Annotated in this window: 45 protein-coding genes, 1 tRNA gene, 2 rRNA genes and 2 riboswitches (1 of these 50 running past the window's edge); of the genes, 16 read left to right on the forward strand and 32 right to left on the reverse strand. The window is 54.2% G+C overall.

What is annotated here, in order from left to right; all coding sequences use genetic code 11:
• Window positions 1-369: the 3' portion of a LysE family translocator gene (locus L4D19_RS24625; RefSeq protein ID WP_428454645.1), read on the forward strand. The gene continues 288 nt to the left of window position 1, outside the view; 369 of the gene's 657 nt are visible here — the last part of the coding sequence; its start codon lies off the left edge, out of view; its stop codon occupies window positions 367-369.
• Window positions 370-485: 116 nt separating this feature from the next.
• The gene (gene ggt / locus L4D19_RS24630; RefSeq protein ID WP_428454646.1) at window positions 486-2,252 is read left to right on the forward strand and encodes a gamma-glutamyltransferase; all 1,767 of its coding nucleotides are present in this window, start codon (window positions 486-488) and stop codon (window positions 2,250-2,252) included.
• A gap of 80 nt (window positions 2,253-2,332) precedes the next feature.
• Here the strand turns inward: ggt and uvrD are convergent, their stop codons facing one another.
• On the reverse strand, window positions 2,333-4,504 hold the full coding sequence (gene uvrD, locus L4D19_RS24635; protein WP_428454647.1) for a DNA helicase II: 2,172 nt from the start codon (window positions 4,502-4,504) through the stop codon (window positions 2,333-2,335).
• A 337-nt stretch (window positions 4,505-4,841) separates the two neighbouring features.
• Between uvrD and L4D19_RS24640 the strand changes: the two genes are divergently transcribed.
• From L4D19_RS24640 to L4D19_RS24660, 5 genes are read left to right on the forward strand one after another with little or no spacing between them, the layout of a single operon-like run.
• Entirely contained in the window at window positions 4,842-5,108 is a 267-nt protein-coding gene (locus L4D19_RS24640) for a BufA1 family periplasmic bufferin-type metallophore (RefSeq protein WP_075762156.1), read from the forward strand.
• Window positions 5,109-5,152: 44 nt separating this feature from the next.
• The gene (locus tag L4D19_RS24645) at window positions 5,153-5,416 is read left to right on the forward strand and encodes a BufA1 family periplasmic bufferin-type metallophore (RefSeq protein ID WP_428454648.1); all 264 of its coding nucleotides are present in this window, start codon (window positions 5,153-5,155) and stop codon (window positions 5,414-5,416) included.
• Between the two features lie 9 nt (window positions 5,417-5,425).
• Window positions 5,426-6,277, forward strand: coding sequence for an MNIO family bufferin maturase (bufB, locus tag L4D19_RS24650; RefSeq protein ID WP_428454676.1), 852 nt, complete (start codon window positions 5,426-5,428; stop codon window positions 6,275-6,277).
• On the forward strand, window positions 6,255-7,040 hold the full coding sequence (locus L4D19_RS24655) for an HvfC/BufC family peptide modification chaperone (protein ID WP_428454649.1): 786 nt from the start codon (window positions 6,255-6,257) through the stop codon (window positions 7,038-7,040). Before bufB ends, L4D19_RS24655 begins: the two co-directional genes overlap by 23 nt.
• 2 nt (window positions 7,041-7,042) lie before the next feature.
• Window positions 7,043-7,498 carry a DoxX family protein gene (locus L4D19_RS24660; protein WP_160655716.1) on the forward strand — a complete coding sequence of 152 codons (456 nt, stop codon included), beginning with the start codon at window positions 7,043-7,045 and terminating at the stop codon, window positions 7,496-7,498.
• Window positions 7,499-7,587: 89 nt separating this feature from the next.
• On the opposite strand, the gene yigB is transcribed toward L4D19_RS24660, so the two are convergent.
• The 6 genes from yigB to lptM are packed head-to-tail and all read right to left on the reverse strand — an operon-like array spanning window position 7,588 to window position 12,201.
• A complete protein-coding gene (gene yigB / locus L4D19_RS24665) occupies window positions 7,588-8,304 on the reverse strand; it encodes a 5-amino-6-(5-phospho-D-ribitylamino)uracil phosphatase YigB (RefSeq protein WP_428454650.1) in 717 nt (238 codons plus the stop codon).
• Between the two features lie 42 nt (window positions 8,305-8,346).
• Window positions 8,347-9,261, reverse strand: coding sequence for a tyrosine recombinase XerC (gene xerC, locus L4D19_RS24670; protein ID WP_428454651.1), 915 nt, complete (start codon window positions 9,259-9,261; stop codon window positions 8,347-8,349).
• Window positions 9,258-9,959 (reverse strand): DUF484 family protein, encoded by a 702-nt coding sequence (locus L4D19_RS24675; protein ID WP_160655711.1) that lies wholly within the window; start codon window positions 9,957-9,959, stop codon window positions 9,258-9,260. Before L4D19_RS24675 ends, xerC begins: the two co-directional genes overlap by 4 nt.
• Complete coding sequence (gene dapF, locus L4D19_RS24680) at window positions 9,956-10,786, reverse strand: diaminopimelate epimerase (RefSeq protein WP_075762149.1); 831 nt, start codon at window positions 10,784-10,786, stop codon at window positions 9,956-9,958. The genes L4D19_RS24675 and dapF overlap by 4 nt, the downstream gene beginning before the upstream one ends.
• A 14-nt stretch (window positions 10,787-10,800) precedes the next feature.
• Window positions 10,801-12,054 carry a diaminopimelate decarboxylase gene (gene lysA, locus L4D19_RS24685; RefSeq protein ID WP_428454652.1) on the reverse strand — a complete coding sequence of 418 codons (1,254 nt, stop codon included), beginning with the start codon at window positions 12,052-12,054 and terminating at the stop codon, window positions 10,801-10,803.
• A 30-nt stretch (window positions 12,055-12,084) separates the two neighbouring features.
• Complete coding sequence (gene lptM / locus L4D19_RS24690; protein WP_075762147.1) at window positions 12,085-12,201, reverse strand: LPS translocon maturation chaperone LptM; 117 nt, start codon at window positions 12,199-12,201, stop codon at window positions 12,085-12,087.
• Window positions 12,202-12,279: 78 nt separating this feature from the next.
• Here lptM and cyaY point away from each other — a divergent pair, with 78 nt between their 5' ends.
• Window positions 12,280-12,594 carry an iron donor protein CyaY gene (gene cyaY, locus L4D19_RS24695; RefSeq protein ID WP_075762146.1) on the forward strand — a complete coding sequence of 105 codons (315 nt, stop codon included), beginning with the start codon at window positions 12,280-12,282 and terminating at the stop codon, window positions 12,592-12,594.
• Between the two features lie 88 nt (window positions 12,595-12,682).
• Here the strand turns inward: cyaY and L4D19_RS24700 are convergent, their stop codons facing one another.
• Entirely contained in the window at window positions 12,683-15,247 is a 2,565-nt protein-coding gene (locus L4D19_RS24700; RefSeq protein ID WP_428454653.1) for a class I adenylate cyclase, read from the reverse strand.
• 412 nt (window positions 15,248-15,659) lie between these two features.
• Here L4D19_RS24700 and hemC point away from each other — a divergent pair, with 412 nt between their 5' ends.
• The 4 genes from hemC to L4D19_RS24720 are packed head-to-tail and all read left to right on the forward strand — an operon-like array spanning window position 15,660 to window position 19,756.
• Complete coding sequence (gene hemC, locus L4D19_RS24705; RefSeq protein ID WP_428454654.1) at window positions 15,660-16,592, forward strand: hydroxymethylbilane synthase; 933 nt, start codon at window positions 15,660-15,662, stop codon at window positions 16,590-16,592.
• Entirely contained in the window at window positions 16,592-17,353 is a 762-nt protein-coding gene (locus L4D19_RS24710; RefSeq protein ID WP_428454655.1) for a uroporphyrinogen-III synthase, read from the forward strand. Before hemC ends, L4D19_RS24710 begins: the two co-directional genes overlap by 1 nt.
• A 4-nt stretch (window positions 17,354-17,357) precedes the next feature.
• Window positions 17,358-18,572 carry a uroporphyrinogen-III C-methyltransferase gene (locus L4D19_RS24715; protein WP_428454656.1) on the forward strand — a complete coding sequence of 405 codons (1,215 nt, stop codon included), beginning with the start codon at window positions 17,358-17,360 and terminating at the stop codon, window positions 18,570-18,572.
• Window positions 18,569-19,756, forward strand: coding sequence for a heme biosynthesis protein HemY (locus L4D19_RS24720; protein WP_428454657.1), 1,188 nt, complete (start codon window positions 18,569-18,571; stop codon window positions 19,754-19,756). Before L4D19_RS24715 ends, L4D19_RS24720 begins: the two co-directional genes overlap by 4 nt.
• A gap of 369 nt (window positions 19,757-20,125) precedes the next feature.
• On the opposite strand, the gene L4D19_RS24725 is transcribed toward L4D19_RS24720, so the two are convergent.
• From L4D19_RS24725 to L4D19_RS24735, 3 genes are all read right to left on the reverse strand, one after another.
• Complete coding sequence (locus L4D19_RS24725) at window positions 20,126-20,584, reverse strand: hypothetical protein (RefSeq protein WP_428454658.1); 459 nt, start codon at window positions 20,582-20,584, stop codon at window positions 20,126-20,128.
• Between the two features lie 90 nt (window positions 20,585-20,674).
• Entirely contained in the window at window positions 20,675-21,445 is a 771-nt protein-coding gene (locus L4D19_RS24730; protein ID WP_160655682.1) for a class I SAM-dependent methyltransferase, read from the reverse strand.
• A 77-nt stretch (window positions 21,446-21,522) separates the two neighbouring features.
• Window positions 21,523-24,660 carry an EAL domain-containing protein gene (locus L4D19_RS24735; protein ID WP_428454659.1) on the reverse strand — a complete coding sequence of 1,046 codons (3,138 nt, stop codon included), beginning with the start codon at window positions 24,658-24,660 and terminating at the stop codon, window positions 21,523-21,525.
• Between the two features lie 163 nt (window positions 24,661-24,823).
• Here L4D19_RS24735 and asnC point away from each other — a divergent pair, with 163 nt between their 5' ends.
• Window positions 24,824-25,285 (forward strand): transcriptional regulator AsnC, encoded by a 462-nt coding sequence (asnC, locus tag L4D19_RS24740; protein WP_075762137.1) that lies wholly within the window; start codon window positions 24,824-24,826, stop codon window positions 25,283-25,285.
• 58 nt (window positions 25,286-25,343) lie between these two features.
• On the opposite strand, the gene hemB is transcribed toward asnC, so the two are convergent.
• From hemB to rmuC, 9 genes are all read right to left on the reverse strand, one after another.
• Complete coding sequence (hemB, locus tag L4D19_RS24745; RefSeq protein ID WP_428454660.1) at window positions 25,344-26,390, reverse strand: porphobilinogen synthase; 1,047 nt, start codon at window positions 26,388-26,390, stop codon at window positions 25,344-25,346.
• A gap of 51 nt (window positions 26,391-26,441) precedes the next feature.
• The gene (tatD, locus tag L4D19_RS24750; RefSeq protein WP_428454661.1) at window positions 26,442-27,236 is read right to left on the reverse strand and encodes a 3'-5' ssDNA/RNA exonuclease TatD; all 795 of its coding nucleotides are present in this window, start codon (window positions 27,234-27,236) and stop codon (window positions 26,442-26,444) included.
• Between the two features lie 70 nt (window positions 27,237-27,306).
• Complete coding sequence (tatC, locus tag L4D19_RS24755) at window positions 27,307-28,062, reverse strand: Sec-independent protein translocase subunit TatC (RefSeq protein WP_160655670.1); 756 nt, start codon at window positions 28,060-28,062, stop codon at window positions 27,307-27,309.
• An 11-nt stretch (window positions 28,063-28,073) separates the two neighbouring features.
• The gene (gene tatB / locus L4D19_RS24760; RefSeq protein WP_075762133.1) at window positions 28,074-28,412 is read right to left on the reverse strand and encodes a Sec-independent protein translocase protein TatB; all 339 of its coding nucleotides are present in this window, start codon (window positions 28,410-28,412) and stop codon (window positions 28,074-28,076) included.
• Between the two features lie 3 nt (window positions 28,413-28,415).
• Entirely contained in the window at window positions 28,416-28,664 is a 249-nt protein-coding gene (gene tatA / locus L4D19_RS24765; protein WP_428454662.1) for a Sec-independent protein translocase subunit TatA, read from the reverse strand.
• A 68-nt stretch (window positions 28,665-28,732) separates the two neighbouring features.
• Window positions 28,733-30,367: a ubiquinone biosynthesis regulatory protein kinase UbiB gene (gene ubiB, locus L4D19_RS24770; protein WP_428454677.1), complete on the reverse strand. Its 1,635-nt coding sequence runs from the start codon at window positions 30,365-30,367 to the stop codon at window positions 28,733-28,735.
• A gap of 6 nt (window positions 30,368-30,373) precedes the next feature.
• On the reverse strand, window positions 30,374-30,979 hold the full coding sequence (locus L4D19_RS24775) for a ubiquinone biosynthesis accessory factor UbiJ (RefSeq protein ID WP_428454663.1): 606 nt from the start codon (window positions 30,977-30,979) through the stop codon (window positions 30,374-30,376).
• 7 nt (window positions 30,980-30,986) lie between these two features.
• The gene (gene ubiE / locus L4D19_RS24780; protein ID WP_075762130.1) at window positions 30,987-31,742 is read right to left on the reverse strand and encodes a bifunctional demethylmenaquinone methyltransferase/2-methoxy-6-polyprenyl-1,4-benzoquinol methylase UbiE; all 756 of its coding nucleotides are present in this window, start codon (window positions 31,740-31,742) and stop codon (window positions 30,987-30,989) included.
• A 73-nt stretch (window positions 31,743-31,815) separates the two neighbouring features.
• Window positions 31,816-33,366 (reverse strand): DNA recombination protein RmuC, encoded by a 1,551-nt coding sequence (rmuC, locus tag L4D19_RS24785; protein WP_428454664.1) that lies wholly within the window; start codon window positions 33,364-33,366, stop codon window positions 31,816-31,818.
• Between the two features lie 299 nt (window positions 33,367-33,665).
• On the opposite strand from rmuC, the gene L4D19_RS24790 reads away from it, so the two are divergent.
• Window positions 33,666-34,559 (forward strand): DMT family transporter, encoded by an 894-nt coding sequence (locus L4D19_RS24790; RefSeq protein WP_428454665.1) that lies wholly within the window; start codon window positions 33,666-33,668, stop codon window positions 34,557-34,559.
• A 75-nt stretch (window positions 34,560-34,634) separates the two neighbouring features.
• Here the strand turns inward: L4D19_RS24790 and L4D19_RS24795 are convergent, their stop codons facing one another.
• Entirely contained in the window at window positions 34,635-35,837 is a 1,203-nt protein-coding gene (locus L4D19_RS24795) for a multidrug effflux MFS transporter (protein ID WP_428454666.1), read from the reverse strand.
• A 116-nt stretch (window positions 35,838-35,953) separates the two neighbouring features.
• On the opposite strand from L4D19_RS24795, the gene L4D19_RS24800 reads away from it, so the two are divergent.
• Together L4D19_RS24800 and L4D19_RS24805 are read left to right on the forward strand one after the other, a co-directional pair.
• Window positions 35,954-36,910 carry a LysR substrate-binding domain-containing protein gene (locus L4D19_RS24800; RefSeq protein ID WP_160655658.1) on the forward strand — a complete coding sequence of 319 codons (957 nt, stop codon included), beginning with the start codon at window positions 35,954-35,956 and terminating at the stop codon, window positions 36,908-36,910.
• Window positions 36,911-37,066: 156 nt separating this feature from the next.
• Window positions 37,067-38,854, forward strand: coding sequence for an aminopeptidase P family protein (locus L4D19_RS24805; RefSeq protein ID WP_428454667.1), 1,788 nt, complete (start codon window positions 37,067-37,069; stop codon window positions 38,852-38,854).
• 160 nt (window positions 38,855-39,014) lie between these two features.
• Here the strand turns inward: L4D19_RS24805 and thiH are convergent, their stop codons facing one another.
• From thiH to L4D19_RS24860, 11 genes are all read right to left on the reverse strand, one after another.
• Entirely contained in the window at window positions 39,015-40,127 is a 1,113-nt protein-coding gene (gene thiH / locus L4D19_RS24810; RefSeq protein ID WP_239409545.1) for a 2-iminoacetate synthase ThiH, read from the reverse strand.
• 9 nt (window positions 40,128-40,136) lie between these two features.
• Window positions 40,137-40,907: a thiazole synthase gene (locus tag L4D19_RS24815; protein ID WP_428454668.1), complete on the reverse strand. Its 771-nt coding sequence runs from the start codon at window positions 40,905-40,907 to the stop codon at window positions 40,137-40,139.
• The gene (gene thiS, locus L4D19_RS24820; protein WP_428454669.1) at window positions 40,908-41,129 is read right to left on the reverse strand and encodes a sulfur carrier protein ThiS; all 222 of its coding nucleotides are present in this window, start codon (window positions 41,127-41,129) and stop codon (window positions 40,908-40,910) included.
• 6 nt (window positions 41,130-41,135) lie between these two features.
• On the reverse strand, window positions 41,136-41,897 hold the full coding sequence (locus tag L4D19_RS24825; RefSeq protein ID WP_428454678.1) for a HesA/MoeB/ThiF family protein: 762 nt from the start codon (window positions 41,895-41,897) through the stop codon (window positions 41,136-41,138).
• A complete protein-coding gene (locus tag L4D19_RS24830) occupies window positions 41,887-43,137 on the reverse strand; it encodes a thiamine phosphate synthase (RefSeq protein WP_428454670.1) in 1,251 nt (416 codons plus the stop codon). Before L4D19_RS24830 ends, L4D19_RS24825 begins: the two co-directional genes overlap by 11 nt.
• On the reverse strand, window positions 43,137-45,059 hold the full coding sequence (gene thiC, locus L4D19_RS24835; protein ID WP_428454671.1) for a phosphomethylpyrimidine synthase ThiC: 1,923 nt from the start codon (window positions 45,057-45,059) through the stop codon (window positions 43,137-43,139). The genes L4D19_RS24830 and thiC overlap by 1 nt, the downstream gene beginning before the upstream one ends.
• Before the next feature lie 138 nt (window positions 45,060-45,197).
• A riboswitch (TPP riboswitch) is annotated at window positions 45,198-45,295 on the reverse strand.
• A 103-nt stretch (window positions 45,296-45,398) separates the two neighbouring features.
• Window positions 45,399-46,769, reverse strand: a complete 1,371-nt coding sequence (locus L4D19_RS24840) for a voltage-gated chloride channel family protein (RefSeq protein ID WP_428454672.1) — start codon at window positions 46,767-46,769, stop codon at window positions 45,399-45,401.
• Window positions 46,770-46,854: 85 nt separating this feature from the next.
• Window positions 46,855-46,918, reverse strand: a riboswitch (Fluoride riboswitch).
• A gap of 154 nt (window positions 46,919-47,072) precedes the next feature.
• Window positions 47,073-47,149 (reverse strand) — tRNA-Trp (locus L4D19_RS24845).
• Window positions 47,150-47,342: 193 nt separating this feature from the next.
• Window positions 47,343-47,468, reverse strand: coding sequence for a hypothetical protein (locus tag L4D19_RS24850; RefSeq protein ID WP_275690384.1), 126 nt, complete (start codon window positions 47,466-47,468; stop codon window positions 47,343-47,345).
• 281 nt (window positions 47,469-47,749) lie between these two features.
• Window positions 47,750-47,865, reverse strand: a 5S ribosomal RNA gene (gene rrf, locus L4D19_RS24855).
• A gap of 117 nt (window positions 47,866-47,982) precedes the next feature.
• A 23S ribosomal RNA gene (locus L4D19_RS24860) occupies window positions 47,983-48,130 on the reverse strand; the annotation flags it as partial.

The raw sequence follows: 48,130 nt of genomic DNA on the forward strand, positions 1-48,130 counted from the left end.
GAGTTACTTTGGCGCAAGAACGAATCTCATGCCTCTCCAAGCCCTGCCCAACAGTTGATAGGTAACCGCAAACAGGCGCTGGCCAAGGGGTTTACCACCAACATCCTCAATCCCAAGGCACTGGTGTTCTTCCTGAGCCTGCTATCGACCCTGGTGCCGGCAGATATGTCTGTGGCAGGAAAAGCCACGGCCATCAGCCTTTTGTGGCTAACCTCCTTCCTATGGTTTGCCACACTGGCTTGGCTGCTGACCGGACAGCGGCTGCAGCAGAAAATCCAACAGTGGACGCCGTTTATCGACGGGCTCTGCGGCCTGCTTTTTGTCAGTATCGGCAGTATGATCCTGCTGCGCCTGGTCCTGCCAACCTGATGGTAAGCCTGTAATAAATTGTTGATTACGAGCACAAAACCTGCTCAACAATTAGACAGCTACGGATTCTGCTCTTACGCTATCGAAGCACCCCGTATGCGAAAGAGGAATGAACCATGGAGTGGAATACGTCCCGCCTGGCTGTGGCACTGGCAGCCTGCTTGCTTACCCCTGCAGCCCTGAGTAAGGATACCAGCAAGCAAACGGCCGATCAGGTTGCCCCCGAGGCTGCTACCGGGATCAGCCAACAGCAGCAAGTAAGCGGCAAAGACTGGATGGTCGCCAGCGCCAACCCCTATGCCAGCGAAGCGGGCGCAGCAATGCTTCGCCAGGGAGGCAATGCGATTGATGCCATGGTGGCCACCCAGCTGGTTCTCGGGCTGACCGAGCCGCAGTCCTCCGGCATCGGCGGCGGAGCATTCATGGTGTTCTGGGATGCAGAAAAAGAAGCCCTTACCACCTTCGACGGTCGTGAAACTGCCCCTTTTGCGGTGACGCCGCGCCTGTTTCAGGATCAAAACGGTAAGCCGCTGGCCTTCTACGATGCCGTGGTCGGCGGCCGCTCAGTCGGAACCCCGGGAACGGTCAAGCTGATGTGGTATACCCACCAGCGTCACGGCAAACTGCCCTGGAGCGATCTGTTTGCCCCGGCAATAAAACTCGCCACCGAAGGCTTTACGGTCAGCCCGCGCCTCGCGGCACTGGTCGCCAAAGATCAGAAAAATCTCCAGCGCTGGCAGGCCACCAAAGCCTATTTCTTCAATGACGACGAAAGCCCTATCCGGGCCGGACAGCGTCTGACCAACCCGGCCTATGCCGACACCCTCACGCAAATTGCCGAGCGTGGCGCCAGCGCGTTCTACCATGGCGACATTGCCAAGGACATTGTCAAAACCGTCCGCAATGCAGAGGGGAACCCCGGCGTACTCAGCGTGATGGATCTGGCCACCTATCAGGTCAAGGAACGAGAGCCGATCTGTGCACCGTACCGCCAGTTTGAGATTTGCGGCATGGGGCCACCAAGCTCCGGCGCCCTGACCCTCGGCCAGATCATGGGGATGCTGAACCAATACCCTATCGACAAAATGGGCCCGAATGACGTCAACAGCTGGCGCCTGCTGGGTGATGCCTCCCGCCTGGCCTTTGCCGATCGCGGCCGCTACATGGCCGACAGTGATTATGTCCCCATGCCAACCGATGGCCTGCTCGATCCCGGCTATCTCAAGCAACGTGCTGCGCTGCTAAAAGGCGACAAAGCCCTTGCCACAGCCGAACCGGGCCTGCCGGTCTGGTCCCATGCGATGCGCTACGCCATGGACGAGTCGCTGGAGTTGCCTTCCACCAGCCACTTTTCAATTGTCGACCGTGATCGCAATGTTGTTTCAATCACCACCACCATCGAAAATGGCTTCGGCTCGCGTTTGATGGTGCGTGGCTTTCTGCTCAACAACGAGCTGACCGACTTTTCCTTCCGCAGCCATATCGGCGGAAACCCGATTGCCAACCGGATTGAGCCGGGCAAACGCCCTCGCTCGTCAATGGCCCCAACCATCGTGATGAAGGACGAGCAGCCGTATCTGGCCGTCGGCTCGCCGGGCGGCAGCCAAATTATCGGCTATGTCGCCAAAACCCTTGTGGGCCATCTCGACTGGGGACTGGATCTACAACAGGCCATCAACCTGCCCAACATGAATAACCGCTTCGGTGTCTTCGAGCTGGAAAAAGGGACCACGGCAGAACAATGGGCCCCCAAGCTTGAGCAACTCGGGTTCGAGATAAAAATCAAAGATCTCAACTCGGGAGTCCAGGCGATCAAAATTGACGGCAAGCAGCTCTCCGGGGCTGCCGATCCACGCCGGGAAGGCAAGGTCATCGCCCAATAAAAACCATCCGACAAATAAAAAGCCCGCCAGTGCATCAGCATGGCGGGCTTTTTTCTGACGACATTGCAGCCATCAATCAATTACATCGGATCCAGCTTGGCGTACTGGGTTACCAGCCACTTGATCCCTTCGCCATTGAACGCGACCTGGACCCGGCTCTGGGCACCGCTGCCTTCAAAGTTGATAATCGTCCCTTCACCAAACTTAGGGTGCTGCACTCGCTGACCAAGGCTGAAGCCCGTCTGGTTGAAGTTATCGTTCACCTGGGTCTGGCTGAAGCGACCACTGCTCGCCGGACGCGAGACCTGCGCCTTCATCCGGACTTCCTCGACGTATTCAGCCGGGATCTCACGAATAAAGCGTGACGGTTTATGGAAATTGTCCTTGCCGTACAGGCGACGCATTTCCGCATAGGTGATATACAGCTTCTGCATCGCGCGGGTCATCCCCACGTAACACAGGCGACGCTCCTCCTCCAGGCGTCCAACCTCCTCGGTCGTGCGCGAGCTCGGGAACATCCCCTCCTCGACACCGACCATAAAGACGACAGGAAATTCCAGCCCCTTGGCGCTGTGCATCGTCATCAGCTGTACCGCATCCTCGAAATCATCGGCCTGCCCTTCACCGGCTTCCAGCGCAGCATGCGACAGGAAGGCTGCCAGCGGGGTCATCTCTTCCGCTTCTTCCGGCACCTCAAACTGACGGGTAGCAGTAACCAGCTCTTCGAGGTTTTCAATGCGCGCCTGCGCCTTCTCACCCTTTTCCTGCTCGTACATCGCCCGCAGTCCCGAGTTACGGATCACTTCGTCGGTTTGCTGGAACAGCGGCAGATCACGGGTATCATCCTCAAGGGCATTGATCAGCTCAATGAAACGGCGCAGCGAATTGGCCGCCCGGCCTGCCAGTACCTGCTCTTCCAGCAGGGCGACACTGGCCTGCCACATCGTCGCACCGCGATCGCGCGCCGCCATGCGAATGGTTTCCAACGTCCGGTCACCCAGGCCACGGGTCGGGGTATTGACCACCCGCTCGAAAGAGGCATCATCATTGCGGTTCGACATCAGGCGCAGATAAGCCAGCGAATCTTTGATTTCCTGACGCTCGAAGAAGCGCATTCCACCGTAGATGCGGTATGGCAGGCCAGCCTGAATAAGCGCCTCTTCCAGTACCCGCGACTGGGCATTACTACGATACAGGAAGGCGGTTTCGTTCAGGGTGCCGCCCTGATCACGCCATTCCTTGATCTTGCCGACCGCAAAACGCGCCTCGTCCAGCTCGTTAAAGGCTGAATACAGCGAGATCGGCTCGCCCTCGGCCCCTTCGGTCCACAGATTCTTGCCCATTCGCTCGTTGTTGTTGGCGATCAGTTCGTTGGCCGCATTCAGGATATTGCCAGTCGAGCGGTAGTTCTGCTCAAGGAAGATCGACGAGGCATTGGTGAAATCCCGCAGGAAACGCTGGATATTTTCAACCTGGGCACCACGCCAGCCGTAAATCGACTGGTCATCATCGCCGACAATCATCACGTTACAGTCAGGACCGGCCATCAGGCGCAGCCAGGCAAACTGGATGTTGTTGGTATCCTGGAACTCATCGACCAGAATATGTTTGAAGCGCGCCTGATAATGCTCGCGAATGTGCTTGTTGTCGCGGATCAGCTCGAAAGCCCGCAGCAACAGTTCGGCAAAATCAACCAGTCCGGCACGATCACAGGCTTCCTGGTAAGCGGTATATACCCGCAGCCAGGTTTGCTCGACGGGATCATTGAAGGTATCGATGTTGGCAGGTCGCAGCCCCTCATCCTTCTTGCCGTTGATATACCAGGCTGCCTGGCGCGCCGGCCAATGTTTCTCGTCCAGGTTCTGCGCCTTGATCAGGCGGCGAAGCAGACGCATCTGATCGTCGGAGTCCAGAATATTGAAGTCATCGGGCAGGCGGGCATCCAGATAGTGAGCACGCAGCATGCGGTGGCACAGGCCGTGGAAAGTGCCGTTCCACATACCGGCCGACGAGCCCTGCATCAGCTCGTTGATCCGGCCGCGCATCTCGGCCGCCGCCTTGTTGGTAAAGGTCACCGACATGATTGAATACGGCGAGGCCTGCTCAATCTGCATCAACCAGGCGATACGATGGACCAGTACGCGGGTCTTGCCGCTGCCCGCACCCGCCAGAACCAGGTGATTACCTAGCGGCGCAGCCACCGCCTCTCTTTGCTTGTCATTAAGGCCATCTAACAGGAGTGAAGCGTCCATCGTTACCTACTGGTTATTTATACAATGCTGGTGATTATACCAGCTCAATTCAAGAATGCCTCGATATCTTCACCCTCCCCGGAGATTCAGACAAACCGGCTTTCCAACTGCACAGCCGTTTGATAATTCACCAGTTTCAAACGCTTGCCTTTTAGTATTTGTTCTATGCTTGGAAATGGCAGGATGTTACGCACCAGAAAAAAAAGTTAAGAAAGAGTGAAATAAAAAACCTGCTCGCCCTTTCTTATGTTCCGAGAGCGCAGTAAGAAGCGCCAACAATAACAAAAGGAAACGTTGCTCCATGCAGCAACAGTCAGCAAATTAAAGAGGAATGATTATGAAAAAGACAACCAATATCGCTCTAGCATCAGCCGTTACTGGTCTTATTGCGCTTGCAGGTACCGCAATGACCACCTCAACCGCTGTGGCAGCCGAAGCCAAAGAGAAATGCTACGGCGTAGCCAAGGCCGGTAAAAACGACTGTGCAACCAAAACCAGCTCTTGTGCCGGTACGTCCAAAACGGACAACCAGAAAGATGCTTTCATCATGGTGCCAAAAGGCCTGTGTGACCGCCTGGCCGGTGGTTCTACTTCATCGTCTTAATGACCACGACATCTTGTACTGCTAGCTCAATCTAAGGAATGATTATGAAGAAAACCAACGTAGCCCTTGCCACTGCCGTTACCGGTTTGCTTGCCCTGGCCGGTACCGCGATGACTGCCTCGACCGCTGTAGCCGCCGAAGCCAAAGAAAAATGCTACGGCGTTGTCAAAGCCGGTAAAAACGACTGTGCGACCAAAACCAGTTCATGTGCCGGTACCTCCAAGGTCGACGGTCAGAAAGATGCCTTTATCATGGTGCCAAAAGGCCTGTGTGACCGCCTGGCCGGCAGCTCGCCAGAGGCAAAATAAGTGGGCGGCCTGACACAGCACCAAGTGGTTGGGGTGGGGCTACGCTCCCCCCACATCACCCAGGTTCTGGAGGAGAAACCGAATATCGGCTGGCTGGAGGTCCACAGTGAGAACTACTTCACCACAACCTCTACCGCCCGTCAGCAGCTACGGCAGATTGCCGAGCACTATCCGATTAGCTGCCACGGTATCGGCTTGTCCCTCGGTTCGGCCGATCCCCTGGATCGCCAGCACCTGAGCCAGCTCAAACAGCTGGTTGATGAAATCGACCCGATTGCCGTCTCGGATCACCTCAGCTGGAGCTCTGTCAACGGGCAGTTTTTTAATGATCTGCTGCCGTTGCCCTATACCGAGGAAGCGCTTGAGCACTTTTGTCAAAAGGTCGAACAGGTACAGGAGTATCTCGGTCGCCAGATGTTGATCGAGAACCCGTCCAGCTACCTGAGCTTTGCCAGCTCGGCAATTCCGGAATGGGAGTTTCTTCATCAGGTCCAGCAACGCACCGGCTGCGGCCTGCTGCTCGATCTGAACAATATTTATGTCAGTGCCTTCAACCATGGCTTTGACTGTGATCAGTACATTGCTGCACTAGATGCCTCGGCAGTGAAAGAAATCCATCTGGCCGGCTTTACCGTCAAGCAGTTTGAAGACGGCGAGATCTGGATTGATACCCATAGCAAACCCGTCAGCGAACCGGTATGGCAGCTTTATCGCCGCTGGGTACAGCAACACGGCAGGACACCAACCCTGATTGAGTGGGATTTGGATATTCCGCCACTCTCAGTCCTGCTCGGGGAAGCCGACAAGGCACGCAACATTATCACGCAGGAGGCGCGAGATGGACAAATCCTTACCCCCTGACAGGAATACTGGCAACAAGCTGCACCAACTGCAGCAAGACTTTGCGGCAGCCCTGCACTACCAGCCCAGCACCGTGGTAGCAGACATTGCCGATGGCCAGTTTCCGGCCGAGCAGCTGATCCAGATTTACCGCAACAACTTTATTATCAGCCTGTCGGAAATCCTTGAGGTGGTCTATCCCTGCGTCAAAGCCGTGGTCGGTGACGAGTGCTTTAGCCAGCTTGCGCGCCAGCATGTCCTGACTCACCCGCTGCAGCAGGGCGATGTCAGCCATTACGGGGAAGGACTGTGCAATACCGTCAGCAGCCAACCTGAACTGGTAGAAGCCGTGCCATATCTGGCTGATTTGGCCAGCCTCGAATGGTACCTCGATCGCGCCGCCCATACGCCGGCCATCGACAGTCAGTTCCCGTTTTCCAAGCTACAGCAGCTGACCGAGGCCAATTTGCCCCAGCTCCGGCTTGAGGTACCCGAACCAACATTTTGTATCGACTCCGACTACCCGGTCGCGACTATCTGGCAGATGATCACCGACAACGCCATTGAAGAGATTGATCTTAGCCAGCCGGAATCTGCGGTGATCCAGCGACGCCCGGATCAGATGATAGTACTGAATACGACGCCGGGTGCCACCGGGCTTATCCGGCTCAGCCAGCAGCAAGGCTGCCTTGGCGACGCCTCCGAGGAAATGCTGGCGATGCTCGGCGAGCTCGTCCAGCGACACATTTTTACCGACATTCATGGTTTGCCAGAGGGAGAGTGAGCATGCTGAGTTTTATCAAACAAATTGACGGTCTGGCACAGCGTATTACGGAACCTCTTATCCCGTTGCTGTTGTTATTCACCCGACTCTGGGTGGCCTGGGTGTTCTTCAAATCCGGCATGGTTAAATACTCCAGCTGGGACAGCACCCTCTACCTCTTCGAATATGAATATCAGGTTCCCTTGCTGCCATGGCAGCTCGCCGCCTATATGGGAACTGCCGCCGAGCTGATCCTGCCGGTCTTTCTGGCGCTAGGTTTATTCACCCGTCCGATGGCACTGGTATTGTTCGTCTTCAATATTATTGCCGTAGTGTCCTACCCACTGCTGTGGGAGAAAGGCTTTTTCGACCACCAGCTATGGGGCATGATGATGCTGGTGAATGTATTCTGGGGGGCGGGGCTGATCTCGGTCGACAGGCTGATCAGCAACGAGCCGAAGCAGAGCCTGCTGGAATAGCGTGGCTAGAGTAACAATAGATTTACCGGTTCAAACCGGATCAAAAAAGGCGATCATCGTGATCGCCTTTTTGTTTATCTCAGCCAGCATTAAATCAAATCAAGCAACTGCGACAAGCGACAGATTTCAACATCCGGCAGCCATTTGGCCTTGGGCTCGCGATGCAGCTGGCGCTGCTGGTCGTTATACCAACAGGCCTGAAAGCCATTTTGTTTTGCGCCGCCGACATCCGTGACCAGATGATCACCGACATGGAGAATGTCCTGTGCCGCCGTGCCCAATAACGCCGCAGCCTGAGCAAACATATCCGGCTCGGGTTTCGCCAAACCGTCTCGGCCTGCCACCAGCACCCGAGAAAAATACTGGCCGAGACCTATCTTGTCCGCATCAACATTGCCGTTGGTAATAGCCAGCAGGGGCAGCCTCTGACCCAGTTCGGCCAGTACCCGATGGGTTTCCTCCGGGACATCGACTTGGTTGCGCACTACCAATACCCGCTCCAACCCTTCCTCTGCAGCCTGTTCGGCCTTTTCCTGTGAATAACCAAGCTGCATCAATCCGACTTTGAGTACCTCGTAGCGCCATAGGCTTACATCATGGCGCAAGTAAGGCGTCTGCTCCGCCAAACGCATTTTCAGCCGCAGCCAGTCTTCACGGGCCATACTGTGGCTGCACGGATGATACTCAGCCAACCAGTCATGCATCGCCTGCTCGGCCCGCCGGATCACCGGGCGGTTATCGTACAGGGTATCATCCAAATCAAAAGTCAGCGCCTTCGGCGACTGGAGGTTGCGATAAAACTGCATATCAGCCCTCGGTTACATCAGCAGAATAGGTGGCAAGACGCACTAGCGTTTGTTTCGTTTTGCCCTCGGATGCGCTTCATCATACACCTGTGCCAGGTGCTGAAAGTCGAGGTGGGTATAAATTTGAGTGGTCGACAGGTTGGCATGGCCGAGTAGCTCCTGCACCGCCCGTAAATCCCCGCTCGACTCGAGCATATGGGTAGCAAAACTATGGCGCAGCTTGTGCGGGTTAATATGGCTGGATACAGCCTGCTTCTGGCCCCACTCCGCCATCCGTTTCTGGACGTTGCGGTTGGAAATCCGCTGCCCCAGCTTGGAGACGAACAAACCAGGTTCACCGCTGGCCGCCAGCTGTCCGCGGACCTTGAGCCAATGGCCAACCCAGTCGCGAGCCAACCCGGCAAAAGGCACAATTCGCTCCTTATCCCCTTTACCGATCACCCGGATATCACCCTTGCTCAGGCTAATATCGCGCACATCCAGGTTTACCAGCTCCGACAGACGCAGTCCGGCCCCGTACATCAATTCCATCATCGCCCGATCCCGAATCGATAGCGGATCATCCTCATCAACGCTAAGTAGCTGATCCATCTCGTCAACATCAAGGTTCTTGGGCAGCGGCCTCGCTTTGCGTGGCGCAGAGACCCCCTTGGCAGGGTTGGCCTTCAACACCCCCTGGCGTACCAGATAATCAAAAAAGCTGCGCAGCGCAGACAGGCGCATCGACAGACTGCTGGCCTTCAGGCCGTCACGCATCCCCTTGCTCGCCAGCTGACGTACCCAGCCGGCATCGACCACCCGCCAGTCCGTGACCTCCAGCTCAACCAGCTGCTCGGCCAGCGTTGTCAGCTGACGCTTGTAGTTCTGCTGAGTGTGCAGACTGAGCTCGCGTTCGCTACGCAGGTACTCGTAAAAACGCTGCAGGTGCTTGTCCAGCCCGGAAGGCAACTGACTCAATCAATTACCTCGCGGGTATATTCCCAGTGATGGATCAGGCGAGTCAGCACCAGGGCCAACTGCTCGACAAACAAGGTATCCATCGCAGGCTGGAAATGACCACCATCAGTACTGGCAAAGCTCAATACCCCGATAGGATGCTCGATCCCCAGCGGCAGCACCACATAGGAGCCCAGGTGCGGCGGATGGCTAAAGAGCAGCTCGCTCTCTTGCCTGCGCAACCGGCCCATGTACACCGGCCGATGCGACAGATGGGCAACACGAAAGCCTTCAAAAGCCTTACGCGGTAAATAGAGGTTATCATCAAAGCTATCAAACAGCTTCAGGCTGAAGTCCAGCTGCAGCTGGCTGCTGAGCTCTTCAAGGATCACCAGCGCCTGGTAGATATTGTGGGTCTGAAACAACTGCTGCTGGGCGCGGGCAAAGATTTCAAACAGCTCGCTGTTCTTGCCGGCGGCGGTTACCAGGGTATTAATTTCCCCCTCGAGTTCACGCACCCGGCCTCGTAGCCTGTCGAGCTGAATTTCCACCAGCGACACCGCACCACGCTCACTGTGGGCCACGCGCAGCTGGGTCAGTAATTCCGGCTGTCGGATAAAAAAATCAGGGTTGTCGAGCAGAAACTCAGCCACATCCTGATCGGACAACGGGGTGTCTGCCACTACCGGCAGCTCACCCAGTTGGGATACATCTGTCATAATACTATTTGTCCATCAAAGACATGTGCTACAGGGCCAGTCATATACAATGGCTTGCCTTCTCCGGCCCAGCGAATATGCAAATCGCCGCCCGGAAGGCTCACTTTTACATTTTCATCCAGCAGCCCCTGCTGCTGACCAATCGCGACAGCGGCACAGGCGCCACTGCCACAGGCCTGGGTTTCACCGGCTCCACGCTCGTAGACCCGCAGCTTGATTTCGCGACGGTTCACTATCTGCATAAAGCCCGCGTTGACCCGCTCAGGAAACCGCTCGTGAGATTCCAGCAACGGCCCCATCGTCTCGACGTCAGCCGTATCGACATCGTCCACCACAGTCACGCAATGCGGATTCCCCATGCTTACCGCGCCACAGAATACCGTGTTATCGCCGGCTCGCAAAATATAGGTTTTTTCACTTTGCTTGGCACGAAACGGGATCTTGCCCGGCTCGAACTCCGGCGCCCCCATATTGACCGTCACCTGGTTGTCATTTTCCAGCTTCAGGATCATTTTTCCGCCCTTGGTGCTGACGGAAATATGGTATTTGTTGGTGAGCCCTTTCATCCAGACAAAACGGGCAAAACAGCGGGCACCGTTGCCGCACTGCTCAACCTCGCTACCGTCGGCATTGAAGATCCGGTAGTGAAAATCTGTCTCCGGATCATAGGGCGGCTCTACCACCAGCAGTTGGTCAAAACCGATCCCCCGATGGCGATCGGCCAGCCGCTTGATGGCGTCAGGCGAGAAGAACGCATTCTGCGTCACGCAATCCACCACCATGAAATCATTGCCTAAGCCATGCATTTTTGAAAAATTGATCTGCATGATGTCCCTTCTTGTTATTCTGGCAACAGGTGCTCAGACTGCCACAATTGCTCCAGCGTTTCACGCTCGCGGACCACATGGGCATCTTGACCGTCAACCATAATTTCGGCAGCGCGTGTACGGGTATTATAGTTTGACGCCATCACAAACCCATAGGCTCCTGCCGAACGTACTGCCAGCAGATCGCCCGATTCGAGGCACAAGGTACGCTCCTTGCCGATGAAATCGCCGGTCTCACAGATAGGGCCGACAAAGTCATAGGTCTGCTTCTCACCCTCGCGCGGGCATACCGGCACAATGTCCTGCCATGCCTGATAGAGGGTCGGACGGATCAGATCGTTCATTGCCGCGTCGACAATAGCAAAATTTTTGTGCTCGGTGTGCTTGAGATACTCAATTCGGGTCAACATCACACCGGCATTGGCGGCAATAGCACGACCCGGTTCAAAAACCAGCTCCAGCTCAGGGTGGTCCTTGAGACGAGCCAGCAGCTCGGAGGCATAGTCAGAAGGCTGCGGCGGCTGCTCGTCACTGTATGTCACGCCCAGTCCACCGCCGACATCGAGGTGCTCGATTTCAATGCCTTCAGCCTTGAGGGTATCAATCAGGGCCAGCAGGCGGTCGGTGGCATCAATAAACGGCTCGATATCCGTTAGCTGGGAGCCGATATGACAGTCCATACCGGTCACTTTCAGGTTTGGCAGGCTCTGTGCCAGGCGGTAAACCTCCGGCGCGCGGTCAAACACAATACCAAATTTATTGTCACGCAGACCGGTCGAAATATACGGGTGGGTCTTGGCATCCACATCCGGGTTGATCCGCAAGGATACCGGCGCCACCTTGCCCAGTAAGCCGGCCACCTCATTCAGGCGCTCAAGCTCAGGCTCGGATTCAACATTGAAGCATTTAATACCCAGCTCCAGCGCCCGCTTCATCTCCGCGGCCGTCTTGCCGACACCGGAGAAAACAACCTTGGCCGGATCGCCACCGGCGGCGATAACCCGCTCCAGCTCGCCTTGCGAGACAATATCGAACCCGGAACCCAGCCGGGCAAGTACATTGAGTACCCCGATATTGGAGTTGGCCTTCACGGCATAACAAATCAGGTGCGGATGGTTGGCCACCGCCTGATCAAACGCATTCCAGTGTCGCTCCAGTGTTGCCCTGGAGTACACATACAAAGGGGTACCGTAACGCTCAGCGAGGTCGGTAAGTGCAATGTCTTCGGCCCATAGCTGGCCGTCTTGCTGGTAGTTAAAATAATCCAAAGTTGTCTCTTCCCTGTCTGATCGCTGTCGTTACTGCTGTTGTTGCTGCTGCTCGGAGTCGTCCGGCATATATAGCGGTCCGCTCTGACCACAGCCATTAAGTGCCAATACACCCAGTACTAAAATTGCCAATAAACCTTTACGCATTTTTCAAAGCCAGTGATTATCATTTCATTGCCCTCTATAATCGCACCAACACTAGGAAAAGCAATAGGACGCAATGGGATGAATGATACAGAATTTCATAAGTTAGCCGATGAGGTTCTTATGAGCATTGAGGAAGGCATCGACGAATCCGGTGCAGACATTGAATATGAGACGACCGGCAACGTACTGACACTGGAATTCGAGAACCGCAGCCAAATCGTCATTAACCGCCAGGAGCCGTTGCACGAAATCTGGCTGGCTTCAAAATCAGGCGGTTACCACTTCAAATACAAAGACGGCCTGTGGCACTGTACCCGCAGCGGGGCCGAGCTGATTTCGCTGGTGAAGCAGGAATGCTCGCTACATGCCGAAGAGCCGGTGGACTGGTCATAGGCCGGCACGACGATTAGGTAAACAGCCCGAAACGAAAAAGCGAGAGCCGACAGACTCTCGCTTTTTGTTATTTGGCCCCAAAACCCAGCTACCGTGTCGATAGCGACATCATGTTGGGGGCGGCTCCAGCCGCCGCGGGTCGCGGGATTTGCTGGCCACTCTTGAACGGGATCACCTGCGGCTCACCGCCATCGTTGTGCACGATGTCGTAAAACTGCGGCAGGTTAAAGTTAATAAAATTGGCACTATAGCTGAAACGGTCCTGGGCCGAGGTGTAAAAACGGTTTACCCCGTGAACCATCTCATCTTTGTCACCGCTGCACTGGCGATAGACTTCCACCCGGTTCGACTCGTCGAGAATATAGATATTGTAGCCAGCATCGCAATCTTCGAAGAAAAACTGGATCAGACCTTCGCTGGCATAGGCATCGACAATTTCCGGCGGGTGCGGCTCATCAGCCTTACCCATCACCAGATTGGCCGAGCCAAACAGCTTGTTGGTCGAAATACAGCTATAGAAATCAACCGAGTTTTCCAGCTTCTGGACCGACACCCCACGGCGCTCGAAAAACAAGCCATGGGTCTGTTCGCCAATGCGAATCGCCTTGAAGCGACGGCGTTTTTCCTGTTCAACCGGCTTGAGGCGCATTTCGATACATTCGGCCACCAGCTGATAGACCAAGTTACGGATCAGGCCGCGCATGTGCTTGCTATAGCAGAATACATCCACCGACTCCGGCGGGATTGCATCCTGGTGCATCTTGCCCAATACCGTCTTCAGCGCATCCAGCATGGCATTTTCGCCGCTGAAGTTCAGGGTACGTACCTCGTTCCACGAGTTACGGTAGACCAGGTCCACACTGCCGACCAGGCAGGTCTGCTCGGGGCCATAGCTAAAGATATCGGTATTTTTAAAGTCAAAACGGACCGAACGGTTTTTCAGCTCAGTCGTCGGATCATTTTCCAAATTGACAAACAACCCGAGCTGGCGAATTTCGCACGGACTCGACAGCGCCTGCAGGCCCGGCTGCGGACGGCGGATCGGGAACGTATTGCGGATATCGCTGACCAGCTGATAGAGCTTGTCGATATCCATCGCGGCATCACGTACCACATTATGCAGACAGGTCGATTCGGTCAGCAGGCCGTTGAAGTATGCCCAGGCAACCAGCTTGCTCAGGTAACGGTTATGCTCCAGCGACGGCTGGCCCAAAATGGCATACGGGTCGAGCGAATGCTTGTACAGATACCAACCTGCGGCATTGGTTCGTCCGGCCGGCACCTGGATCAAGCTCAGGTTCGGCTCGTGCAAGTCAGGGGAGATCTGCGGGTTGAGCAAAGTGACCTTGCCCGGCAGAACCTCAAACGCCGCATACAGCTTACGCGCCAGAATACTGATATCTTCCGGGCTAATCGCCGAGGTTATGTTATTACGGCGGGCAAAGCGGATCAGGTTACGGTAGCTGAGCATCAGGGCATCAAGCAACTCGTTGTGCGCCCGCTTGACCTGCTCTACCTTCCAGTCACGGCGGTTATCCAGCTCAAGCAGCACCTCTTGCGGCCACTGCCAGTCCGACGTCAGCTTGCCCAGAACCTCACGACGCCACACCACCGAGCCGGAGGCCGGCTCACGGGTCAGCTTCTCATGCGTCTTGAGGTAGAAGCAGCGACGGACCAAATCCAGGCGGCGATGATCGTCAATACGCTCCAGGTAACGCGTCACCTTCTCCAGCATCAGGTAATACGCATCCATACAGTACTCGGTGCGATCTTCCGAAAAGAAGCGGCGCTTGCCGTCGACACTGAGCAGCTGGGTGTGCGGATATTCCCAGGAGTATGCCTCGAGCAAAATCGCTTTCAGCACTGATTTATACGGCGAGTCGATACTCTTATAAAGCTGCCACAGACTGGAGCCAAAATACTCTTCGGCTGGAATTCGGGTCAGGCCGCCGAAATCAATCCACTCTTCACGACGGATATACCCACTCGAGTCAAGGTAATCGATATATTCGTCGTAACACTCTTCCATCTCCGGCGGCACCATGAACCACATCAGGCGCTGGCCGGCGAGCTGGACCGCCGAGCGGTAAAACTCGTCAAGCAGCAGCAGGTGCTGGCTCGAGCCGCAGTTATCACCGGTCATCTGCTCGGAAAAGTTGTCGCGGAAACGATTTTCGTCAATCAGGAAAAAGTTGGCCTCGACGCCCTGTGCCATCGCCCAGTCGGAGATCAGCGAACACTTGCTCTCAAGCGCCTTGCGATCGTCCGCCGCCATATCGGTACGGATGCAGACCCAGATATCAAGATCACTGGTCAGACTCTGGCCCAGCGAAGAGGTACTGCCCATGGCATACAGGCCAAGGATCGGGTATTCGCCGTTAGATAACTGAGGAGGGGTGATGGTCGACTGGCTGGTGAGCGCACAATCGTCGATCAGCTGTTGCTGCTGCTCGGAAACGTCAAACGCGGCAATGCCTACAGGCACGGCCTGCTCAAGATAACCGGGTACCGCCGGATGATTGTAGTGGAGTAACACGGTCAGCAGGTTGAATACCTGCTCAGACTGCGCATTCATGGCTGCGCGGGCACGCTCCAGCCTTAGCTGGTTGTGCTGATCCAGTCTACTTTTAAGCGTCTCGATATAATTATGCAAATTACTCTTCCAAGAGCTACCAGCTAGAGAGCGGCCCAAATCTTGTCATTATTAGTGTAGATAGTGTCCTACACGCGAGCAAAAACGTGATCAATGTAACAGTTTTTGCTTTAACCGTAAAGATAGTGACGATTTATGACAGCTTATGAATGGCTCGCTTTTTGGCAACATGGCGATACGGCCCATCCTTGTCCTGATTCCCTCAAGCTAGTACAAACTCAATAAACCGCCAGCGACGGTATTGTAATGAATTTTCCACTTAAAGGTTATGTGAGAAATATCACATTAATTGCAACACATATCAAGACAATACTGCTTCACCGCACTGAGGGCAACAAGTGAATTACCATCATGGCGCAGTAGTGATACGATTACCGTGTATAAATGCAAGCGATTTAATGGACCCGATTCTATGACCGATAAACCGATCCGCATTGCCACCCGCAAAAGCCCGCTGGCAATGTGGCAAGCAGAATTTGTAAAAGATGCACTGGAGCAGGCTCATCCAGGCCTGATTGTCGAGCTGGTACCTATGGTTACCAAAGGCGACATCATTCTGGATACCCCGCTAGCCAAGGTCGGTGGTAAAGGTCTGTTCGTGAAAGAGCTCGAAGTGGCTATGCTCGAAGGCCGCGCCGACATCGCCGTACACTCGATGAAAGATGTCCCTGTCGAGTTCCCCGATGGCTTGGGACTGGTCACTATTTGCGAGCGCGAAGACCCGCGTGATGCCTTTGTCTCCAACACGTTCAATACAATTGACGAACTTCCGGCCGGTGCCGTAGTCGGTACCTCGAGCCTGCGCCGTCAATGCCAACTTCGCGCCCAGCGCCCTGATCTGGTTGTCAAAGACCTGCGCGGCAACGTCAATACCCGTCTGCGCAAGCTCGATGACGGCGAATACGATGCCATTATTCTCGCCTGCGCCGGCCTCATGCGACTAAAAATGGACGACCGCATCCGTGATGCCATCGCACCAGAGACCAGCCTGCCAGCGGTCGGCCAGGGAGCTGTCGGCATCGAATGCCGTCTGGATGACACCCGCGTCCGTAAGCTACTTGAGGCCCTGAACCACCAGGAAACCGCAACCCGTGTACTCTGCGAACGTGCGATGAACAACCGCCTGCAGGGTGGCTGCCAGGTCCCTATCGGTAGCTACTCGGAACTCAAAGGCGATCAAATCTGGCTACGCGCCTTAGTTGGCGAACCAGACGGCAGCAAGATTGTTAGCGGCGAGATCAGCGGACCAGCCGCCGATGCAGAAGCATTAGGCACCCAACTGGCAGAGCAGCTGCTCGACGACGGTGCCAAGGACATCCTGGATAAGCTATACGGCAACGCCTGATGACCATACTGATCACCCGCCCGGCTCCGGAATGCCACCAGCTTGCCCAGCAACTCAATGCGGCGGGTATCAGTGCGATTGCTCAACCACTGCTCGATATTCAGCCGGGAAAACAACTTCCTACGTTGATTTCCCAGCTAAATCAGCTGCAATCAGGTGATTTTCTGATTGCTGTCAGTGTTCATGCAGTGAACCTGGCGCACAATTACTTAACAACACAAGGTGCCAGCTGGCCAAAAAACGTGCATTATATGGCCGTTGGGCACAAAACTGCCGCAGCACTCTCCGAGTGCACAGACAGCGACGTGCAATCACCTCAGTCGCGCTGTGACAGTGAAGGGTTACTGGAATTACCAGCACTGGCTCAAGCTCGGATACAAAACCGCCGGATACTGATTTTACGCGGCAACGGCGGTCGTGAATTGATCTACCAAACCTTGCAACAACGCAAGGCCGAGGTCAGCTACTGCGAAACATACCTGCGCAGCTGGAACCCACTCGATGGCGAGCAGCTGTGCCGGACATGGCAGTCGAGGCAGGTGTCGGCACTGGTTGTCACCAGTGGCGAGCAGCTGGCATACCTAAGTAGTTTAATTCCTGATGACAACAAGGCTTGGTTTCTTCAGCGCCACCTTTTCGTACCAAGCCAACGAATCGCGGACCAGGCTACAACGCTTGGTTTTTGTACAATTTCCACCGTGGGGAGTGCGGCCAACAACTGCCTTTTCACGACCCTAAGCAAGATAGGCACGATGGGATAATCGGATGACTGACAAAAAAACCAATAACGAAACCTCTGCAGATAACAAGCAATCGGCAGTGTCAAAAACAACGGACAAGCAAGGTCAATCAAGTGCCAAAGCCCAGGCACCTGAAACCTCTGCACCGAAGGAAACAGCAGCCAAGGCGGAAGCCAGCCAGCCAGCGCCTGCTCCTCAGCCAGCCGAAAAGCAAAGCGGCAGTAAAATGGGGGCTATTGCTATTGCCCTCGTCATCGCACTCGGTGCCGGCCTGTACTACCACGGTCACCAGCAAACTCTGGCCCAGAACGCCAAAATGGCTGAGCTTCAGCAGCAGCTGGCAGGCGTAAAAAGCAACCTGACCAGCAGCATTGCCGCAACCAAACAAGAAACCCTCAGCCAGGTAGAGAAGAGCCTGCAACGTACCGATGTCTCAATCTCGCAGCAGGGCAAATCAATCACCGGCCTGCAAATGGCGCTGTCTGAAATGAAAGGACGCCGTCCAAACGACTGGCTGCTGGCCGAAGCGGATTACCTGGTCAAAATGGCCGGTCGCAAACTGTGGCTGGAGCATGACACGGCCAGTGCCACCATCCTGCTTGAATCTGCCGATCACCGTATTGCCGAGCTGAACGATCCAAGCATGACGCCGATCCGCGAAGCCATGCACAGTGACATTACCGCACTGAAAGCCGTTGCCCGTGTTGACCGTGACGGCCTGGTGCTTCGCCTGACCAGCCTGCAGGAAGCCGTTGCAACACTGCCGCTGGCCAACGCCATCGTGCCGGAAGCAACAGCGACCGAGTCGGGCACAGTGTCAACTTCTGTTGACGACTGGAAAGAAAACCTGAAGACATCCCTGAAAAACTTCAGCGAGCACTTTGTTACCTACCGTACCCGCGACGGCAGCGTGATCCCGCTACTCTCGCCTAAGCAGGACTTCTACCTGCAGGAAAACATCAAGTCGAAGCTTGAGACCGCGATCAAGTCGGTCTACCGCGAGCAGGGCGAGCTATACACCAAGTCACTGATGATGGCCAAAGAGTGGGCCGAGCAGTTCTACGACATGGAAGATCCTGCCGCGCAAAGCTTCATCAGCACCCTGGATAAACTTGCACAGGAAAATATTGAAGCGAGCTACCCAAGCACGCTGAAGTCACAGCCTCTGATCACCAATGCCATCAGCGAGCGCCTGCGCCAGCAAGTGAAGCCACTTAGCACAGAGGAGAACCCAGCATGATCAAACTATTATTGCTGGTTGCTGCGCTGATTGCCGGTATTGTTGTCGGCCCGATGCTAGCGGGCAATCAGGGCTATGTGCTGATCTCTGTCGCCAACCAGACCCTGGAAATGAGCCTGACCACCCTGATCCTGATTGTCGTGATCCTGTTCGGCTCTTTCTTCCTGCTGGAAACCATTCTCAAGCGCGTTCTGTCTGTCGGCAGCTCGACTCGCGGTTGGCTGTCTGGCCGCAAGGCACGTAAAGCACGCCAGCTGACATCGACAGGCTTGATGAAGGTCATCGAAGGCGACTGGAAGCAGGCTGAGAAGCTGGTTGTCAAAGCCGCCAAGCACAGCGATGCTCCGCTGCTTAACTACCTGGCCGCTGCGGAAGCGGCACAAAGCCAGGGCGACGCCAACCAGCGTGACGAGTACCTGAAGCTGGCTGCCGATATCGATGGTCAAAACCTGGCTGTAGCCCTGACTCGCGCCAAGCTGCAGTTCCGTCAGCAGCAGTACGAGCAGGCCGTGGCCACTTTGCAGGATATTCAGCACGAGCACAGCCGTAACCCGGTACTGCTGGCGCTGCTAAAAGATTGTTACCTGAAGCTGGAAGACTGGAAACCGCTACTGGCACAACTTCCTCAGCTTGAGAAACTTGGCGTGATCACCGCCGAGGAAGCCGCTGAGCTGCAAATCAAAGCCGAATGCGGGCTGATGACCCACATTACCCAGCAAAGCGGCAGCGAAGGCCTGATGGGCCACTGGAACAGCCTCAACCGTAAAACCAAGCAACGTCCTGAGCTTATTGCCTGCTTTGTAAGGCTAATGAGCAGCCACAGTGCCGACAGCGAGGCCTACACCGTGCTTCGTGACGCACTGAAGAAAAACAACGACGAAGATCTGATTGAGCTGGTACCGGCACTGAACCTTGCTGACTACCATCCGGCCATTGTCCGCCTGACCGATCTCCTTCGCTATGACAGCAGCAACCCAAGCACATACAGTGCACTGGGGCAGCTGTATATGCGTGAGGAAAAATGGGAGGAAGCCAAGCAGCACTTCGAGAAGGCTATCGAGCTACGACCGAATATGGCTGACTACGGCTACCTGGTTGATGTAATGGAAAAACTGAACGACAGCAAGGCTGCCGCCGATCTTTCCCGCCAGGCCCTGACACTGGCTCTACCCGCCAAAAATTAACATTTAAGCAACATAAAATTTTGAGACAAAAAGCACCCATTTGGGTGCTTTTTTGTTCTTAAATTCATGCATTTATGTGTCCTAACGCGATGATTTGTATCCAAGTGTTAACAGGCATTTCATCTTATATCTGACCTATTGCTAGCATTATGTAAAAGTTATTCAATGCCACCTCTAGTCGCTAACAGGTGGATAACTAGCTATGGATATGCTTCCTTGGTTAATCGTTTCTGGGATTGTTGTTTCTGTGATCACTTGCCTGATGACAGCGGTTTTGATCAAAGAATCATAATCGGCCGGAAATTAAAAAAGCCTCCGTACTCGGAGGCTTTTTTAATGGTGTTATGTGTCGATTGGTATTACAAGCGGCTAGAGCTTTAACGCTTTTTTGGTCTTCTGCAGCGCCTTCTCATAGCGCTTAACCGCCTTGACAGCTTTCTTCAACCGCTTGTTTTTCTTCTTCGCCAGCTTCTTCAGCCGCTTGACCTGCTTTTTGGTCACTGCCGGCAACAAAGCCACACTCTCCTGCTCAACGGTGGCAACCGCATCCAACTGAGTGCGAGCCACAGCAGGCAGCGCCGGGAGCGGCCTGACGTTGGTACCCAGCCTTTCTGCCTCAGAAGCCATTATTGGAACAGGAGCCTCTTTGGGAACAGGGGCTAATGACGCAGCTTTCTTAAGTGCGCTGGGTTTGCACAGGTATTCCTTGCTACTGGCCGAGCGTGCACAGCTGCTGCAAACAAAATTAGGCGTACTGACTATTTTGCTGATGTTGGCAAACTGATCGGCAATTTCAACTCGGCGATATTTACATAAAGACTTTGCCATTAACCACTCCTTCAGCCAAAGCCAATGATTCTTATTCTTTCTAAGAGTATCACCACATTGCGGTGAGCAAAAGATAGGGCCCGAGCGGCCCTATTTCATCGCTGCCAGCACATAGACATCAAAACGGTTTTTCTTGGTCTCTATCGCCGTTGACGGCTTTTGGCCGGCCAAGAATTCGGCGTAGTCAGGACGCTTGACCACCACCCGTTTGGTTGCCAGTGCCATCGCCGGTGCCAGCAAGCTGTCTGCATCGTTGTCTGCGCCAACCAGGGTCTGGAACACTCGCATTTCCTTCTTCACCAACGCCGACTTTTTCTTGTGCGGGTACATAGGATCGAGATAGACCACATCCGGCGCGGCAAACTCAGGATCCGCTGCTAGCTTCTCCAGGGCATCATGGCTTGAGGCATGGAGCAAGGTCAGCCGCTCACTGATCCAGCCGCCAATGTCGGGATCCTGCTGTGCACGGCGCAGACCGTCATCAAGCAGCGCCGCCACCACCGGGTGACGCTCGACCATTTGCACCTTACAGCCCAAAGAAGCGAGCACAAAGGCATCACGGCCCAGCCCGGCCGTACCGTCAACCACAGTCGGCGTCACGCCGCCCTTCAGCCCGACCGCCTTGGCGATGGCCTGGCCACGCCCGCCACCAAACTTACGGCGATGGGACGCCGCCCCGCCCGCCAGATCAACGTACACCGCGCCCAGTTTCGGCTCGTCACGTTTGTGCAGCTCAAGCCTTTCGCTCGTCAGTACCAGGGCAAAAGTACTGTCTTCATCATGGCTCAGCCCCCAGCGCAGGGCCAATTCATCCAGTTCATGCTGACGGTCAGGCGTGTCACAAATTAAAGCGAGTTGCACAAAATTCTCCGGTAATCAATCAATAAGCCCCGGCGATACAGCTCGCACCGAGCGACCTGGGGATATAAGGGTCAGGATTATACCACTGCCTCCGAGGATTGGCGCAACTCGCTCACCAGCTCGGCCAGTGGCTGCGGTTTGCCAAACAGGTATCCCTGAGCATAGTCGACACCGAGATCATCAAGCCGGGTCAGGATAGCTTCGTTTTCGACAAACTCGGCCACAGTCTGCTTGCCCATTTTTTTCGCCAGCTCGTTGATGGCCTTCACCATGGAATAATCCATCTCGTCGTCGGCGATGTCCCGCACGAACATGCCATCAATCTTGATAATGTCCACCGGCATTCGCTTCAGGTAGCCAAACGAAGACAGCCCGGATCCGAAGTCATCCAGCGAAATCAGACAGCCTAATGACTTCAGTTGGGTAAAGAGCAGTATCGCCTCGCTCATATTACCGATGGCTGCCGTTTCGGTGATCTCCAGGCAGAGCTTGTTGGTCGGCAAGCCGGAGCCGCGGATTTTCTCCACCATGAACTGGATAAAGTCCCGGTTGCCCATCGACTGACCCGACAGGTTAATCGAGCACAGCTCCAGTTGCTCGACCGCCTCGGGATGGGCGACGAGCCAGTCAATAACGGCATTGACTACATAGCGGTCAATCAGGTGCGCCAGGTTATAGCGCTCAGCGGCCGGCATAAACAATCCGGGGGATATCATAGAGCCGTCGCTCTCGCGGATCCTGACCAGAATCTCATAATGTTGTTTGTTGCTCGTGGAGGTTAGCGGGGCAATTTGCTGGGCATGCAGCTCCAGCCGCTTCTCGGCCAGTGCCTTACGGATCAGGTTAACGCACTCCATTTCCAGCTCGCGGCGCTTGAGCTCTTCGTCGTCCGGATGGTAGAGGTGCAGACGGTTTCGCCCCTCGTCCTTGGCCGCATAACAAGCGGTATCTGCCTGGGCATGAACCTGTTGCGTCGAGCCAGCGGTCTCGTCGATAAGCCGGATCCCAATCGAGCCGCTAAAGCTAAACCGGGAGTTCTGCCAGTAAAACTCAGCCTCTTCCAGCAGGTGCAGAATTTCATTACCAAACTGCACCGCCTCAGCCGAGCTGCAATGACGCAGTATGATGGCAAACTCATCGCCACCCAATCGAGACAGCGTGGCCTTCTCCGGGGTGATCCCCCGCAGCAGCAGGGCTACTTGCTTCAACGCTTCATCGCCGGCTTCATGGCCCGCGGTATCGTTAATCACCTTGAACTGGTCAAGGTCGATATACAGCATGGCATGCCGGGCTTCCAGCTCTCTGGCTTCGAGCAATACCTCTTCCAGCTGCTGTTCAAAATGGTTACGGTTAAACAAGTCCGTCAGGTAGTCATGGCAGGCCTGATACTCCAGCTGCGCCTCCAGTTCACGGGTCGAGGTAATATCCTCACCAACCAGCAGCAGCTGAAGTTTTGACTGGGTAGGGCGAATCGTCTCGCGGATCCAGACGGTATGGCCATCAGCGCATTTGTACCTGAGCTGCCGGCGCCAGACCTTTTGCGCATTGCTCTCGCGCACTCCTGAGATGTATTGCTGCGGCAACGGCACATCATCAAAATAGAAATCCGTAACCTTATGCCCCAGCATCTGACGCTTGCTGTAGCCCAGCAGATCGGCCGCAAACTGGTTAACCGACTGAATACGAGCCTGACTATCGACAGCCAGCAGGATGACCGGCTGCTGCTCGTATAGCAGACGGTAGCTGACTTCCCGCTCGCGCAGCTTTTCTTCCATCTGGTGACGGGAGGTCACATCACGGGCCTCAAACAGCAACTGCTCCGCTTCACCGACCGACTCCGGCATGCGCTTCATCGCAATATCTAATACCCGCCGGCCGTCCTCGCTGCTCTGGACCTCGACCTCAAAGCGGACCCGCTGATCCTGCCAGGCGGCATAAAAGGCCTTGCTCAGGCGAGAAACCGTTTCCTGATCCCAGCAGTGCCAGCGCCACATCGGGCTGTCATATTTGATAATTGAGCGACCGACCAGGTTCTGGAGGGCCAGGTTGCCCGAAATCAACACCCCGTTGTAATCGAGAATGCCGATATACTGAAAGCTCTGATCAAACACCCCTTCGAATAGCGCCCTGCTCTGCTGCAGCTTGCGCTCACTCTTGCGCAACCGGCGAATGATCAGGCTAAGAAAGACAATAATCGCCCCCATGATCACCACCGCCACAGTAATCGCCCGCAGCTCTTTGTTATAGCGCTCAAACCAGCTCTGCGGTTTATTGATCACCACCACATCATCCGGCGCGTCTAACCCCCAGTGCTGCAAGATCTGGTAGTTAAACATCTCCTTGCTCGCACTATAGGTAAACGTCGGCAGCTCGCTGATGTCGCCATCGATAACCGCCACCAGCAACTGGCCGATTTGCTGTCCCTGCTCATAACCACTGTTCATAACACCACCAACCACGCCTTGCTCAAGCAGGTACCGGTAAGAGGCATATACAGGCGCAGAAGCGACCTTGGTCAGCGCCCTGACAAAAGGACGGCTCCCCATATAGTCGCCGCTGCTGTCAAAATAATAACTCAGGAAGATAATTGCAGATTGGTCCGGCAGTTGCGCGGCGCGTGAAAAGATGTCGTCAAACTTACCGGGAGAAAAACGGTGTACAACCAGCTCAGACGGATTCAGTGCCAGGTAGTCATTGATCTCCTGCCACATCGCCTGTCCGGTATAAGTCTCGTCTGCTATCACATAGATTTGCTTTAGGTCAGGCTGCTGCGACAGGGCCAGGGAAATATTGTCTACCGGGTTGTTCACCTCCAGTACACCTGCCACCTGCGACAGCTGGTCATGTTTCTCGGGCTGGTAGTTATTGATCCCCACCATCAACACCGGCGTCTCTCCAACCTCTTCAGAGAGCTGGTTCACCAGCCACAGGGCATTATCATCCGTCACCACAATCGCCCGGTATTTTTCCCGGGTCAGCTTGGCCCGGTAGATATCAAGCAATTCATTGAGATAGCTAGCCGACTGGTAGCGCTTGCTATCCATATAGCTGACATGAAGGGGAATATCATGAGGTTTCGAGGCCGACTCCAGCCCGGCCTGCAACGAATCTGTCCATCGCATTCCCTGGTGATAGGAATGGATAACCAGCGTATCTTTCACCTGGGCATAGGCCGGTGCCGCCAGCAGCACCAAAAATAAAGCTAGAAAGCGCATAGAACGTAGAAATATCCCTATCGTCAAAGTCCATCGAATGCGCAGGCCTAGCTGCCGGCGCAGCTGTCTAAATACAGCGCAATTAAGTCTGATTATTCGATACTGAAGCCAGCTCAGTATAAGATATGAGCTGTATCGGATAAACAAGGGATAATACAAAACCATGACCCAGCCACCACGGATAGACGATTTAGATCGCGATATCCTCAACGCCCTGATGAATGATGCCAGGATCCCTTATGCAGAAATGGCCAAGCGGTTCAATGTCAGCCCTGCCACGGTGCATGTCCGGGTGGAAAAAATGCGGGCAGCCGAAATTATTACCGGTACCGAAGTGGTCGTAAACCCGAAGCTGCTCGGCTATGACGTCTGCTGCTTTATCGGTATCAATCTAAATGCCGCCCGTGACTATCATTCGGCTCTTGCCAAGCTCAACGAGCTGGACGAGGTAGTCGAAGCCTATTACACCACCGGCGCGTACAATATTTTCGTCAAGTTGATGTGCAAGTCGATTGAGGAGCTGCAGTATGTGCTGATCGACAAGCTGCAGGCGATTGATGAGGTGCAGTCTACCGAGACCCTGATTTCGCTGCAGAACCCCATCAACCGCAACGTACAGCCATAAAACAAGAGGCGAGATACTCCTATCCCGCCCCTGTGGCTAGCCAATACTCCGTGGAGTCTTAGGCTTTATTGTCGCTGTCTGCCTGACGGGCGGCAGCCTCTTCAGCCAGCCACTCGGCAACCGGCTTGGCAAAGTAGGTCAGAATACCGTCAGCACCGGCACGCTTGAAGCACAACAGCGATTCCAATACTGTCTCGCGCTCTTTCAGCCAGCCGTTTTGGATAGCCGCCATGTGCATCGCGTATTCGCCTGATACCTGATAGGCAAACGTCGGTACCTGAAGCTCACTCTTCACCCGGCGTACCACATCCAGATACGGCATACCCGGCTTCACCATCACCATATCTGCCCCTTCGTTGACATCCATGGCCACTTCGTGAAGGGCTTCATCGCTGTTGGCCGGATCCATCTGATAGGTCTTCTTGTCGCCACCTTTGAGGTTACCTGCCGAGCCGACCGCATCACGGAACGGGCCATAGTAGTTCGAGGCATACTTGGCAGAATAGGCCATGATCTGGGTATGAATGTAACCCGCCTCTTCCAGGGCTTCACGGATTGCGCCGATACGACCATCCATCATATCGGACGGTGCAACCACATCGGCACCGGCTTCGGCATGTGACAAGGCCTGCTTGATCAGCACCTCGGTCGTCACGTCATTCATCACGTAGCCGGTCTCGTCAATGATGCCATCCTGACCATGAATCGTGAACGGGTCCAGTGCCACATCGGTGATCACCCCCATCTGCGGCACATGCTCTTTCAGCAGACGAACGGCACGCTGTACCAGGCCTTCCGGGTTATACGCCTCTGCGGCACAGGTGCTTTTGAAATCCTGCGAAATCACCGGGAACAACGCAATCGCCGGCACACCCAACTTTGACAGATACTCCGCTTCTTCCAGCATCAGATCAATAGACAGGCGCTCTACGCCAGGCATCGACTCAACCGTTTCACGGCGGTTTTTACCCATCAGGATAAACATCGGGTAAATCAGATCATTCACAGAAATCTGGTTTTCTGCCATTAGACGGCGGCTAAAGTCATGCTTACGCATGCGACGCATACGGCGGGCTGGAAACTCGCCCTGGATAGATACAGACACTGCATACTCCTTGTATGGGTTGGTTCGCTTTTTGCTGATGATACCACTCTGTCAGGCTTCGGGCGATCCGATTGCAAAAAATGCCTGGGTAGTAATATAAGAATGGGCAATCACTTCGGCCGCTTCCTGATTGCGACACTGGGCAATCACAGATGCGATATGCGGCAAGAACTTAGGTTCGTTTCGGCTGGACTTGGGCTTCGGTCGATAGTCCCGCGGCAGCAAATACGGACAGTCCGTCTCGATCATCAGGCGGTTATCCGGAATATGGTGCACGATCTCGCGCAGTTCGGTCCCCCGCCGTTCGTCACATACCCAGCCGGTAATACCGATATGCAGGTCCATCGCCAGGCACTCTTTCAGTTCGGTCTCGGTGCCGGTAAAGCAGTGCAGGACCGCGGCCGGAAGGCGGTCACGCCACGGCTTAAGGATCGCCAGAAACCGTTCATGGGCATCACGGCAGTGCATGAACACGGGCATATTGAGCTCCGCCGCCAAGGCCAGCTGCGCCTCAAAGACGGCTTCCTGCTGCGGCCGCGGCGAGAAATCGCGATTGAAATCCAATCCGCATTCACCGATGGCGACCACTTCAGGCTCAGCCGCCAACTGGCGGATAGCCGGCAGGGCCAGATCGGAGACCGTTTTGGCATCGTGCGGATGTACCCCGGCCGTACTGTAGCAATATTGCGGCCATTGGCGGGCCATCGCCTGGGCCTGACGGCTCTCTTCGATACAGGTTCCGGTCAGCACCAGACCCTTGATGCCAGCCTCCTTCGCCCGTTCAATCACCGCCTCGCGATCTTTGTCAAAACGACTATTGGTCAAGTTGACCCCGATATCTATCATGTGATCATCCATCTCTGAAAGTTGTATAAAAAAACCGGCCAGCGGCCGGTTCTTCTGTCATGCATTACGCTTATTGCTCGTCATGTTCAGCGTCTTCCTCTTCTCCGTCGCGGATATAGAAGCGCGAGAAGAACAAGCCAACCTCAAACAGCAAGCACATAGGAATAGCCAGCAATGTCTGCGAAATAATGTCCGGCGGCGTCAGCATCATCCCCACCACAAAGGCTGCCACAATGATATATGGCCGCTTCTGCTTCAGGCTCTGCGGATCGGTCGCCCCGGTCCAGCACAGCAGAATAATGGCAACCGGGATCTCAAAGGCGATACCGAAGGCCATAAACAGTGCCAGAACAAAGTCGAGGTAGCTGGCAATGTCAGTTGCAACCTGTACCCCGTCCGGCGCAATGCTGGTAAAGAAACCAAACACGAGCGGGAACACGACAAAATAAGCAAAAGACACCCCGGCGTAGAACAGCAACGAGCTGGAAAACAGCAACGGCATGATCAGCTTACGTTCGTGTTTGTACAGGCCCGGCGCAATGAAGCCCCACACCTGATACAAAATCATAGGTACAGCAACAAACACTGAGGTAACCAAAGTGAGTTTTATTGGTGTAAAGAAAGGCGATGCCACATCCGTTGCAATCATCGTCGCCCCGTCGGGCAGACGCTCGACCAAAGGTGCCGACAAAAACGCATAGATGTCGTTGGCAAACCAGACCAGACCAAGAAAAACCACTAATACACTCAAAATGGAACGCAGCAGCCGATTACGCAGCTCTACCAAATGGCTGAATAACGGTTGCGTTTCTTCGACTGTAGACATAGTGATGTAATTTAATCCTGCTTTTGAGAAGTCGTTGCTGAGGTGTGCTCGTTTTTCTCAGCATAGGGACGCTGCACATCCGCGGCGGCTTGTTTCAGCTCTTCCACCGAATCACGCAGTTCAGGCGACAAGTCCTTCATTCCCATTTGCTCGGCCTTCTTCAGATTTTCCTGCAATTCCTGAATTTTCAGTTCTTGCGACAGTTCATCTTTCACCGAATTAGCCATATTACGAGCAGCGCCAACCCAGCGCGATACCGAACGGATCGCGACGGGAAGACGTTCCGGCCCCAGTACTACCAATCCCACCACCGAGATCAGTATTAACTCCCAGAACCCGATATCAAACACGCGTTAAACCTGCTCTTTGTCTTTCTGGCTCTTTTGAGCCTGCTCACCCTGCTGATCATCAGCAAGTTTCTTTTGCTCGAAATCCGCGTCAGCGTCTTTCTTGGCTGCCGATTCATCTTCACCGATCGCTTTCTTAAAGCCCTTCACGGCAGAACCCAGATCACCGCCCAGCGAGCGAAGTTTCTTGGTACCGAAAAGAAGCACAATGATCAATGCAATGATAAGCAATTGCCAGATACTAATACCACCCATGCTTGTTTTACCTCAGCTAATTGTGGTTGATAACAAAAACGATATGTTTAGGCTGCATACTTTACCTGCTATTTGCGGCAAGCACGCCACCCAAGTAACCAAAACGTGACCCCCGTAACGGCCGAGACCGCTGGATAAGTTTCAATATGATTACTAAAAAGTATGGCAGAACATACAACCAAGGTTGCACCTATACCAAAATAGAACCTTGCCAGGCTCTGATCGCGCCGACTATCCATAAAGTTGTCGTAGAGTGTATCAATCCGTTGGTTCAGTGCATTGCCCTGGCGCAAACTGTCATACAGTAATTCCGGTAACTCCGGCAATTTTTCTGCCCAGAACGGAGCCCTACTTTTAACACCATCAATAACGGCCTGTGGTCCTACCTGACGGGACATCCAGTCTTCCAAGAAGGGTTTGGCCGTATCCCACAAGTCCAGCTGCGGGTAGAGCTGGCGCCCTAACCCTTCTACATACAACAGGGTTTTCTGCAGCAGCACCAGCTGCGGCTGTACTTCCATGTTGAAGCGGCGCGCGGTATTAAACAGGTTCAGCAGCACATGGCCAAACGAAATTTCAGCCAGCGGCTTTTCAAAAATAGGCTCGCACACCGTACGGATCGCGAACTCGAAGTCATCAATGTTGGTGTCTTTCGGTACCCAGCCGGAATCAACGTGCAGCTCGGCCACTTTCCGATAGTCTCGGTTAAAAAAGGCCAGCAAGTTTTCAGCCAGGTAGCGCTTGTCTTCCCGGTTGAGGGTGCCGACGATACCACAATCGAGCGCAATCCACTGCGGATTTTCCGGGTTTTCTCGTGCAACAAAAATATTACCGGGATGCATGTCGGCATGGAAAAAGCTGTCGCGGAACACCTGGGTAAAGAAGATATTCACCGCGTTTTCGGACAGTAGCTTCAAATCTGTGCCATTGGCCACCAGGGCGTCGACATCAGAGACCTGGATACCGTAGATGCGCTCCATCACCAGCAAGCGCTCGCTGCTGAGATCAGTATATACCTCCGGCACATACAGCATATCGCTGTCTTCAAAGTTGCGGCGCAGCTGAATACCGTTGGCCGCTTCGCGCATCAGGTTCAGCTCGTCCAACAGGGTCTTCTCGTACTCCCGTACCACCTCGACCGGACGCAGACGGCGGGCTTCCGGCAACGCCCGCGACAAAATGCGCGCCATCCGGTACATCAGCTTAATATCGGCCTGGATCACCGGCAGAATATCCGGGCGGATCACCTTGAGTACGACCTTGCGGCCATCCGATTTCAGCGTCGCGGTATGAACCTGGGCAATAGAGGCTGATGCCAGCGGTGTTTCGTCAAAGTCATCAAACCAGGTTTCCAGCGGTCCACCCAACGATTGTTCCATCTGCTGCTTTGCCAGTTTGCCGTCAAACGGGGCAACCTGATCCTGCAGCATCGCCAGCTGATCGGCGATGTGCGGCGGAAACAAATCCCGGCGGGTCGACATCATCTGGCCGAACTTGATCCACACCGGTCCCAGCTCCTGCAGCGCCAGCCTCAGGCGGACACCCAGCGGTTTGTCGGCATGCTGGTTCTTGATCCAAAACAGTGACTTGCGAGCCATTTTCGGTGCTTTAACCCGCGGATCGTCAGGCAGAAACTCATCCAGCCCATAGCGCAGCTTCACCGTGGTAATTTGATAAAGGCGTTTAAACTCCGAATAGGTCATCATGGTTTAGCGTTGCCCCAGAAGTTGATCAAGTCGGGCCTCGAAACGGGCAACATCCGATTTCAGATCATCGACCTGATCGGCAAAGTGGGCGATCTCCAGCGCCTGCGGCGCAAGCTTCCATTCTTCGGTGATCACTTCTGCCAAATCGCGCTGGCGTCGCTTCGCTCCCTGGCGAATTCGCTGCGCACCAGTTTTCAGGCCGCTGACCAGGGTATGGGCAACAATATCACCGGTATATTGCGACAGCTTCTCTTCCACATCCGGCTTAAGGCCGCTCAGCAATGCCGAGAACTGCTGGGCCAGCTGGATATCACCTTCCAGCGCCAGCTTGTCGGCCTTGATCAACTGGGTCAGGTTAGCCTGCTGACGCAGCTCCGGCAGCACGGTCAGATTCAGTGCAAGTTCGCAGTCCACCTCACCTTCATAGACTGCCAGTACGTCGATTTGCTGACTGAAAATAAAGATCAGCGTCTTGCCAAACTCATTAATAGTTACGCTAATGACTTTGCCGCGCAGACGTCCCAGACGACGCTGACTCTCGGCGTCGTCCTTTAACAGGGTATTTAGCGAGGTTTCTACCGCGCCGGTAACAAAAGCATCGAATGGCATAATGTCCTCAGAACTTGTAGCCGCGGTGCAGGGCAACAATACCGCCCGTCAGGTTGTAGTACTGGGTCTGCTCGAAACCGGCATCTTTCATCATGCCTTCCAGCGTATCCTGATCCGGGTGCATTCGAATAGACTCGGCCAGATAGCGATAGCTTTCCGCATCATTGGCAATCAGTTCGCCCATTTTTGGTAGCAGATGGAAAGAATAGGCATCGTAGACCTTAGACAGCGGCTCAAGCTGTGGCTTGGAAAACTCCAGCACCAACAGGCGGCCACCCGGCTTCAGCACCCGGAACATCGAGCGCAGTGCCTTGTCTTTGTCTGTCACGTTACGCAGACAGAAGCTAATGGTAATACAGTCAAAGTAATCATCCGGGAACGGCAGTTCTTCGGCATTGGCCTGCACATAACCGACGTTACCGACGATGCCGATATCACGCAGCTTGCTGCGACCGACTTTCAGCATCGAGTTGTTGATATCCGCCAGTACAACCTGGCCGTCTTCACCGACGATACGGGAAAACTTAGCCGTCAGATCACCTGTACCACCACCGAGATCCAGCACTCGATGGCCACGGCGAACACCACTGCAATCAATGGTAAAGCGCTTCCATACCCGATGGATACCCATCGACATCATGTCGTTCATGATGTCGTATTTCGCGGCTACGGAATGAAATACTTCCGCGACCAGATCCGCTTTGTCTTCCTTGGCTACAGTACGATAGCCAAAATGGGTCGTATCTTGTGTGGTGTCCGTCATGCTATATCCGTCATACTATATGTGTTTAATTATCCGGCTTAGTGTACTTGATGGCTGCGGTTTGCTCAAAGCACTACGGTAAATCATTTGCAGCAGACGCCGCAGGTGACAGTGCCGAGGACTTGCTTTCTTCCGTTATCGCCTTCGCTGCCTGGGCCTGCTCGACTAGGGCAGGGCTGATATCCCGCTTGACCTCGACCCCCAGCAACTTGAAGCTTTCGGCCTGGCGGATCACATTACCGCGCCCCGTCACCAGCTTGTTCATCGCTCCCTGGTAGCTCAGGTTAGCTTTATCGAGCGATGCCCCAACCGCCTCCATATCCGTCACGAAAAGACGCAGCTTGTCATAGAGCTTGCCGGCCCGGTCGGCAATTTGCTTGGCATTCTGGTTCTGGCGCTCGTTACGCCACAGGTTATTGATCGTACGTAGGGCCACCAACAGGGTAGTCGGGCTGACCAGCATGATGTTCTGCTCCATCGCATCACGGATCAGGCTCGGGTCGGCTTCGACTGCCGCCTGAAAGGCCGGTTCGACCGGGATGAACATCAGTACATAATCCAGGCTGCGAATACCATGCAACTGGTGATAGTCCTTACGGCTCAGGCCGCGCATATGACTTCGCACCGATGCCACGTGCTCGCTCAGGGCCAACTCCTGCTCGGCCGCTGTCTCGGCATTGAAGAAGCGTTCATAGGCAACCAGCGACATCTTGGCATCGACCACCACGTCCTTCTCCTGTGGCAAGCGCACAACCACATCTGGCTGGTAGCGCTTGCCCTCTTCGTTTTCCAGGCTGATCTGGGTCTGGTACTCATGGCCTTCCCGCAACCCGGATTCACTCAGTACCCGGGCCAGCACCACTTCGCCCCAGTTACCCTGGGCCTTGTTGTCACCTTTCAGGGCCTGGGTCAGGTTGATCGCCTCACGGGCCATCTGTTCGTTGAGCTGCTTCAGGTTATTGATCTCATGCACTAGGGTATGGCGCTCACGGGCTTCCTGACTGAAATTGTCGGTCACCTGCTTTTTGAAACCCTCCAGCTGCTCTTTGAGCGGGCTGAGCAGGTGCTCCAGGCTGAGCTTGTTCTGCTCGTCGACGGTTCGGGTTTTCTGTTCGAACAGCCGGTTGGCCAGACTTTCAAACTGGACCCGCAGCCGCTCTTCGGCATTTTCCAGCAAGGCAATCTTGTCATCTGCTGCTCTTTGCTCTTCGAAATGACGGGCTTCCTGCTCGCGCAGATCCGCCTCTAACCCGGCATTGGCCAGCCGGGCATTCTCCAGCTGTTCGGTCAGGTACTGTTTCTCATTTTTCAGCGCTTCGAAATGGCGCATTTTTTCCAATGCCGCCGCCAGACGGGCATGCATCTGGCGCAACTCGGACGTCAGGCGGTCCCGCTCAACGTCCAGCTCATCGAGATCCTGGTTTCGCTCTGCAAGCTGAGCCTGATAATGCTGTTCCTGGCTTTGGGCCAGGCGGGCATCCGCTTCGGCCTGCTGACGGAGCAGTTGCGCTTGTTGCTGCCAGCGGCCTTTCATCCATAGTGCGGTGATCACACTGGCTACGGTTGCTCCGGACAGCGCTGCAACAACAGCCAGCTCCGCTCCTGTGAGCCACTCAGTTATCATGATTTCCAACCCTAATTAATAGCAAGAATGATGGTTGTCAGACGAACTCATTCTCGATTTATTCTGTGCTAAAGGCTAAGTGGATACTGGATAAATGTCCAGCCATTATGGCGAGTTAACCAGTCCTGAATGGGGACCTCCATCGAGCAGGCATAATGATTGGGCTTGCTGTCACAGCCTGAGAAACCACTATCTGGTCGGGCTATCGACAATCGAATAGACTGGCAGCCTTTGGTATGACGAATAACCCGTGCTGCGATTTCTAATATAAAAGCAGCCAAAAAGATGATGGATGAATAATGAACGAACGTTACGCTCTCGGATATGGGTTGGCAGCAGTTCTACTCTGGTCGACGGTTGCCACGGCATTTAAAATCACCCTTGATTTCTTCAGCCCGATCCAAATGATGGTGGCAGCCAGTGTGGTCTCCGCCGTCGCGCTGATAATTATCGCTTTCTTTCAGGGCAAGCTACATCTGCTTGGCCGCACGTTCATGGCCCGCCCTTTCTATTATCTGCTGCTCGGCTTGATCAATCCCTTTGCCTATTATCTGATCCTGTTCAAGGCCTATGACCTATTGCCGGCCTCGCAGGCCCAACCCCTCAATTACAGCTGGGCCATTACCCTAACTTTGATGGCAGCGGTGTTTCTCGGCCAGAAAATTCGCAAGCAGGACTGGGTAGCCTGTGGCTTGGGCTACCTGGGTGTTGTGGTGATCGCGACCAAGGGCGATATCATGGCCTTGCAGTTTGATAACCCTGCCGGAGTCGCACTGGCACTGTTATCCACCCTGCTGTGGGCCATGTACTGGATCCTCAATGCCAAGAACCAGGCCGATCCCGTACTGGGCGTATTGCTCGGTTTTTTGGTCTCGCTGCCTTTCTCTATCGGCCTCAGCCTCTATCTCGGCAACTGGCCAAGCGTGCCGTGGCAAGGCTGGCTTGCCGTCAGCTATGTCGGACTGTTTGAGATGGGCGTGACGTTTGTCCTGTGGCTCAATGCCCTGAGACTCACCCGCAACACAGCCCGGATCAGCAACCTGATCTTCATTTCGCCGTTTATCTCCCTGCTGTTACTGGCAACCATCATCGGCGAAGAAATCCATCCCTCGACCCTTGCCGGGCTGGTGCTGATTGTCTGCGGACTGTTGATCCAGCAATGGAAAGGCAAAAAAAAACCTGCCACAGCGTGACAGGCAAATCATAGAAGGGTTGTCGAGACCCAGCGCCCTGCAGGGAAAAGGCGTCTAGTTATAAATTCAGTGTTCTTAGCTGGTTGTTGCGACAGCATGCCAGCGGCGCCCCAGCTTTGACCACAGGATCAACAGGCCGGGAACCAATAGCCACATCTGCAACGTCAGCAGCATCGGCGGGGTTAAATCCAGACGCTGAGTCAGGCTCACCATCATGCCGGCACCGCTCATCTGGAACAGCCCCAGCAATGCCGCAGCCGTGCCGGCACGGTCACCGAACTGTGCCAGCGCCTTGCCTGCCGCCGAGCCCAAAACAAAGGCAAAACCAAAAGACGACATAAAGATAGGCACCATAAAGGCCCATGCCTGATGAATGCTGCTCAGTACCAGCATCGCCGCTCCGGAGCCAATCAGCATCAGCAAACCGAGATTAAGGGTGTTACGGGTACCAAACTTATCCATGTATTTGGGTGCCACCATGCAGGCCAGAATATTCAGGACAGCATTCACTCCGAACCACATTGTAAACTGTCCCATGCTCTGTCCCTGCTCCACCATCAGCCATACCGGCGCCGAGGTCACATAGGCCAGAATCACCGCCATCGACAGCATACAAAGCGTGGCGTGGAACAAAAACACCGGTTCGCGCAACACCGACATATAGCGTTCAGCACTGAATAACACACCATCAGCCTTGGTTTCCGCCGGGCGTGTTTCCTTGAAAAAGACCGCCAGGAAGGAACCGGCCACCAGGGCAAAGCCAGCCATAAAGCTGAAGTTCGAACGCCAGCCAAATTCATGGGTCAGCCACGAACCCAGCAGCGGTGCCAATGCCGGAATAAAGCAGATCGCCCCATTGAGGTAGCTGATCATTCGGCCGCTGCGTTCAGGCCCGAAGCTGTCGCGAACGGCGGCAAAGGCAGCCACCGAGGTTGCACAAGCGCCGAACCCCTGCAGCAGTCTAGCCACCAGCAATAAATCCAGTGTCTGCGCCCAGTACGCCATCGCCGCACTGAGGGCATAAATACTTACTCCGCCCAGGGCAATAGGGCGACGTCCAAAACGGTCAGCCAGCGGGCCTGCCAATAGCTGTCCCAGGCCGAGGCTAAACATAAACCAGGTCACCGTATCCTGAACCCGGGTAGCGTCAACCGCGAAAGTCTCTGCCATCGCCGGCAGGGCGGGCAGGTAGATATCGATAGCCAGTGGGCTAAATAGGACAAGGGTGACCATCAGGGCAACCAACCTTGTTCCGGACTGCGTGTTTTCAGGCTTCATGTGACTTTCCTCTCTTGTTATGGCGGCAGTCTAAGCCCTTAGAGATATGAACAGAAATGGTTTATATTCAAATCAGAATTTCCATTCTGGAATATCACTCTGCCTGAGGTTTTGTTGTGTCTTTTGAAAAACTTGCCCGTATCGATCTCAACTTGCTGGTTTGCCTCCATGTCCTGCTGGAAGAACGCAGTGTGACCCATGCCGCCAGACGGCTGAACCTCAGCCAGTCGGCAGTCAGCAAGAGCCTGACACGCCTGCGCGAGCAATTTAGCGATCCGCTCTTTACCCGTACCGCCCACGGTATGGCACCAACTCCCCGGGCGCAGGCGCTACTTCCCCTGCTCGATCACCTGCTGCGAGAAGTCGAACTGCTCACCGCCCCGGCAGAGTTTATTCCCGAAACCAGCGAGCGCCATTTCAAAATGGCCCTGGTCGAGAGCGCCTACCCGCTTTTTCTGCCGCAATTCTTAGGAGAGATTTTTGCCAAAGGACCCAATATCATTCTCGATACCCAGGCATGGGAACCCAATACCTTTGATCGTCTCCAGAGGGGCGAAATTGATTTCGGGATCACCGGCAAGGATCTCAACCCCAAGGACGCGATGCTGACCCTGATGCCGCCGAAAGGAATTGTGTTCCAGGAGTTATGCCGTGATACCCAACGCTGTATTGTCCGCCAGGGCCACCCAATTCTGTGCCAGACCGACAGGGAGTGGGATCAGGACTACTACCTTGAACAACGCCATATCCAGGTCCGCTGCGGGCAGGACGATCGCTGGCTGCTGGACTACAAACTGGCCGAGAAAGGCTTGCACCGTGACATCGCGATGTACGTGCCGGACTTCAACAGTGCTGCCAGTTTATGCACCCATACCGATCTCGTATTTACCGCCCCGAGTCACTTTGCCCATTACATCACCGCCCAGCTCGATCTCGTGGTATTACCGCTTCCACCAGAACTTCCTGCTATGGCATACACGCTTTTCTGGCATCAACATCAAGAAAAAGACCTCGGACACAGTTGGTTAAGGGAGTTAATCATCAGCCGATGTCGTGATTTGTCTACCACCTAATTGCAGCCGACTTGCAAAAGCGCTAACGTTATGGCCGCAGCCTGAACAACTCAGTGCAAGGCAACCTGTCTCATTACTCGTCGCCTTGCTTTGATTTCTTCAGGTTGGCATTCATTCCGTCATTCAGACGGCGGCAAAAACAAGGAACCTCAAAACATGCAAGAAGTTATCTCACAACGTGTTGAGCAGATCCGCCAGTGGTTGGCCGACAACCAGCTAGACGCTTTGCTTATTCCTCATGAAGATGAATACCTCGGCGAATATATCCCGGCCCATAACGAACGTTTACTGTGGGCAACAGGCTTTACGGGATCGGCCGGTATGGCGGTGATCACGCGTGAAAAAGCAGCTGTATTTGTTGACGGTCGCTATGTTGTTCAGGTCCGTAAGCAAGTACCGGGCGACGTTTTCGAATACCGCCATCTGATTGACGAGCCACCAGTCCAGTGGACTCAGGATAATCTGGCCGCCGGCAGCAAAGTGGCTATTGATGCCCGCCTGCATAGCGGCGCCTGGCTGACTCGCACCACCGAAAGCCTGGCCGGAGCTCTTGAGCTTGTTTGTGTTGATGCCAACCCTATCGATACCCTGTGGCATGACCGTCCGGCAGCAACACTGTCCGATGCAAAACTGATGGGTCTGGATTTCGTTGGCCAGAGCAGCGCCGACAAACGCAGCAACATTGCAACCGAGCTGAAAAAACAAAAAGCCGAAGCGGCCCTGCTGACTCAGGTAGACAGCATTGCCTGGCTGCTGAATATCCGCGGCAGCGATGTACCGAGCCTGCCGGTATTGCTATCAACAGCGATTATCCATGCTGACGAGAGCGTTGACTTCTACATCGACCCGGTGCGTCTGCCAGCAGAGTTTGCCGCCCATGTCGGTGAAGGTGTCCGTATCCATAAGCCAGAAGCACTGGAAGCGGGACTTCAGTCTCTGAACGGCAAACAGGTATTGATTGACCCGGCGACCAGCAACGCCTGGGCCGCTCAGGTACTGCGTACAGCAGGTGCCAACCTGATTGAAGCAGCCGATCCTTGTCTGCTCCCAAAAGCGGCGAAAAACCCGACTGAAATTGCCGGCATGAAAGCCTGCCATATTCGCGATGGTGTCGCTGTCTCCAAGTTCTTGGCATGGGTTGATGCCCAGGTTGCAGCAGGTCACCTTCTGGACGAAGGTACGCTGTCTGGCAAGCTGTGGCAGTTCCGTATTCAGGACACCAGCTGTACCGATGTGAGCTTCGATACAATTTCGGCCGCCGGCGGCAATGCTGCCATGTGTCACTACAATCACCTGAACCAGCCGGAGCCAAGCGTTCTGGAAATGGACAATGTCTACCTGGTCGATTCAGGCGGCCAGTACCCAGACGGTACAACGGATATTACCCGTACCATCGCTATCGGCCAACCGGGTGACGAGGTCAAACAAACTTTCACCCTGGTACTGAAAGGCCATATTGCCCTGGCTACGGCCCGGTTCCCGAAAGGCACCACCGGCTCCCAGCTCGATGCACTGGCTCGCCAGCACCTATGGGCACACGGTTTTGACTATGACCACGGTACCGGTCACGGTGTCGGCCACTTCCTGAGCGTCCACGAAGGCCCGCAGCGCATTGCCAAAGTACACAACCCAACTGCCCTGCTACCGGGTATGGTGCTATCGAACGAGCCGGGTTACTACCGCGCCGATGCCTTTGGTATCCGTATCGAGAACCTAGAACTGGTTGTTGAAGTGGAAACCGCTGGCGATATGACGGTGATGGGCTTTGAGTCACTGACCCGCGCTCCGATTGACCGTCGTCTGGTTGATATTGATCTGCTGACAGATGTCGAACTGGCATGGCTGAATAACTACCACAAGACAGTATTCGAGGCGATCAGCCCGGCATTGGAAGGTGACGATCTGGCTTGGCTGGCACAGGCAACTGCACCGCTTAAGCGCTAACAGCTCATCTCAAGCTGTAGATACCACAACGCCCGCATTCTCGCGGGCGTTATCATATAGACTGTTCAGGATATGGCTCTAGAGCAAAGAGACAGCGCGGAGTTTATAGATATAAATGAGCACTTTCGATGCCGATATAGAGCCAAACATCAACAATCCGCTAGCCCGAGTAGGCATGGTGCCAGTCCTTCCACACCACCTCGAAACCGTGCTTTTTGACCGCCTCTGCCACGGCAGCGGCCGAGCGCTCATCACTGATCGAGAACTGCTCCAGTTCCGGCTCGTCATCGGCATAGCCGCCCGGTTGCGTTTTCGATCCGGCCGACATACTGGTTACCCCTAGTGGCAAGGCATTATCTCGGAACTGTGGTGACTCTCGGGTCGACAGTGATAGCTCGACTTCCGGATTAAACAGCCGGTAAGCACAGATCAGCTGTACCAGTTGGCGATCATCCATAACGGACTTGGGCTGCAAGCCCCCTTCACAAGGCCTTAGCCGCGGAAACGAGATGGAATAGCGGGTCTGCCAGTAGGTACGCTCAAGGTAGTCGAGGTGACTGGCGACATAGAAACAGTCCGTGCGCCACTCTTCCAATCCGATCAGGGCGCCAATGCCTATCTTATCAATCCCGGCCTTCGCCAGGCGGTCCGGTGTTTCCAGCCGGTATTCAAAGTCCATTTTGTTGCCTCGCAAATGATGCTCGGCATAAGTTGATGCGCTGTAGGTCTCCTGGTATACCATCACGGCGTCCAGCCCCAAGGTTTTCAGCTCGGCATACTCATCCTGATCCAGCGGCTGAACTTCCATGGCCAGGTAGCTGAACTGCTCTTTGACCGCCGGCACCGCTTCACGGAAATACGCCATCCCGACCTTACGCTCATGCTCGCCGGTCACCAGCAGCACGCTATCAAAATTCATCGCTTTGATAGCCTGACATTCTCGGGCGATTTCAGACTTACTCAATGTCCGGCGCTTGATCCGGTTCTCCATCGAAAAACCGCAATAGGTACAGGCATTGGCACACAGGTTCGACAGATAGAGCGGCACATAAAAGGAAATCGTATGGCCGAACCGCTTGCGGGTCAGCGCAGCCGACTGCTGCGCCATTTGTTCCAGATAGGGTTCGGCCGCTGGGGAGATCAAGGCCTTGAAATCCTCCAAATCACGCTTGGGCTTACGCAGGGCACGCTCGACATCCGACGCCGTTTTGCTGTAAATCGACAATCGGATATCATCCCATTCAAGCTGCTTCCAGACATCAACGTAACTCATGCCGCTCCCCTATGCGCTCTGATCCAAAAAAGCCGTCAGCGGGCTGGAGGCTATCGCATGGTTAACCGTACCGGCCAGCCCTGCTTCATAGGCCATGCGACCACTTTCAACAGCCAGCTTGAAGGCCTTGCCCATGGCAACCGGATCAGCCGCGGCCGCAATCGCGGTATTGACCAACACTGCATCAGCCCCCATCTCCATCGCTTCGGCGGCATGGGAAGGAGCACCAATACCAGCATCGACTATTACCGGCACCCGCGCCTGATCGATGATGATTTCCAAAAAGTCACGCGATGCCAATCCTTTGTTGGAACCTATCGGTGCCCCAAGCGGCATCACCGCCGCACAACCGGCCTCTTCCAGCCGTTTACACAACACCGGATCGGCATGGCAATAAGGCAATACGATAAAGCCTTCACGCACCAATTCTTCAGCGGCTGCCAGGGTTTCAATCGGATCGGGCATCAGGTATTTAGGGTCCGGGTGAATTTCCAGCTTCAGCCAATTTGTTCCCAACGCCTCGCGGACCAGTTTTGCGGCAAACACGGCTTCTTTTGCATTCTTTGCGCCCGAGGTATTAGGTAGCAAGTTCACCCCGGCAGCCACAAGAGGAGCCAAAATATCATCGTCACGATTTTCAATATCGACCCGCTTTAAGGCCATAGTCACCAGTTCTGACTCGGAAGCAATAATAGAGTCCGCCATTGCCCGACTGTTGGCATATTTTCCCGTACCGGTAAACAGGCGGGATGAAAACGTCTTGTCTGCAATAGTAAGCATTTAGCCTCCGGCAATAGCTTGGAATAAGGCAATACGATCGCCCGTATTAAGTAATGTGCTGTCCCACTCGCTGCGGGCAACAATATCGTCATTCAGCGCCACCGCCGTTGCCTGCAACGGCATGTCCAACATGGTTAGCAACGCTGTCAGGCTCTGTCCTTCCGGGCATCTCACAGGTTTGTCATTGACCTGTACCTGAATGACGGATGTTGTGTCTGTCATAATTCGTTATTCTCCTGTGCCACACACCGGGCAACGTTTATCTTGGGCAAGATGGAACCTTTGCCATGCCATCGTCAGCCCGTCAAACTGCTGCAAGGTGCCAAAGGCAACCTCTCCGGCGCCGGTAATCAGCTTGATAGTCTCCAGCGCCTGCATGGTTCCCATCATGCCGACAACCGGACCGGCAATGCCCGAATTACTGCAGTTCTGCGGCTCTTGCGGAGCATCCGGTTGCCAGGGAAACAGGCAGTGATAACAAGGCCCCTGGCCCTGACGAAAATCAAAAGCCATCAGCTGTCCCTGCCAGCGAATAGCAGCGCCTGAAATCAATGCTTTGTTGGCACGAAAACAGGCACGATTTACGGCATGGCGCGTCTCAAGATTGTCAGAGCAGTCGAGCACCACATCGGCCAGCGCTACTTCCATCGCCAGTCTCTGATCAGCAAGCCGAGCCTGGACCGGGCGAACCCGGATATGCGGATTCAACGCCTTGAGCTGTTCTGCCGCCGCCTGTACCTTGCTTTGCCCCTTGTGGCTATCACGGTAAATCACCTGACGCTGCAAGTTCGAACTGTCGACCTCGTCATCGTCAGCAATAATAATATTGCCGACACCGGCTCCGGCCAGATACAGCGCAGCCGCCGAACCCAGCCCGCCGGCACCGACCAGTAACACCTGCGCTTCAGCCAATAACTGCTGACCCTGCTCGCCGATCTCGGGCAGCATGATCTGGCGGTTATAGCGTAGAAACGCCTGATCACTGAGCATCATCGCCACCCTTGATATGCTCATGGCGAACCAGCAACTGATTAAAGGCGTCAACCGCAGCCTGGGTATCGTCGGCCTGAGTCACCGCGCGAACCACAGCAACGCTGCTTACACCAGTGCGCCAGACTTTTTCAGCCCGCGCCAGATCAATACCGCCAATGGCCACGGTAGGGAACTGATCACCGATCAGCTTCTGATATAGCGCCAGCCGATTCAGCCCCTGTGGCTTGGACGGCATCTCTTTGGTCGTGGTCGGGAAGATATGTCCCAACGCGATATAACTCGGTGCGAACTCAGCCGCCCGCAATATTTCATAATAGCCATGGGTCGACAGACCCAGGCGCAAACCGGCCTGCTGGATCGCCTGCAAATCAGCCGTTTCCAAATCTTCCTGCCCAAGGTGAACACCATAAGCCTGATGCTTGATAGCCAGCTGCCAGTAATCATTCACATACACCTGTGCCTGATGCCGGTTTCCGGCTGCAATGATTTGCTCAACCTGGGTTTCCAGTGTCGGCTCGGCCGGATCCTTAATCCGCAGCTGAGTGGTGGTCACACCCAACGACAGTAGGCGTTCCACCCACTCCGCCGAGTCGACTACCGGATACAGCGCCAACTTGGCAGGATCTGTCGCGGCAAAAGGTGCTACCGCCACTTCCTTGCTATCCCAACCCAGCTCATCTGCCTCAGGATGGTTGGCGGTAAGCGGGCGCGGAAACAGCTCTCGCGTCATTGGCCAGCCCGTTTCACCATAGCCATCCGCATGACTTTCAAAGTAGCCTCGGGCATGAGCTCGGGACAGCGTGACCGCATCTTCCAGCGGATAATCCAGCGCCAGTGCTGCCAGCAACATGGCACGCTGTGGTTCACTGGCACCGGCGTGGTGGCAATAGACGGCTCTCGCCTCGCCATTGTGGTGCCAGATATCGACACAGCCCTTTTCGGTCGGCAAACCGCAAATCACCAAAGACGGGTCAGCAGCCACTTGCTGCTGTATCTCGCAAAGTTCCGGATAAGGTGCAATCCACTGATCCAGCACCTTATAACCGGCAATATCAGCCTCAGCCTGATTAAACACCAGGCTGAACTGACGCTCTTCGATTTGAATATCGACAGTCTCCGACTCGCTCCACTCCACACTAACCTGCTCGCCCAGCTGGTATTTATCAGCCGCGGCAAGCAAAGGTTCCACATGCATCAGCAGTGGCGTTAAACTATCGGGTAAACATAAAGAGCTCATTAACTATCCTCTTGAACAGGGTGATATAACTCACTACCTCGAGCCCGGAATTCATCGGCTTTCTGCTGCATACCTTCGAGAGGATCTTCAAGCAACTTGATGGCCAGCTCCTCGTTCTTTTCCAGATCGCTGGCATAATCCCGCACTTCCTGCGAGATCTTCATCGAACAGAATTTGGGTCCACACATTGAACAGAAGTGAGCCACTTTTCCGGACTCCTGAGGTAGAGTTTCATCATGATAGGCGCGCGCCGTATCCGGGTCTAAACCTAGGTTAAATTGATCTTCCCAGCGAAATTCAAAGCGCGCTTTAGACAATGCATTATCACGAACTTGGGCCCCCGGATGACCTTTTGCCAAGTCTGCCGCATGAGCACATAGCTTGTACGTGATCAGACCCACTTTTACATCGTCTTTATTAGGTAATCCCAAATGTTCCTTCGGTGTGACATAACAAAGCATGGCACAACCGTACCAGCCAATCATCGCCGCACCAATCCCCGAGGTGATGTGGTCATAGCCAGGAGCAATATCGGTAGTTAGCGGGCCAAGGGTATAAAAAGGCGCTTCATGGCAATGCTTGAGCTGCTCTTCCATATTTTCTTTGATCATGTGCATCGGCACATGGCCCGGGCCTTCAATCATCACCTGCACATCGTATTCCCAGGCAATCTTGGTCAGCTCACCGAGGGTGCGTAATTCATTAAACTGAGCTTCGTCATTGGCATCGGCAACAGATCCCGGACGCAAGCCGTCACCCAACGACAGGGCAATGTCGTACTGGGCGCAGATTTCGCAGATTTCGCGAAAATGCTCATACAGGAAGCTTTCCTGATGGTGGGCCAGACACCACTTGGCCATGATAGAACCACCACGGGAGACAATCCCCGTGACTCGCTTGGCTGTCATCGGGACATAACGCAGCAAGACTCCGGCATGGATCGTAAAGTAATCGACCCCTTGCTCAGCCTGCTCCAGCAGCGTGTCGCGGAAGACCTCCCAGTTCAGGTTCTCGGCTATCCCGTTCACCTTTTCCAATGCCTGATACATAGGAACCGTACCGATCGGTACCGGGCTATTGCGGATGATCCACTCACGGGTTTCATGGATGTTACGACCGGTAGACAGATCCATCACTGTATCGCCACCCCAGCGGGTCGACCATACCAGTTTCTCCACTTCTTCCTCGATGGAGGAGCTTACGGCGGAATTACCAATATTGGCATTCACCTTTACCAGAAAGTTACGGCCAATGATCATCGGCTCGGTTTCAGGATGGTTGATGTTGGCGGGAATAATGGCGCGGCCTTCTGCCACTTCTCGGCGAACAAATTCCGGCGTGATTTCTTCCGGCAGGTTGGCCCCAAAGCTGAGCCCCGGGTGCTGCTGGTTCAGGACTTCGTCACGATACTTGGCCCTGCCCATGTTTTCTCGGATTGCGATAAACTCCATTTCCGGCGTAATGATCCCCTGGCGAGCATAGTGCAATTGGGTCACGCATTTGCCAGCCTTGGCACGGCGTATACGGTTCGCCTCGGCAAAACGCAGTTCATCCAGTGTTTCATCGGCCAGACGCTCTTTGGAATAAGCGGAGCTAAGCTCATCGAGTAACTCGGTGTCGGCACGCTCGGCAATCCAGTTTTCGCGTACTTTCGGTAGCCCGGCATAGATATCAATCGCCTGCGCCGGATCGGTGTAATAGCCCGAGGTGTCATAAACACGCACCGGCTCATTCGGCTCGAAGACAGGCTCTTGTTTTGTACCGCCGACCAAACTATCCGACAGCGATATCTCGCGCATTGGCACCTGGAGATCAGAACGGCTCCCTTGCACATAGACTTTCTGGGAGTTGGGGTAAGGTTGGGCAGTCAGTGAATCAATAAATTGTTTAGCTTCCAGTCTCGCTTGTTTGCGACTCGACATAGCAATTTCCTTTATATTCCATATAGGGGGAAGTTGCTTGACGGATTGGTGCTTAAACAAGAGGCGTACACGTAGGGTGTGCAGCGTCATCTGGTACCGCAGCTACAGTTTTATGGATCATAAAGGTGCAGCTAAACAGAAGATTTTTCTCTTGTTCCCTTCGCAGGTATTAGCCCGATCAGGTTCTACGGATCCCGCAATGCGGTCTCAGCCAGTTGGCACTCCGACAAGTTGAGTGAAGAGTATAGGTAAGCAGGCTATCAGCAGCAAGTGCAATCGACAGAAAATGTTTAACGAATGTAAAAACAACTCGGGCCGCACTGTGATGCGGCCCGATAATTATTTGGTGTACTTTTTCACCACCGTCTTAAGCAAGGACGAATGCGTATCTCTCAGCTCTCCTAACTTATGGGTGATTGTCGGCGCTCCATCCAGATCGAAAAGCTTAGGCACTGCCACTCTTTGGGAAGAATAGATACCAGTATGACCGCTAAAGTAATAGGCGGTATAACAAGCAATAGCAAAATACAGCATATGCTCGGCACCAAACAGCTCAATCCCCATAATGGTACACGCCAGTGGTGTATTGGTGGCCGCGGCAAACACCGCCAGGAACCCTAACGCAGCAAACAGATCGACAGGGGCACCCAACAGCCAGGCCATGGTATTGCCGAGTGTCGCCCCGACAAAGAACAGCGGAGTTACCTCGCCACCTTTATAGCCTGCAGCCAGAGTAATCGCCGTCAGCAGTAGCTTTAGCAACCAGCTGTACCATTCCGCGCCGCCTTCGGTAAATGCACTGAGGATACTGACTCCCCCTTCCCGGCTCGAATAAACACCGAGGCCGATATAATCATAGTTACCGATCAACTGCACCGCACCAATGACTATCAAGCCACCAACGACAACAATAAGATAAGGGTTCTTCAGCGTCGCTTTGAAAATATCTTTAAACACATGAGTCAGCTCACCAAACAGGTACCCAGCCAAACCAAAAGCAACGGCTGCCAGCACAATCTTCGCTATCATCACGATATCGACTTTGATGGCATGCTCGAACAACGTAATGGTCTCAAGAAAGTCTATCCGGTAATGCGTATGGTGAGCCCCCCACGCGCTGCATACAACATCTGCAAGAATAGCGGCAAACAAAGCAGGAATGATGGCATCGTAGCGCAGACGTCCTATCGCCAGTACCTCAAGGGCAAATATCGCCCCTGTCAGCGGCGTCCCAAACACCGCGCCAAAGCCGGCAGCCACACCGGCAATTAATATCAGACGCGTATCAGCTTCGTTGAGCTTGAAGACTCGGGCTAGCCAATGTGTTGTCGCCCCACCGATCTGCACTGCGGTTCCTTCACGCCCCGCTGAGCCGCCGAACAAATGGGTGATCACTGTCGTGATTAAAACCAGCGGCCCCATGCGTGTAGGGATACCAGCGCCAGGCTCATGGATCTCATCCATGATCAGGTTGTTGCCACCTTCGGAGTTCTTACCAAGATTACGGTAGCAATAGACAATGACAACACCTGCAAGCGGCAACAAGTAAATCAACCACGCATTATCAATGCGTGTTTCAGTGGCGAGATTAAGGATCCACAGAAAAAAGGCATTTAGAGAGCCGACAATGACAGCAACAGGAATAATAAGGAGTGTCCATCTCAAGATCTGGACAAAAATTTTAGGATTAGCGCTTAATGGGTGTGCCATACCAAGTTTCTATCTCATTCGGGAATATGTTCAAGGATAGATGCTATGGCAAATGACCGGGCCCCACCATAGACGGATCTATCCTACTACAGCAGGAGTCATTATCTCAGTCGAGCGGTTAAAGGTGGAACTCCATCACCCGTTACTAACAATGGCTGTCAGTAACAACTGTCGTATGCTATCGGTAATTCCCAGATGCAACAAGCGTAAAATGCATGTTTACCCATTTGGGTTGACCTTGAACAACTTTCACATCGTCCAGATACAGCAAAGCCCCGACATTTCTGTCGAGGCTTTTATATGTGGCAGGGGTGGAGAGATTCGAACTCCCAACACGCGGATTTGGAATCCGCTGCTCTGCCAATTGGAGCTACACCCCTGTAGTGCTGTTTTCAGCGACTTCCCAGAAGTTAACTCATTCCTTAGGAAGTGATGAGTATTTTATACAGCTAGCAGAGAATTACCAGAGTTAATTCAAGAATAATGAAAATTTACATCCAAATGCACGGATAACAATCAAATCATTCATTTAGCGTTCAATCTCTGATTTTTCTCAAGGTACTCATCCACAGACTACAATGCCGCTTGTGCCTTTTTCTTCTTATAGACTGCGAACGCCACAACTGCAGGACCGACAACCAGCATTCCCATTCCCAGACAGGCAAGTGCTGTCATTACCAACATTTCGAACTCAGACATAGTTGAACCTCATTGACTTTACTTTGTAGTTTTCGGCCTTTATTCAGAGCCTGTTATTGATACGTTATAGGTACAAAATGATAACAAGAAAAACAAACAAAACAATCAGTTAACAATTAATAGACCGAGTCATAATATGAATAGACCAAAAGCAACTATGTAGAAATGTAGAAATATCGGCAATGCACGATACAAGGAGATCTGATGAGGACAGATCTTTTTTGCTGGCAGGAAAACGAAAAAAGGCCACCTTTTCAGGTGGCCTTTTCTCTATATTTGAAGCCTGGCGATGTCCTACTCTCACATGGGGAGACCCCACACTACCATCGGCGCTATTACGTTTCACTGCTGAGTTCGGCATGGGATCAGGTGGGTCCATAATGCTATGGTCGCCAAGCAAATTCGTTTTATTACCCGCCGTTGGCAAGTAATAGCAATCTGGGAAAGTTAACTAGTCGTTCTCGCGCYTACATTCAAGCGTMTGTGGAGTCCGTAAAAACCCCTTGGGTGTTGTATGGTTAAGCCTCACGGGCAATTAGTACAGGTTAGCTCAACGCCTCACAGCGCTTACACACCCTGCCTATCTACGTCGTAGTCTCCAACAACCCTTCAGGATACTTATAGTATCAGGGATGACTCATCTCAGGGCTCGCTTCCCGCTT

It is taken from the genome of Photobacterium kasasachensis (genome assembly GCF_050336885.1).
Taxonomy (GTDB): Bacteria; Pseudomonadota; Gammaproteobacteria; order Enterobacterales; family Vibrionaceae; genus Photobacterium; species Photobacterium kasasachensis.

What these genes read in the sequence shown, in the direction of transcription:
- ggt (WP_428454646.1), top strand. Translation starts at nt 486, where the DNA reads ATGGAGTGGAATACGTCCCGCCTGGCTGTGGCACTGGCAGCCTGCTTG.
- uvrD (WP_428454647.1), bottom strand. Translation starts at nt 4,504, where the DNA reads ATGGACGCTTCACTCCTGTTAGATGGCCTTAATGACAAGCAAAGAGAG.
- L4D19_RS24640 (WP_075762156.1), top strand. Translation starts at nt 4,842, where the DNA reads ATGAAAAAGACAACCAATATCGCTCTAGCATCAGCCGTTACTGGTCTT.
- L4D19_RS24645 (WP_428454648.1), top strand. Translation starts at nt 5,153, where the DNA reads ATGAAGAAAACCAACGTAGCCCTTGCCACTGCCGTTACCGGTTTGCTT.
- L4D19_RS24655 (WP_428454649.1), top strand. Translation starts at nt 6,255, where the DNA reads ATGGACAAATCCTTACCCCCTGACAGGAATACTGGCAACAAGCTGCAC.
- L4D19_RS24660 (WP_160655716.1), top strand. Translation starts at nt 7,043, where the DNA reads ATGCTGAGTTTTATCAAACAAATTGACGGTCTGGCACAGCGTATTACG.
- yigB (WP_428454650.1), bottom strand. Translation starts at nt 8,304, where the DNA reads ATGCAGTTTTATCGCAACCTCCAGTCGCCGAAGGCGCTGACTTTTGAT.
- L4D19_RS24675 (WP_160655711.1), bottom strand. Translation starts at nt 9,959, where the DNA reads ATGACAGATGTATCCCAACTGGGTGAGCTGCCGGTAGTGGCAGACACC.
- dapF (WP_075762149.1), bottom strand. Translation starts at nt 10,786, where the DNA reads ATGCAGATCAATTTTTCAAAAATGCATGGCTTAGGCAATGATTTCATG.
- lptM (WP_075762147.1), bottom strand. Translation starts at nt 12,201, where the DNA reads ATGCGTAAAGGTTTATTGGCAATTTTAGTACTGGGTGTATTGGCACTT.
- cyaY (WP_075762146.1), top strand. Translation starts at nt 12,280, where the DNA reads ATGAATGATACAGAATTTCATAAGTTAGCCGATGAGGTTCTTATGAGC.
- hemC (WP_428454654.1), top strand. Translation starts at nt 15,660, where the DNA reads ATGACCGATAAACCGATCCGCATTGCCACCCGCAAAAGCCCGCTGGCA.
- L4D19_RS24710 (WP_428454655.1), top strand. Translation starts at nt 16,592, where the DNA reads ATGACCATACTGATCACCCGCCCGGCTCCGGAATGCCACCAGCTTGCC.
- L4D19_RS24715 (WP_428454656.1), top strand. Translation starts at nt 17,358, where the DNA reads ATGACTGACAAAAAAACCAATAACGAAACCTCTGCAGATAACAAGCAA.
- L4D19_RS24720 (WP_428454657.1), top strand. Translation starts at nt 18,569, where the DNA reads ATGATCAAACTATTATTGCTGGTTGCTGCGCTGATTGCCGGTATTGTT.
- L4D19_RS24725 (WP_428454658.1), bottom strand. Translation starts at nt 20,584, where the DNA reads ATGGCAAAGTCTTTATGTAAATATCGCCGAGTTGAAATTGCCGATCAG.
- L4D19_RS24735 (WP_428454659.1), bottom strand. Translation starts at nt 24,660, where the DNA reads ATGCGCTTTCTAGCTTTATTTTTGGTGCTGCTGGCGGCACCGGCCTAT.
- asnC (WP_075762137.1), top strand. Translation starts at nt 24,824, where the DNA reads ATGACCCAGCCACCACGGATAGACGATTTAGATCGCGATATCCTCAAC.
- tatD (WP_428454661.1), bottom strand. Translation starts at nt 27,236, where the DNA reads ATGATAGATATCGGGGTCAACTTGACCAATAGTCGTTTTGACAAAGAT.
- tatC (WP_160655670.1), bottom strand. Translation starts at nt 28,062, where the DNA reads ATGTCTACAGTCGAAGAAACGCAACCGTTATTCAGCCATTTGGTAGAG.
- tatA (WP_428454662.1), bottom strand. Translation starts at nt 28,664, where the DNA reads ATGGGTGGTATTAGTATCTGGCAATTGCTTATCATTGCATTGATCATT.
- ubiB (WP_428454677.1), bottom strand. Translation starts at nt 30,367, where the DNA reads ATGACCTATTCGGAGTTTAAACGCCTTTATCAAATTACCACGGTGAAG.
- L4D19_RS24775 (WP_428454663.1), bottom strand. Translation starts at nt 30,979, where the DNA reads ATGCCATTCGATGCTTTTGTTACCGGCGCGGTAGAAACCTCGCTAAAT.
- ubiE (WP_075762130.1), bottom strand. Translation starts at nt 31,742, where the DNA reads ATGACGGACACCACACAAGATACGACCCATTTTGGCTATCGTACTGTA.
- rmuC (WP_428454664.1), bottom strand. Translation starts at nt 33,366, where the DNA reads ATGATAACTGAGTGGCTCACAGGAGCGGAGCTGGCTGTTGTTGCAGCG.
- L4D19_RS24790 (WP_428454665.1), top strand. Translation starts at nt 33,666, where the DNA reads ATGAACGAACGTTACGCTCTCGGATATGGGTTGGCAGCAGTTCTACTC.
- L4D19_RS24795 (WP_428454666.1), bottom strand. Translation starts at nt 35,837, where the DNA reads ATGAAGCCTGAAAACACGCAGTCCGGAACAAGGTTGGTTGCCCTGATG.
- L4D19_RS24805 (WP_428454667.1), top strand. Translation starts at nt 37,067, where the DNA reads ATGCAAGAAGTTATCTCACAACGTGTTGAGCAGATCCGCCAGTGGTTG.
- thiH (WP_239409545.1), bottom strand. Translation starts at nt 40,127, where the DNA reads ATGAGTTACGTTGATGTCTGGAAGCAGCTTGAATGGGATGATATCCGA.
- L4D19_RS24815 (WP_428454668.1), bottom strand. Translation starts at nt 40,907, where the DNA reads ATGCTTACTATTGCAGACAAGACGTTTTCATCCCGCCTGTTTACCGGT.
- thiS (WP_428454669.1), bottom strand. Translation starts at nt 41,129, where the DNA reads ATGACAGACACAACATCCGTCATTCAGGTACAGGTCAATGACAAACCT.
- L4D19_RS24825 (WP_428454678.1), bottom strand. Translation starts at nt 41,897, where the DNA reads ATGCTCAGTGATCAGGCGTTTCTACGCTATAACCGCCAGATCATGCTG.
- L4D19_RS24830 (WP_428454670.1), bottom strand. Translation starts at nt 43,137, where the DNA reads ATGAGCTCTTTATGTTTACCCGATAGTTTAACGCCACTGCTGATGCAT.
- thiC (WP_428454671.1), bottom strand. Translation starts at nt 45,059, where the DNA reads ATGTCGAGTCGCAAACAAGCGAGACTGGAAGCTAAACAATTTATTGAT.
- L4D19_RS24840 (WP_428454672.1), bottom strand. Translation starts at nt 46,769, where the DNA reads ATGGCACACCCATTAAGCGCTAATCCTAAAATTTTTGTCCAGATCTTG.
- L4D19_RS24850 (WP_275690384.1), bottom strand. Translation starts at nt 47,468, where the DNA reads ATGTCTGAGTTCGAAATGTTGGTAATGACAGCACTTGCCTGTCTGGGA.